Origin of the sequence: Bartonella sp. P0282 (genome assembly GCF_048452985.1) — a bacterium.
Lineage (GTDB): Bacteria > Pseudomonadota > Alphaproteobacteria > Rhizobiales > Rhizobiaceae > Bartonella > Bartonella choladocola.
Map to the genome: position 1 here is coordinate 288,358 of NZ_WTFO01000003.1, position 57,671 is coordinate 346,028.

Sequence of the window (57,671 nt, forward strand, 5' to 3'; positions counted from 1 at the left end):
ACATTTGTCGATAATGCCATAAGCTATCTGGGGCTGGACCCTTATCGCAAACGTTTTCTTGACGAATTGTCGGGCGGGCAGAGACAACGCGCTTTTGTTGCCATGGTGATTTCTCAAAACACCGATTATATCCTGCTTGACGAGCCATTGAACAATCTTGATATGCGCCATGCCGTTTCAATGATGAAGCGGCTTCGCAACGCGGCCGACGAATTGGGCAAAACCATAATTATGGTAATGCATGATCTCAATTTCGCCTCCTGCTATTCCGATCTCATTATTGCTTTGAAAGAAGGAAAACTCGTCTATTCCGGTGCACCCGAAAATATCATGAAAGATGAAATCCTTTCGGCAATTTATGACATCGACATCAAGGTCAAAGATATAGACGGGCAGAAAATCGCTGTTTATTACCGCTAGATCGACTTTTTAAAAAAACTCTGCCACCCGAAAACTTCGGGGGTGTAGAGACAAACTGAAAAGTCGTAAGAAAAGGCTGCTCGAAGAAATCAAAAGCAATGAGCGGGAAAGGTGAGGAAAAAACAAAAACCGTGTAAAAAACCAAAAACCGTGTAAAGACAATAAAACGCGGGAAGAACAATAAGACATAAGAAAATAAGGGCAAAAAGCAATTGCCTGAAAAATGTGTTGGAATGCGTTTCTTCACAAAAATATTCTTATGCATTTGAAGCGCGTTCATGTTTATAGTCATGGGGACGAAGCTTGGCCTGAAAAGACGGCTGACACAAGATTGAAGTCCGCATTGTTAAAGAGACGTTGCAAGTGAATAGAAATGCTGAAGTGACAAAATCCTATAAATTGGCCGCTATTTTTGCGATTTGCCTCGGCGTTATCATGGCTATGATCGACACCGGTATTACCAATACCGCCCTTCCCACAATCGCACAGGAATTCAAAACCAGCGAAGCTTCAACCGTTTGGGCGGTGACGGCCTATCTTCTTTCCATGATTGCAATGACACTGCCCTTCGCAAGCCTTGGCGAGGTGATCGGCTTTCGCATTATCTTCATCGTCGGACTTCTGGTTTTTACCCTCGCTTCGCTTCTTTGCGGGCTATCATGGTCACTTCCAACACTGGTTGGCGCACGCATTTTGCAAGGTATTGGCGCGGCCGGAATATTGAGCACCAACCTTCCCCTTATCCGCTTTACCTTTCCGCCACAGAAACTCGGTGTCGGGCTTGGTATCAATGCCATTTGCATGGGAGTGGGCTTTTCTTTAGGGCCGACACTCGCCTCGCTTATTTTGTGGTTTACCACCTGGCACTGGCTGTTTTTGATGAATGTTCCACTCGGTATTGTGGCACTTGCCATATCCTTCCATTCGCTTCCAAAAACGCCCTTGAGCCACTACCGCTTTGACAATCTTGCCGCCTGTTTTTGCGGCATCGGTTTTGCCGCGCTTATTTTCGGCATTGGTGAATGTGCGCACCGCCAGCCACTTTCCATGATTATTCCGACCTTTGTCATTTCATTTGTTGCAATTGCCGCACTTATCATCCGCCAGAAAAACCACCCTGCCCCGTTTCTGGCGTTCGATCTCTTTTCCTCGCGGATTTTTACCCTTTCCATTCTTGCCGTTCTTTTTGCCTTTATCGCGCAAGGGATTGCTTTTGTGGCGCTTCCCTTCTCGTTCCAGATGCTCATGCATAAAAGCCAGTTTGCCACCGGCTTTCTGATCGCACCGTGGCCTGCTTGCGCGGCACTCACTTCAACCTTTACCGGCAGGCTTTCCGACCATTTTTCACCGGTTCTTCTTGTTGCTATCGGCATGTTTCTATGCGCAAGCGGAATGTTTTCTTTAAGCCTTCTTGGTGAAGGAACGCCGGTTCTTGTGATTGTGATCTGCATGATGGTGTGTGGATGCGGCATGGGCTTTTTCAATGCGCCCAACCAGCGCGTTATTATGCTTTCCGCCCCCGCCGACAGAAGTGGCGCAGCCGGTGGCATTATGGGCATGGCAAGGCTTATCGGCCAATCGGTGGGAAGTACACTTGTTGCATTTTTCCTGATTGTCTCTTCCCATTACGGCTCGCGCTATGCTTTGTGGTGCGGCACAACCTGTTTTTTACTCGCCGTATTGACCGGCGGCTTGAGGCTCACAAGCGGAAAACATAAAAAATCATAAAGTCTGCTTTCTGTTTTTGGCTGTTCTTTTTAGGCTGTTCTTTTTAGACCTTTTTTAGGCGGTTCTTTTTAGGCCGTTCTTTTCTGGCATTCAAGCCACAGCCCGCGGGCCTCGCGGCTTGAACCGCCTGTCCCATAAGCCGTTTCAAAGCTCTGCCACTTAGCCGTTTGAAAAACGTGTTTCCAGAAGATCGACTTCGCGGATCAATCTTGCAGTTGTCTCTTCCGAAAGTTGGTGACGACGGCCGAAAGCAAAATAGGTCTGACGTTCGGCTTTCAAAGCTTCAAGGCGCAAACGCCGTTCGATTTCGGCAATCTTTTGGGTATTGCCTGCATCCGCATCCGAAATATTCTGGTCGGCCAATCTTTCACGATAGTTCGCCATGACGCGCGCGCCTGCACTTGTATAAAGGTCGGCATCGCTGCGGCCTTCACCCCAATTGTGCACTGCCTGTTCAACCGCTTTGATGGCCGCTTCGGCAGCCGCAATATGGGCGCGCTCTTCTTCCTTCTGATGGGAAGGTTCGGGCGGCAATTCCAGACCTTTGAGGAGGAATGGCAATGAAATACTTGCCATGACAAGCGAAATCAGAATAACGCCGGTTGCCAGAAATATTGCAAGGTCGCGGGCGGGAAATGGCGAACCGTCGGGAAGAAAAAGCGGCAAGGTCAAAACACCGGCAAGGGTTACCGTGCCGCGAACACCGGCAAGCGATGTCACAGCAACCAGCCGCCAACTCGGCACAAAGGGTTTCAAGCCGCGCCGGTAAGCACGTGCAAGCGTAAAACGCAGAGAGACCCAAACCCAGATAAATCTGAGTACGGCAAGCGCCACATTGATTGCAATGACATAAACCACAAGCCAGACGGGTTCATGGTGTCCGGTTTCCTGAACCACAATTGCCGCACCGCTGACAATATGGGGAAGCTGTTCACCCAAAATGACGAAAATGACACCATTGGCAACAAATTGCACAGTGTCCCAGACAGCAAGCCTGCGAATGCGCGTCAAAGCAAGGTTGCGCAGACTGTCTTCGGTAAAGCTCATGGAAATACCGGCGGCAACGGCGGCAAGGATTCCCGATGCATCCACCTGTTCGGCGGCAAGATAGGCGGCAAAAGGAATGAGCAGGCTTATAAGAATATGGGAACCGGTTTCCTCGCCGAATTTATGGTTCCAGAAATTGCTCACCCAGGTGACACAGAAGGTGGTTGCCGCCCCGATAATAACACCGGCAACGGCAGTCCACAAAAACGTTCCGAAAGCCGCAACAAGCGAAAAACTTCCTGTCATAGCCGCTGCCACAGCAAAGCGCATACTGACAAGGCCGGATGCATCATTCAACAGGGATTCACCTTCCAGAATATGCATCAAGCGCTTCGGGATGGGAGAACGTTTTGCAATTGCACTGACTGCAACCGGATCGGTTGGCGAAACAATGGCGGCAAGTGCAAAAGCCACCGAAAGCGGCATGGCCGGAATAATCCAATAAGTGAAAAAACCGACACCCAAAACCGTAAAGACAACAAGCCCCAGTGCCATTTCAAGCACTGTCCAGCGGTCGCGCTTCAAACCGTCTTTGGGAATGCGCCAACCGTCAAGAAATAAAAGTGGCGGTAAAAACAACAGGAAAAACATTTCCGGCCGTAATTTTACCCCCATGTCGCCAGCAAGAGAAACCACCGCGCCGACAGCAATCTGGATAAGCGGTAACGGAATGGGCAATGGAAGTGCGCGTGATATTGCGCCGCTGATGATGACAGCGACCAGCAATATCAATATCACGACAACCGATTCCACTCTCGATAACCTTTCAGAAAAAACTATGCCACGCCATTTAAGCAATGAACAGTTTCAATAAGATAAACAAAAACGAACTTCTGAAAATTCCTGCCAAATTTATGACAATCTACTTCTGCTCATGTCATGTGCGGTAAAAATGGTGAATTGTGGGCAGTCTTTCTTCTATTCAATGAAAAATAATTGCGCTCCATCAAAATTGTGTAACCGGCTGAAATCCTCCCGTGAGCTGATACTGTTCGGGTCGAAAAACCGAGCTTTGGCAATCCGTCTCTCTTTTCAAGACATTAGCGGCTTTTACAAAAAAGACTTTTCCTTTGAAGTTCAAGCATTACCTAACATTTTGTTTTTCTAAGATATTCTTGAAATTATCCTGCTGCTTTCAGAAGGCGCCTTTTTAATCTTCTGCATTTTTTAAAGAACCATAATGCCGTTTTGACTCCCGGCTAAATAAATTTTCGCAATCTTTCAGAAGAGTTGAATATTTCATCCTATTTAGATTGCTCTTAAATTATCTTCCTGAAACGGAATTCTCTTTTCTATATTGAAACTTTACTTGGTGAAATTATCATGTAATATTGTTCTATAGTAGAGCATAATCTATGAACAGATTGATATAACCGAATACTGTACACGAGTAAATTGTGGGAGAGACTATCATGGCACTGACACCGGTCCAGAATTTGAAATTCGCTTCTGTCAAAATCTTGCAAGAGAGAATTGACCAGATCGAACAACAAGCCAAACGCGCTCCCACGACGACGGAACAGATTTTTAAAGCCAAAAAAACAGGCTCTTCTATAAAGGCGGAAGAAAAGTCGACTTATGACAAAATCCGCAGCAAGATTGCCGGAGCTACGGTATTTGATAATAGCCGTATGAGCAAAAGCGAATTCAAAGCAAAAATACTGAAAGAAATAGCAAGGAGCCTTGGCATTGATCTTGATAAAGATGGAACAGATCTCAAACATCTGGCCAATTTGGTCCGCGACAAATTGGCTTACATGAAATCTCAAGACCCGGTAGGTTATGAAGAATTTATGGAAGGCATCACTAAACGGCTCGGCCTTGATAAATTAGGCTTGAAGGCGGAAGACGTTGTCGCGGCAATGGCTGACCCATCTTCACAAAAGGCGGAAGAAGTTGACCAAAAACTTGATGTCTATTTCGGGAAAGATGGTAAGGCCTCTTCTGAGGTTGACAGTGAACTGGACGATATTAAAAAAATTCTCAATCAGAACGGCGACACTTCAGCAAGCGAAAAAGCAGCCGAACAACTTGGCAACGCATCATCCAATGCTTCAGTGCCAAACGGGATTTTGACCGATCAGCCGACCGGCACTTATATGCCGAAAAGCTTCCCGCCAGCGCGTAGGTAACTGCTTTTAACACTCATCACGCGAATACCTGTTTTTTTAAAAAACTGCATTTTTGAATGCTTGTGTTTCCGGATGAGAAATCGGTGTGAAGAATGGCAGAAGCTCTGTGTCCAAGACAAAGCGGAACGTCCGGAACGGGTGAAAACCGGAAACCGGTGGGACTGACCTTTTAAAACTGAAAAACGAGCCGTAAAAAGCAGCAAAACACCGGCATTAGGGAAATGCTGTCCGGGCTTTAACGATAGAGTTTTTATGCAAGCTCGGTAATTTTTTCTACCCGCGAATGGTTCTTCAAGCTTTTCAGATAAGGTTTGTTATTACCTCAAGAAAACGATTTTCCGGAAACATTGGAGATTTTACCAATTCGGTTATGACTTTGATAGCAAATGATTATTTCGGTTTATTGCAGATATGTTGATCGCCCCGATAATGCCTGATTGGCTTTCATTTCTTCGTGGTGCTCAATCAATTTCATATAAATTATTTGCCCAGTCAAACTGTTCACAATGAAAAGCAAAAGTTATTTTTCGGATATTTTATATAAGCGGGAATGCTAAGTCTGTCGAGCGGTTATAGGCGGCCGAAGCAAGGCAATAAAAAACCCCGCAAAAAGCGGGGTGGATTGATTTCTTTAAAAAAATTAATTTATTTGCTCGGCTTGATCTGGTATGGAATCGTTTTGTTTTGAGCCTTTCTTATTGCGTTTATTTGCTCGACTGTCAGTTTTCTTGTCTGCTCCATTTGCAACAGCAGTTCCTTCATGGCCCCGTTCATCGTCACATTCTTCCTCTTTAGATCCATATCGTTCATCACAATTCTCCGAGAGCTCGCAAAAATATTCTACTTGTGGAATTCCTTGAAAACTGAAATCCCTTTTGTGAAAGCGGCTATAAAACGTATCATAAAGGTCAACGATCTCACGCGTTTCAGGTTCCACAACCCGCTTGAACAATTCTCTAGCTTCTTTTCTATCTATCACATATCCATGCGATGGATAATTTGCAATAATTTTATTTAAAACCCCTGACTTAAGATTACCAAATTTTTGGTTAAGGTTGGCCCCATATCTTGTTGCAATATTCAAGATTCTTTGGTGTTCTCCAAATTTTATAGGGTCAATTTGTGCAGTTATCGGCGATATCATCGCTTCAATAATCTTGGCTGCCATATCCCCCGATAATTTAGCATTTATTCTGGTGTCATCGTGTATGCTTTTCATCGTTTCTGCAAAACAGTCAGCGGACACCGCCTGCAAACTATTCAGAGCCGTCATTATGTCGAGGCCAGAATTAGACTCGTCCAACTCGTCATTCTTTTTTATTTGTATATCCAGAGGGCCAAGTTCGCCCGTATCACCTATTATAAGTTTGTTGGCTGCAATAGCTAAAAGTGTGCCTGCACTCTTGCAAAAGCTCGATATTAATACAGAAAAATCCTCGTAATTGTGCTGTAGCGCGCGCCCAATCCTATAGCCCGCATCGGGATCGCCTCCTAAAGTGGTTATACCCAAAATAACACTTTTATTTAAATCCGATTCCTCTTTCCGCTTTTTAATTTCTTTTGTCAGCAACCAATAGCCTGGGTAATTTATGGCGCCACAATAATAATATACGTCGCATCCCATGATAATTTCTCTCCCTACATATCAAAAGCTGAGCGCCATGTGCATTATAGACCGAATAACTCTGTAATTTCCAGTATTTTATGAATAGCCACAATATTTTTTATCAAAATTGATGATTTTGTCAGGGTTGTATTTCTTTAGAAACACTTCGTGCGATGTTCGTTTCGCAAAAACTGCAATCATCGCCTCGATTGGTTCATCTATAGTTTTGGCAATCTGCACCACGACTGAATCGCCAATACGCACCGGTTTATGCGGGTGGACAAAAACCAGATCACCCGCTGTAAAACGTGGTTCCATAGTGTCCCCTTCGACGTATAAGGCATATAGATCCTTGGTCATCAACAGAGCGGGTGGCCTATGAACGTAATCAATGATCGATAAATCGAGTTTGAACGAACCGTTGTCGCTGTTACAAGCATTAATCCCCATCACCGGAACGGTTTGTGACATGTACGGGAGCGGCGGTAAAGTACCATTAGTGAACTCCACCTCGTTGCTATTTGTTCGGGTAATTTCTGTTCCGGCAACATTCGGGGTTTTACCGGTAAGAAGCCAATCAACCGAGATTTTAAGAGCTCCGGCAATATCTTCAAGGGTGTTCGGGCGCGGGTGAGCCACCCCGGACTCCCATTGGGCAACTGCGTTACGTGTCTTACCAACCGCTCTTGCTAGCTCTTCTTGCGTCATCTTCGCTGCAATGCGAGAATTTTTTATACGTTCTTTCAAATCCATAGTTTTGTTTAGAAAAATTACATTTTGCGCCATCAGTTTTATTTATATCGTGTAGAATGTCATGACACTACTAAAATATCCATTGAAAGCGATTGGTGTTGTTGGCTTTTATAAAAGTATTCAAGCAAAAATAATATTAGACGTAATTATCTGATAAATCCGGTACTCCCTTCGGGCGTAACGAGGTAATAGGTGATTAAGATGCCTGCGGAACGCATAATAAACCTATGTTAAAAGTCGGGAAAACTAGCGCAATCTTCGTTCATTTTAAGCCGGTCTGTTTGGCTTTATCAGTGAACCTATTGTGCGATGAAACAATACAATCTCTTTAGAAAAGACTATCTAACGATCTTTTTGTCTCATCCGCATGGAAAAACGAAAGGTGCTACCCGTTAATGTTCGTCCGGTCTGGTGGCGCAATCGGAACCGATAAAGAGAATTTCTTCTCTCGTCATAGTGATTGGCGGGTCGTTTTCGTGCTCCACTTCTGCCTGAGCCGTGCGCATGAAAAGAGCAAACCGCAAAGGCTCGAATGTCTCATCCGTCATCGGGCTTGAACGATAAAGTTTCCAAGCCAATGCCACAACTTTTTCTGCCCGCGAATGGTGCGCCAAACTTTTCAAAAAAGGCTTTATATCGCCCCACGAGAAGTGTTCTTTTTCCTGTTGTTTTTTTCCTGCATTGTCGGCTTGGTTAACCGTTTTTTTTTGATGTAGCCCTTCGGGTTTTCGACCATCCAAAGTTTTACTTGTTACATTGGCAGATTTACTTTGCTCTTGATCTATTTCTGCGCGACCTGTTTTTTTGCTACGCCCATCGGCTTTACCGGAAGGCGGTTGTGTTTTTTGATTAAAACTTGAACCATTCTCCGGCTGGCCTTTTTGGTTGTCAGCGTGGCGAAGAAATCCGGCTTGCGGCTTTAAAGTTTTTCCGTAAATTTTAGGCTTTTTCATCCCGCCTACCCCGCGCTGTTTTAAAAAGAAACGTCATAAGCTTCAACACGTTTAACGGGGGAATCGTAAAAAAATGACATGATTAATGTCAACATTTTTTATGTTGTCAAATGTCAGACTTCTTCATCAAACGAATCGTTTGACCTAGGCGACATGTTGTTTTTTTAAGACTTTCCGGAAATGATTTATCACTTCTATTTAAAACCGGACGAATGTTCGGTTCAGAAAAGTAGAGACTGAAAAGCCTCTTTATGATTTTAAAAATTTAAAACAAAAAACGATAAAATAACAAAAATTTTAAATTGTTTTATTGCTTTTTATGAAGAATTTTAAATGTTTTTGCCGGCGTTAATTGGGTGAATTTCTATAAACAAACGTCATGCGGTAAGAAATGAAAAGGCGGCTGACAAAGCGAAAGCGGCGAGAAGAATAGCGCTTCTCCTCAACCGGCAAAAGTGTTTCGCACACCGGTAACTCACGTGCTAAACCATGCAAGTATCAAATGTTAAACTATTCAATTATTAAACCATTCGGCGTTCAATATTCGGGCGCCAAGGATAAGCCCCGCCCACCTTTGGCATAAAAAATCCCGCAATAGCAGGTTGGTTTGAAGTGCATCGGTTCCGGATTAAATCACCTGCCAAGCAATATAATTTGTGAAAATTGGTCAGGGTAAATCCGGTTTCATCAGATCAGCCCGCACAATTGTTGTTGCTGTTTACAACTGAAGCACCAACACATCTTTATTCGGTCGATCGGGTTGCGAAAATGATTTGCCGCAAAGATCTGCCGATTGAAACATTTTGCAACATGTCGGCACATCCGATATGCTTATGTTTTCTAAAATGTTCCGGTTTTAACGGGTAAAACGGCCGATATAGCGGCCAAGAATGGTGATTTCGCTCAAATTCAGAATGCGCGGTTTGTGGTGGGGATTATCCGATATGACCTCGACCTCGATTTCATCGGCACCGGGGCGAGAGACGATTTCCAACCGCTTGATGATAACCCCGCCAAGCTCGTCAGCCAGCGCATAAATTCCCGGAGGGGACGGAACACGGTGCGATATGTCGATAAACACCGCATCGCCATCATGAATAGTGGGCGACATGCTATCCCCATAAGCGGGAAGAACGGCAACATTGGACGCTACAACATTGAGTTTTGCCAACAGGCTTTCGGGTAAACGCCAAAAATCCCGTATTACTTCTGTCGAAATCTGAACAGCATTTTTGGCACCGTTCACGATCATAATTTCCCCGCCGGCGCCCATGCCTGCCTTGACATCAATTTCGGGTATTTCGCCGTCTTTCAATTGCGATCTTGTTTTGACATCGCTATCAATCCGGTCAGGAATATCGGGATCGAAACTCGATACCATCTTGCGTTTTGCGCCATTTTCGCCCGTCAAAAGATAAGAGGCGCTCACGCCGAATTTGCGGCCATAAATGGCAGCCTCTTCAGGCCCGAATTCATTCTGCCCGTTTTCGTGCGCCCGATAGGTCGAATGGCTCACACCAATTGCATCCGCAGCTTTCGTTGCAGATGAAAAGCCCGCTTTCAGCCGTGCCTCGCGTAATCTTTGTCCCATCGTGTCCATAACATAGATTATGTCAGAATAATAAACATAAATCATGTTGACAAGAGGTGTAAAATGATGTTGTTATACAACCTGTCGCTATTATAACGCGAAAAACAACATGATAAATGTTTAATGGTGGCAAAAAAGTTGAGGAAGGTGCGGTGCGTGTTTTCCTGCAAGGTTTATTAGACGGCGTATTTGCCATGTTTCGGGGTGGAACAAATGGACAAATCAGATATTGGCGTGTTGTCAGATATTGGCGTGTCACGATTATTCGACACCGATATTTTGCATGAAATACAACCGTTGACCTGCTTTAACCGCAAGCCCGCACTGTTGACTTGGCCTTTAGAAGCTTCAACCGAAATACCAGCAGCAGATAATGAAGGCGCATTAAAAAGCATTCTGCAAAGTGCACAGGTCTTGAAATACCACTTTTGCGCTACGCCTTCTTCCGGCAGTTTCCAAAACCTATTTGAAACTGCCGGTGGAAGCACATGTTATTCGACGATTATGGCTGCGCCCCGTTCATTATCCCGAACGTTTTTATGCAGCTCGCCTTCTTTAGCCCGATCTTTTTTTAAAAAAAGCAAATTATGCTTATTCGGCTTTGGCTCTGTCGGAAGCACTATCATCCGGCGAGCCTGCACCTTCTGCAGAAGCCTTTCTGGCATTGGTATTTTCGAGTGTCACATCATATTTCTGCGGCTCGGCAAGGAAATTTTCCGGTTTGCCGACAGCGATCATACATTTGGCGAAAAGCGGCAGAACATCCTTGCTATCAATCGTATTTTCAGAAGCACCGGCAATAATACTGAACAAACGGAATGCGACTTCTTCCGGTGTGGCTGCTGCATTGACAGTTGCAGATCTTATCGGGTTAATAACGGGCATTCTTTTTCCTTTGTCTTTCATCAATCACTTGATGAAATAGTTAAACAACTTGTTGTTTTTATCAAGGCAATAGCAACCGCCATTTTTAAACCGGTGAGCCTTACCGCTTTCGGGAAAAGGCTTTGTTTGAGCGCACCTTTTTTTGCCCGTGCAGGACAACAAAAATCAAACCGAATTTTTAAAAGCAGTGTTTCGAGCGCAACAAAAGTCTGCTTGTCAACAAAAAACGTAAACGAAAAAATCAAAGATGTGACACGAAAAAGCAAGGCGTTGGCACTTCAAGGTGGAAGCGTTTTTGAAGCCGGTTTTTCTCCAGAATTATTGGAATTTTTTGCGCGTCAATTGTGCGGCCAACCAACATTTTTCAAGGCAGAGAAGAGAGTTTTATAAAATGGATTCGTCAACACTACGCCGCCTTGCCGGTTTGAACCTTTCTACCGAACAAATGTCGGCTATTCTTGAACTTCTTGCCGATTTAGACGAGCGGGAAGACCAGCGCCGTGCCCGTACACGCGAGCGTGTGCGCCGTTTCAGGCTGACACGGAAAAACAATGTAACGTTACAAGAGGAAAATTGTAACGGCGGGGAAACATTACCCCTTTCCCCTAAAAGAAAGGTTCCCCCACACCCCCTTAAAGAAAATACCCCCTTTCCCGCTTTCTCTGATACGTCTTCTGATGCGCTTGTCGAAGAGCCAACCGACAAAAAAGGCGGGCATGGTTTTCCCCTTTGCCAAAATAGAAATTTGCCGGAAAATCCCGCGGGATGCGAGCAGAACAAAGCTTGTTCTTTTGCCGTGAGTTTGCCCAAGGACAAGGCTTGTTCCTTTTCTGAAAAGTCCGCTTTTCCGCAAGCGGAAAGTGCGCCACTTTCAGCAAGCATCGGAACGTTGTCTGCGGCTGAAAAGATCGAGGCTTCCGGCGCAATTTCAGCTTCCGGTATAAGCGCGAGCGTGCCGCTTTTGCCTTCACCTTCGGGAATTTTTGGAAGCCGGAATTTTGGAAAAAACGAAGTTCCAGAGCTTGCAATAAGCCGCCCCGACAAACGTGATTTTGAAGCCGAATTTCATGAAATTTTCTGGCCGTCTTTCCCGAACAAATGCGGCAAGCCGAAAGCATTAACGGCGTTTTTGAAAGCGCGCAAAAAAGACAGTCTTGCCGCCATTATGGCGGGGCTTCAACGCTATATCGCCGACAAGCCGCCCGACCGCCCCTGGCTTAACCCGACAACGTTTCTCAATCAGGAACGCTGGAATGACCAACCTGCCCCCGTTCTGGAGCGAAAAAATGCAAAATTCGGATATGATAAAAGATCGACAGCCAGAAAAGTTACCGATGCGATGGCCCGTCTCGCACCTCGATTTGACGCTTGCCAAACTCGTTTCCCTCACGACAGGTGAAGGCTTTCCGCCCCGCTTCAAGGCGGGAAAGAAACCGACAAACGCCCAAATTGCAACAATCAGGCACACGCTTGAGGACGCAAAAAACACACTTTTAAAAAAGGCGCGAAGCGACGAAATCATGAACCAGTTTTTGCTGCTTTCGGGCGGTATGCGGCTGCCCCGTGATTTAGACGGGGAAAGCGCTGCCAAATCCTATATGATTGCGCTTTCCGGCTTTTCCAGCTTTGCCATTATGCAGTCGGTGCTTTTGATTATTCGCGGCAAGGCAGAAGGCTTCAACAAAACCTTCATGCCGACAGCGCCGGAACTTGCCGCTTTTTGCGAACATATCGAAAAAACCGAATGGTTGAAAATCGACACTGTGGAGCGGCTTCTAAGAGCCGGTGAAGAAGAACAAAACGACGTTTTAATTCCGGAAGCGCGGGAAGAAAAACCGGCTTGTGACCACAAAACCACGACCGCAAGCGAAAACAAAGCAACAGAAGATAAAAACAGGGCGGCAAGTTTCCCGCCCGCAAAACAAATGCGCGTTCAATGAAGCTGAATGAAACGGAATGGGACAGCAAGAGACAATACGGGACAATGTGGGACGGTATGGGACGACATGGAACATCTGTGAAAAAGCCCAATAGTTTTTTGGGCGGTAAAAACGCGAACCACAAGATTTCAAACAACAACACTTCAAACTCAAGACTTCAAACGACAACCCGATAAAAAGCAATCATGAAAGGCTTTAACCATGCAGGAAATTGAAATTATCAGATTGAAAGCCCGTTCAAAGGCGGGCAAACTCCGGCTCAAGCGCGGGCGCGGAAGGCCACGTATCGAAGGTATTGCGCGCGAACCGAATGGCAGGCGCAGCCGCGCAAAAAAACCGCGCGAGGCGATTGACCGTCTTGCCATTTTGATGCGTGCAAAGCACACCGGCCTTTCGGAAAGACAGGCAAAAGACCCGCGCGCTTCCACCTATATCGGTAGGCTTTTTTTGGCAGGTCCTGAATGCGGCGGCATTAGCGAAGACCAGTACAATGCAGCGCTGAAATTTATCGAGGTGGATAACAATTATAAAAAGGCACTGCTTTCGCCTGCCGCCTATTACGACGATTTTAACAGCACGCCCAATCCCGAACTTTATGAAGCGTTTTGCAAGCGCGCAAAAAAGCAATATCTTGCCGCGAGAGAAGCCATTCAGGAAGCACAATTCGATAACAGAATTGATAACCTTTATGCCGCCTTGCAATATATCGTGCTGGAAGATCTCGAATTGCCGCACCTTGTCGGCGCAACAAGGCTTGTACTCAATGCGCTAAACCGGCATTTTTTTCTTGCCAATAAAGGTCATTAAATTTTTAATGACCTTGATGGCGCAACGGGAATTCTATTTTGCAAAGGGATTTTCTTGATCCGCAGGAAATTTAACTTGCAATAAGGAATTTAATATTTGATTTTAATTCTGTTACATCGGCAGAAAGACCATTTTTAGAGAAGATTATTTGTAGCAAGGACTATAGGCTGAAAGAGCACGTTTGGCTTGCAATTTATAAAAGAGGTCACCTTCGTAAAGCGGAAGTCCAACCCGCCTTTTTATCCCGACTTGCAACTCTATTTCTAAAAGGCAGGCACTCCCCTGCCTTTTCTTTTACACCTTGCACAATTTATCACTGTGCAATGACGGGGATAAGCAAAAGCAGGCAAGCTAACCGCCCGCCTTGGGTTGATTGAGATGGCGCCGGTTTAAACTTTACCGGAAATTCAATTATCTTTATGCGTACGCGACCCTTTGCACTTACTTTTTATCCTTTGGTGGAGAATATTGCATAAAAGGCATATCTCCAAATATTTTTCTAAATTGTTGTTCTGAATCTATTCTAATTAACAATTTTCCATGATCGTCTTTATTGAAACTTTTTGGCTCGCAATTCGAATAATAAAAGCACTTGTCTAATACGTCATGTTTCTTTACTTTTTTTACAGGAACACATGCATTTATCCAACTCGTGCAATTGCTAAAGTCGCATTCATAGAAAGTATTGTACTTAAAACTATTATCCGGAAGATAGCTTTCAGGTATAATACGCTCGACTTTTGTTTTTTTAGTAATCCCGTTTGTAATCGGTATATAAGGAGATGAATATATAAAAGCAATTTTGCAATTAGAGAATTTACAATTGAAAGCTGCAATCTTCGTAATTATTGGAAGTGTATGTTCCACATTTATTCCATAGAACATACAGTCTAAAAACCCAAATTGACAAATAACTTTTGATTTTATGAATCTTTGAATAAAGTTGTAACTAAAAGACAAACCGACATATGTAACATATAAATTTTTAAATTCAAATTCATTCAAATATTTTACATTATCATCTTTCTGAACATGATCTTTACGTGATATTATTATAAATTCGCTAATATAAAAATGAAGCGGATTATTTTCGACCAGATCATCGGCGTAGACCATTGCGCGTAGTCTGGCTTTATTCGCCGTTGTGACGTCAGTAGCACTGGTTATGAAATCTGCTATTAAATCGAATGCTTCTTTTCTGAGAGGCCCTTCAGGATCACTTGCGGCTGCATTCAAGAAGGAAAGGCCTGCATATTTTTGCGCATCGCTTTCACTGCTTAAAAGTTTTGATGCTTCTGCGATAAGCTGGGCGGTATCACGCCGCTTTGCCATGGCGATTTCATTGTCATGACGTTTGCCATCCTGCTTCTTTTCTTCAAGCTCGATTGATTTGTTCTTTGTCGCTTTGGCCGCCCAGAAAAAGGTAACAAGACCGGCGGTGGCGAGGGCTACATTTTTTATGTCAATGCCACCGAAAAAGGTTGAATTGTCTTGACCCGGATAAAAATAGAGGAAAGCAATTGTCCCGAATAATGTGCCAAGAATTAAAGTAACGTTCAAAACGTCAACGGCAAAACGGTTGCTGGCAAAATCGACACTTTGGCGAATATTGGCGTTTTTCAACGGGAAAAAGGCTGCATTAATCCAGCTATTCAACGCCACAAATAAAAGCGTTGCGACGATGGTAACCAAGGAAATAACTTTCAATTTATATTGAAAGTCATGAAAGGGATAAAAAACCGATAGACAGAGGAAAACAATACATAAAATAGTCGAGCCGAGAAGCGCAAACCAGTTTGTTTCTTTCGTGATGATTGCGGGAAGCAAGATCAATATGTCCGCCAAAACGACGAATAAGAAAATGGCCGCCCCAAGAATGTTGTTAGCTGTTCCGAGAAAAAAATAATTCGGAAGAGACAAAGCTATTGCTACAATTAAAAAGAAAACACCAAGCCAGAACATGCGCTTTTTAAACGCAATGAATTTTTTATCTGCTTCACTTGCTTGTTCAAGATTATCGTTCTGTTTATCGGTATTGGTATTTGAAGGCATTCTTCGCTTTTCCCCTTCCCTCACCCTAGCGATTTATGCCAAGAATTCAGATAAAAGCAATGTTAGGATGTGGTTTTCCCCTTTTTGCAACTGCTATTTGTGTGATGTTTTTCTTGTCTATTGTTGCAAGCTTCCGCAAAAATGAGAAAAAGAATAAATGAAAATGATTTACAGCATTATCTCGTACCGCGAATTTTTCATGGTCAAAGCCGGAATTGTCGTTTCCGTTTAGAATGTCGTTTAAGCGCAAGAAAAAAGCGTTCAATTTCGTGAAGTGATAAAAGGCAAAGCTATTTTTGAACCACAGAATCGGTTAGTATTTGAACATTCCAAAGACATTATATTTTCACTATTCAAAAGAACGTATGACCTTTTAATTATGAGCGATTCTACTGACGACCTTCCGTTTTCCCAGCGCTATGGCTATGTGCCTGCTGTTCAACAGCTTGCTCTGGGAGAAATACCAACTGCATTCAGAGAAGAGATAAAAGCTCTTCTGAACGAAGTTATTCTACAATATGATGAAAGATATATAGATTATAAAAGTGTAGATTTTTTTAGAGATATTTTTATTAATTTTTTCGGAGGAAATTATGAACAATTTTTAAAAAAAGTTCACAAATTTCATAAATATATTATTAGAAATAAGATTTATTATGATATAATTTTGTTAGAAAAAGATTTTGTTGTAAATTTTTTATTCAATTTTCTTGATAATTGTAAATTTTTTAGGCTATTTGATTTACTTGAAAAACTTATTAACAGCCAAAAACAATTAAACTTATACGCACATAATTATAATGCTAATAATCGAATATTTGGGGATGTTTTAAAAGAACTTTTTGAAAAGCACCATTTATCCTACACAATTTACAACGGCAAGATCCAACCTATCGGTAGTGAATTTGAAGGCAAGACCTATGTTGCTGCACTTGATGAGACCAAGGATAAAGGCCAGCTTGGTGCCCATAGCCATTTACTCAAAGCCGGAGAACAGATAAATCATCAGAAGTGGGCTGATAGCGTTCGGGAAAGCATCAGCGCGGTGGAATCTGTCTGCCGCAAAATTGTCGGGGGGAAAAAAGTAACTCTCGGTTCGGCACTAAAGGAAATTGAAAAGAACTATCCTCTGCATCCCGCATTTAAAAAAGCGTTGAGCGAACTTTATGGTTTTACCTCTGATGAAAACGGAATTCGACATTCGCTGTTGGACAAGTCGACTGCAGCAGTTGACGAGGCCGATGCGCTTTTCATGTTGGGGGCTTGCTCATCCTTTGTTTCTTACTTGCTTTCCAGAACAATGCTGAAAGACGATAAGTAAATTTTTTCAAATTGATTGAGATAAACCTTCGGGCGCTCATAACTTCAAAACACTTTGCAATAACATAGAAGCGCCCAGACGTAAGAGAGTAACTCTATGTCGCCATACCGGAAAAATTCCGGCAATGTTACTTCATTTTCAAGAGTGATAGAAAATGCAGGAAAGGTGTTTTGCTTTTCAGTTGACGGGAGAAATTCCAAGAAACACCAGAACGATAGTTAATTAAAAAGCTGGCGTAGCGCGATGCCGCCAGCTTTTAAACTTAAAACTAACCGGTTAGGGAATTTGATAAATGTGCCTGCGAAATGGCAGGCGAATATTCAGTCTTCAAATTTCCACAACCGGTGCGTGAGATGAGGATTTCACCAGATCAATTGCATGAAGAGCATCAGCCTTGTTTTTATAGCCTTCGCCGCTTGTTGCGATCTTTTCGTGGTTAGCCGCTTTCAAATGCCAACGCCATTCGCCGTTTTTATCTTTATAAATTTCAAATTTCATGATTTTTTCCTGTTTTTAATGGATTATTGATAATTCAGAAACGTTACGCCAAACGTTTTAAGGAAATTGGAGTTTTTATTTCATCATTTCAAGATAAATATTAGATATATTATGTTTATTTTTGAGTTTTATTTTTTATGAGTGAAACTCTTTTACACTAAAAGAGAACTTCCCTATCTTTATTCAAAATTCTTTTTTTAAGTTAAAAGGCATCTGCATTTTTCAAAATGGAAATGATCTATTTGGCAATTGAAAAACATGTGTCGATTGGTTTTGGAAAGGAGCGACCAATAAAAATTCACGCGTCTTCCGACCGCCTGATTTTTAGAAAATAAATTTTTAAAATTTCCGATAATTTTTTTCTTGCAAAAATGCGTCACTAAATATTAACTGACACATACGGCACAACAAGAATTGTAACTATTGTTTAGTTGACGTTTATAAATATAAAAAACGTTTTATGATTTTTATGATATTTTAATTATTCGATTATTGTCGAATTTGTTTTCCGTTTAAAAACTATTATTTTGAAATACAGAATTTTATTCATGAATATTGCTATTGGCTGTTCAGGCGTTTGTTGAATGTTTTTAAAAAATCCGGATGGAATATTTTGAGCCGCAAAAATGTGTGGCAAATATTCTCAAGCGTGTAGCGCATTTAACAGTAAAAATTTTTATCCTTGAAAAGGAAAAGGGACGTGGTCGGAACCAAAAAGCTAACACCCCCTGAAACAGCAAAATCCGTGAAAAAAACCGTCGTTAAAAAAGTGCGCCAACAAAAAAGAGCCGTGCCTTTAACGGAAAAAATTGAAAAAGAAATTGTGCAGGATAGTGATGGATGTTTAGAAAACGCTGCACTTTCAAATGTGAGACTTGAAAAGGAAGTTGGGCGGCAAGTGCTTGGCAATGAGGGGATGGCCGTTCGTTCAAGCGTAGAGTTCAAAAAAGAAACGCTGGAAAATGTGCTTGAATCCAAGGAAAAGGCAGTAACTCTATCCGCAGGGTTTGGAAAGCAGGCGTTACAAAAAGTGACTGATCTCAAGGAAAAGGCAGCACGTTCGAGAGTGAAGCGTGAAAAGGAAGTTTTGCAGCAAGTGCTTGGCAATGAGGGGATGGCCGTTCGTTCAAGCGGAGCAGTTGAAACAAAAACCGTGCAGGATGAGGATGATGCCAAGGGAAAATTGCCGCTAGAGAGTAATGCAGTTTTGAAAACAAAACCGACTGAAAAAAGTTTAACAAAGAAGGCCGCGCAAAAAAAGCGGGAAGCTGTGGGAGACAACAAAGCTTCCGGAATTTTGAAAGGGGCTATTTTAAAAGCTGCAATAAAAGCCGGTAACCAATTGGGAGAAGACGGGCTTGTTTCCTATCTTGAAGCACAGGCTTTAAAAAATGCTTCGTCCTTTTTGACACTGCTCGGCAAAGTATTGCCTGCCGAACTTAATTCAGAGGGACAAGAATTAAAAACCGTGACAAAAATCGAACTGGTTGCTTTATCTCCGTCACCGAAAGATTTGACAATGGCAAATGAACCAGCCGGAAAAAAGCGCATGACTTCTAAAAAGCGCATGAGCGGAAATCAGGAACTTTGGATAAATCAGGAACTTTCGGAAATCCTTAAAAAAGACGATTGAAGAACTTCCGGTTAAAAAGGCTTTTAAAAAAGTGAACCGGTTTTTAAATTGTTCAGTGAATTTGTTTTCGACGCGCAATGAAGAGAGAGTTTTACTGTTTTTCATGTCGTAAACGTTTTTTCAAAAAAACGTCGTGCCCGTTTTGAAATGGTGGCTTTTTGAAATGGTGGGCTTTTTTAAAAGCTTGACGTGCTGTTTCTCTTATATTGGCCTTATCGTGATGGGATCTTTTATTTCCGGAAGGCGTGGTTTTGAAAAGTGGCGATGCTTGTTTAAAACAAGCGTTTTCTTTGCATATCCGTCAAGGTGATGAGGACGGCTTTCATAACAGCTTTTTAAGCTTTTTTAGGCTTCCGGATTTGGTTTGGAACGCGCCAAATTTTTGTCCGGTCGTTTTGCCCTGTGGTTTTGTGGTGTTTCATGACAACAGAAAAAATAGAATTGCCGGAAAAGCTCATCACCCTTTTCGATGGGCCTGCCGATGTCAGGGCGGCCTATGGCGGGCGCGGTTCCGGAAAAACCCGTTCCTTTGCCACAATGAGCGCAGTGGTGGGCTATTGTTTGGGAAAAAGAGGAATTCGCGGCATTATTCTTTGTGCCCGCCAGTTCCAGAATTCACTGGCCGACAGCTCACTTGAAGAAATCAAAAGGGCTATTGCCGATTATCCGTTTTTACAAAATTATTATACCATTGGTGAAACCTATATACGCTCGAAAGACGGGCGTATTACTTATGCCTTTTCCGGTCTTGACCGGAATATTGCCAGTATCAAATCGAAGGGGCGGCTGCTTCTCTGTTGGGTGGATGAAGCCGAACCTGTGACCTCCCACGCATGGAACACATTGATACCGACTTTGCGCGAAGAAGGTGACGGTTGGAACACCGAACTCTGGGTAACATGGAACCCGCTCAGAAAAGAGGCAGCCGTTGAAAAGCGTTTTCGCGACAGTAAAAATGTGCGTATCAAATCTGTTCAACTGAATTGGCGTGATAATCCGAGATTTCCCGATCTGTTAAACCGCGCCCGCCTTGATGATTTGAAGAACCGGCCGGAAAGTTATGACCATATATGGGAGGGTGGATTTCTTGCCCAGATGGAGGGAGCCTATTTTGCAACCGGTCTTGCAATTGCCAAAGAAGAAGGGCGCATTTCCAACGTTCCGGCCGACCCGTTAATGACATTTCAGGCTTTTTTCGACATTGGGGGAACAGGTGCCAGAGCCGATGCAACCGCTATCTGGATTGCGCAATTTATCGGAAAAGAAATCCGCGTTCTTGATTATTATGAAGCCCAAGGGCAGCCTTTGAGTGCCCATATCAACTGGTTGCGCGAAAAAGGTTACGAACAGGCAAGAATTACATTGCCGCATGATGGCGCAACCAAAGATCGCGTGCGGGATGTGAGTTTTGAAAGTGCGCTTCAACAAGCCGGTTTCGAGGTGGACATTATTCCCAATCAGGGAAAAGGAGCAGCACGCGCCCGCATTGAAGCGGCAAGACGGCTTTTCCCCTCTATCTGGTTTAATGAAAAAACCACAGAAGCAGGACGCGATGCTTTGGGTTGGTATCACGAAAAGCGTGATGACAAACGCGATATAGGACTGGGGCCGGAACATGACTGGGCAAGCCACGGGGCTGATGCTTTCGGCCTGATGTGTATAGCCTATGAAGCACCAAAAATTTCTAAAAACCGGCAGCGCAATTCTCTTAGACATGATTTCAATACGTCATGGATGGCGGGATAACAAAAAGCAAAATTGTCGACTGTTGAACCAATATTCAAGTGAAAGAACCGCGCTTGTCCAAATTATAGCGGATAGCAATTGCGTTTTGCTTTTCTTTCAAAGCTTGAAAGCGATGTTTCAAAAATAAAAGAAGCTGCCAAGGGTGCGGCACAATATGCGAAACCGGAGACTTTCTTGGACAAGAGCTTCCAAAATGGGCAAAAGAGCAAGAACAACCGGTGGCAAAGCTGCAACAAGCTTTATGCGCGGCAGGCTTGAACTTGGCAGCGTTCGTAATGTGCGCGATGTTTGCATTGTTTGCGGCACGGGAAATGTTCGGAATATTTTCGATGTTTGCGGGACGCGTAATATTGGCAGCGTTCGCGGCATGAGTGATATTCGCTGTGTTTACAGGCTTTCCACAAGGTGCACTATTCGGGACAATAGAACCGGATGCGCAACTTGTCAGCTTTTGTTTTTCCGGCAATGGCCTTTGCTTTATGGGACCTGACCTTCTTGTTTCTTTATGACGGTTGCCTTGTGCTTGCCCGCCTGCCCGCTTGCGCGTTTTGCTTTTGTTTTTTTCGGGCTTTTCGGCTTTTTCAGAATTGAACTTTCAAGTTGTGCGGGCGGCGCGCGACCAATTTTAACCAATAATTTTACGGGCTGATGATGATGCTAGAAAACGAGACTTTAGAACATGGTTCTTCCACGCAGTTTGACAGTGCAAAAAGAGATATTCTTTTCCAGTCATTGCTGAAGCTTTTCCGGCAGGATATGGCGCATGTTGCCGAATGGCGCAAAAATGCCCGCGAAGATTATGCCTTTTATAATGGCGAACAGTGGGAAGCCCAAGACAAGGCGGCGCTTTTCGAGCAAAAACGCCCTGTCATGACGTTCAACCGCATTGCGCCGCTTGTCAATGCCGTTATCGGCTCGGAGCGCAACAATAAACGCGAAGTGCAATTCATACCGCGTGAAATCGGAGATGCGAGAGCCAATGAAATATTGACGGGTGCGGCGGAATGGTTTCGCGATCAGGCGGAAGCGGAATATGAGGATTCGGAAGCTTTTACCGATACCGTCATTTGTGGCATGGGGTGGACAGATACACGCCTTGACTTTGACGATGATGAAACGGGTAAACCGGTTGTTTGCCGCCTTGACCCGTTAAAAATGGTGTGGGATGCCTCGGCGGTGAAAGCCAATCTGGTGGATGCGGAGCGCCTCTGGTATATTGACGAAAAGCCGCTTGCCGAAGCGCGCCGCATGTTTCCCGATATTGACCCGTCATTGCTTGATGCGCGTTGGGCAAAAAATGGTGTTTTTGACAGTGACACACCTCTTTCCCATGTAAATTCCGACACATTTTATGGTGAAGACCGGACGGGTGTTTCGGAGAGGCAAGGCTTGGGGCTTTCTTCCGCTTCCAGCTCTCTGGTGACGCTTGTCGAATGCCGTTGGTTCGAGCGCGAGGCTTTTTACAAGGTTTTTGACCCGCTGACGGGTGAAACACAGGATTATTCGCTTCGCGACTATGAAGAGAAAAAGAAAATTTCGCCGGAAATACAATCGGTAAGGCTTACAAGAAAGATTGTGAAAAGGGCTTTTCTGGGCGAGGTTTTGCTTGCCGAACCCGATCAACCGATGGTGCCGAACGGACAACTTGGTTGGGAATGCATTACCGGCTATTTCGACAAGATGAAAAAGCATTATTATGGCATTGTGCGCCCCACAAAAGACCCGCAGCGCTGGGCGAATAAATTTTTCAGCCAGGTGATGTATCTTTTAAACAGCCAATCAAAGGGCGGCATTCTTGCCGAACGCGGTGCTTTTGATGATGACAGGCAGGCAGAAGAAAGCTGGGCGCGCGCCGATGCCATTACCTGGACAAAACAGAATGCGCTAGCCGGACAAAATGCCCGCATTCAACCCAAACCAGTGGCACAATTTCCTGTTGGTTTTTTCCAGCTTTTCAATGAAGCCAAAGAAGCAATTTCCGATGTAACGGGCTTATCTTCCGAATTCATCGGCACGCGAGAAGTAAACCAGCCCGGTGTTCTGGAAAGCCAGCGCCGGCAATCTTCTTTGAATTTGCTGGCCTCGCTTTTTGATGCGCTGCGCCGTTATCGGAAAAGACAGGGGCAAATTATGCTTTATCTCATACAGAACTATCTTTCCGATGGAAGGCTTATCCGCATTGTGGGGGATGACAACAAGAAATATGTGCCTTTGACACATGAAGCGGTCGCCAATCGCCAATATGACATTATTGTTGATGATGCACCGACAAGCCCCAATGAAAAAGAACGGACATTTGCGATTATTCAACAGATGTTGCCGATGTTGAAAGATTATCTCACACCGGAAATCGGACTGGAAATTCTGCGCTATTCGCCGCTTCCCGCCTCGCTTGTTGAAAAATGGACAGCCAAGGCACAAGAAGCGGCTCAACAAAAAGCAGAACAGGAAATGGCCAGAGAACAGATGGCCAGAGAACAGATGACGAGCCAAGAAGCGGCAATGGAAAGAAATGCCGTGCCGGAACAGTATACGCGACAACAGGCGGAGCAATTGAAGTTGCAAGCTCTGGCAAACGAGCTTGATATGAAAGCAAAAGCCCGTGAACTCGACCTTAATGCCAAAGCAGCCGATCTTTTTTTAAAAAATCAGAAAACACGGCTTGAGACCGAAACAGCCAAAAACCGCGCACTCATTGAACAATTGAAAATTGAACAATCGCAAACGGGGCGAGCCAATTCCTGAAACAGGCTACTCACAAAGCTTGGACGGAATGGATTTTTTAAATTTGGCAAAGCGGCATTTCAGATTGTCGCTGATTTTCAACTCCCGCAATCGCAACTTTTGTCTTTCTTGCCGGATGAACCGGCTTCGCCTCAAGCATCGGCGTTTTGATGCTCTGCTGCCCGTTTTTTAAAGGGCATGTTTAAAGGATAAATTTATGGATATTGCACCCGAATTTTCACCGGAAGAACAGGATGTTCTTGGCCACCAAAATACCGACAATAACGGATTTGATGATGAGACCGCTTTACCGGAAAATTTTTCCGACAGTAATACTATGACCGAACCTTCCGAAAGTCAGGAAGAAAAACAAGAAAAACCGGTAGCGGAAGAAGAAGACGAAAGAACCGCAAAAGCGCGAAATCATATGGTTCCCCATGGTGCACTTCACGCCGAAAGGGAAGAACGCAAAAAAGCGCAAGCCGAGGCGGCGGAGGCAAAAGCCAAACTTGCCCGCATTGAAGAACGTTTCAAAATTGCACGTGAATTCACAGAAAATCATGCCGGAAGCGAGAGCTTCTCACCGTTAAAACAGCCGCAACCAGAAGCGCCTGACCCGGAAAAAGATTTTGTCGGCTATGTCAAATGGATTGGCACTAAATTGCAAAACGAGGAAGCCGAAAGACAAAAGAGAGAAGCCGAAGAGCGGCAATTTATTGAAACCGCGAGAGAACAGGAAGTGGTGAAGGATTATTTTGCCACTTCTGTAACCGCACTCAAAGCCGAACTGCCGGATTTCGACGAGGCGGCCGATTTTCTTTATGAAGCACGGGTGAACCAGTTGAAGGCGCTCGCCGATGCCTATCCTGCTTTTAAAAATGCCGATGCGATCAATGCGCAGATTGGCAACGAGCTTGCAGCCATTGTCAAAGGTGCTTTGGAAAGCGGCACAAATCCCGCGCAAACAATTTATAATTATGCAAGAAATATCGGCTTCAAGGCGAAATCCGCAACAGGATCTATGGCGGAGGGTGACATTGCCGCAATGCGTGCCAAAAAAAACGCCGCACGCACGCTCACCGCATCAAACGGGCGCGCTATTGCCGACCCGGTGAGTCTTGAAGCCATAGATGCCATGAGCGACCGGCAATTTGCCGAGTGGATTTCCAATCCGAGAAATGAAAGAGCCTTCAACATTCTGATGAAGGGGGAATAAGGCTTTTAGCAAAATAAGTTTTTTATAGGGAGCCTGTTTTTTAAAGCCTGATTTGAGACACGAAGCTTCAAAAGCTTGTGCTTTAAAAAACACCGCCCGCAAAAAGATGGGGCTTGCAAAACTTCAGGCTTTCAAAGCCTTGAGGCAAGCTTGTGCGGGTTTGTTTTAAAACTTTCAACTTTTTCTTTTGCGGATTTTCGTTTGAAATGGACGTTATCATTTTCACCCACCGGAGGTTTTCCGGTTTCGTTGGTTCGCTCGCGTTAAAGCGACAAAATGCTTGAAAATCAATTGAATTTTAGGAGGCCATAATGGCTATTACATCCATCGGGGTGAACGACCCTCTGGCTGTTCGTGCCTGGTCGAAGAAACTTGCCGTCGAAGTATCGAAAGCTACCGAGATTGCGCCTTTGATCGGAACCGACACCAACAGCATTATCCAGCTTAAAGACGAAACCCAGAAAGGCGCGGGTGATACTGTCCGTTTCGGCTTGCGCACCCAGTTGACGGGCGAAGGCGTTTCGGAAGGGGTTAAACTGGAGGGCAATGAAGAAGCCCTTTCAACCTTGAATGATGCTGTTATCATCAATGAACTTGCCCATGCTGTGAGGGTGAAAAACGAGGGCACAATCGACCAGCAGCGCGTGCTTTTCGATTTGCGCAGCGAAGCCAAGGACGGTTTGACCGACTGGTATGCCGACCGTTTGTCGCTTATGTTTTTTACCCATGTTTGCGGCTATACCGCCACACAAATGAACTTTGAAGGGCGCACCATTTCATTGTCGCCGGTGCATTACGGTTTTAACCAGCCGACAGCCCCGACCGACAAGCGCATTATTCGCCCGAATGGCAAAACCACTGACGAAAGCCTTGATGAAAAAGATGTGTTCAATCTTTCTCTGGTTGATAAAGCGGTGGAGCGGGCGAAATTGGCCAATCCGCGTTTGCGCCCTGTGCGTGTCGAGGGTGATAGTGTTTATGTGCTTTACCTGCACCCGACACAAGTGACGGCATTGCGCACCAACACGGCAACCGGCCAATGGCTTGATATACAAAAAGCGGCCTATCAGGGTTCGCGCGCCAAAAACCCGATTTTTGACGGCTCGCTCGGCATGTATAACGGGGTGGTTCTGCGTGAAGCCGAACATATTACCGAAGGTGTCAATTCTGCCGACCCGACCACGCCTGTTTCAAACACCCGCCGTGCGGTGCTTTTGGGTGCACAGGCTTCCATCGTTGCTTTCGGCAAGGACCGCGGACCAACGCGCTATAAACTGGTTGAAGAATTTTTCGACTATGAACGCGAACTCGGTGTTGCGGCAAAAACCCTGATCGGTATGAAGAAAACAAACTTCAAACTGAAAGACAGCACGATCGGCGAACAGGATTTCGCAACCATCGTCATTTCAACCTATGCCGAGCCGCTTTAAGAACGCCATTTGAAACAACAGAAAAAGGGGCAAGTGCTCCTTTTTCTTTTTGTTCGACGAGCTGTTTAAAGCGCGATTTTCCCCTTTCCGTGTTTTTTAAAAAACCGGTGATTTTGTCAGAAACAAAAAATGACCCATGCTTATTCTAAAGACATGCCTTCAAGCGATGATACCGACTGGATATTGATGGATTTCAATGAACCTGTCGCAGAAAGCGGGAAGGTGCGAGATACAAATGTGCAAGATATAAATGTGCGAGATATAAGAGCCGCGCCCCTTTCCCGAAAACCGGCAAAAAAAGCGAGAGTGAAAAAACCGCAAGCGGAAACCGGAAGCACATCTCGAAACAGTGCGGAAAAAGCCGGAAAACCGAAAGCCGCGCCTTCCATACCGGCGCAAGCAACAACAACGCAATCAACAGCCGCCGATTTGAAGACCGCAAGCGGAAAGAAGCGGCGGAGAACACCTGACCTGCCCCCCAAGAAAAACCGGAAAACAAAGGTTTAATATTATGGCCATTATCATTACCACGACAGGGCCGATTACAAGTCTTCCCACTTCTCTCCAGCCGAAAAACAAAAACTTTTCGGATATGATTGCCATTATTCAGGATGAAATTGACGACACGACAAATGAATATATCAGCCAAATTCAGGAAGCAATCTATTCGGCCATCCGCTTTTCAGCACGGGAACCGCTTTATTTCAATGAAACGCGCGATATTACCTTTTTGACGACTAAAAATCAGGAATGGTATGGCGCAACAACCGAAAAGGCGATTGCAAGTGCGGCCGGTATCCGCTTTGTTTTTCTTGAAAAATCGGATGGAAATGCAAAAAGGCTTCATCTCAATTCCCCGCAAGAACTTGAAAGCGCGGGTTCAGCCCATGGCGAACCTTATGCCTATTGTTATTTTTCAAAAAAACTGCGGTTCTTTCCCTGCCCTGACAAGGTTTACAAAATACGCCTGATGATTGAGCCTTACCGGCTTGAAGAAGTTTTGAAAGCCGACGAGGAAAGCCCCTGGTTTCTCGATGCGTTCGACCTTGTCAAAGCGCGGGCAAAATACGAGCTTTATAAAGATATTTTGAAAGATGCCGATAGCGCTCGAACAGCGTTTGCCGATTTTAACGAGCAGCTTTCTGCGCTTAAAGCGGAAACTTCGCGGCGCAATGGTAGCGGCAAAATCAAAGCAACGGTGTTTTAAATGACATTTTTAACCATAGCTGAATATCGCCCCGACATTGCCGACATCAATAGCGACTATAGCGATGATATATTGAATGTTTTGCCGGCCGACGGCAGTTATATTCCAATGCCCGGCTTCAAAGCATTCTCCAAACCGTTTCCGGAAAAACCTTATGGAGCCTATGCTGCACGGTCACTTGACGGAACAACCTCGGTTTTTGCCGGAACTGCAAAAAAACTTTTTGTCCTCGACAATACCGATCTTTCCTGGCGCGACATCACTCAAACGGGAAAAATCTATTCCGCTTCCGATGAGGCACGCTGGTCTTTTGCTTCTTTCGGCAATTATATTATCGCCGTCAACAAAAACGACCCGCCACAGGTTTTCGAGCTGAACCGTTCGGCAAAATTCCGCAATCTTGGCGGAAATCCGCCACGGGCGGGAGCTGTCAAAGTGTGGGGCGATTTTGTTTGTCTCATGCAATTGCCGGATAATCCCAACCGCGTTTACTGGTCGGGCCTTAATGATGCGGAATTCTGGACGGTTGGAGAAAAGTCTTGCGACTATCAGGATTTTCCGGATGGCGGAAGTGTTCAAGGCTCCAGTGAAGCGACCAACCCGATTATTTTTTTGCAATCGGCGATTTATCGCGGCACATTCATTCCGGGTTCCGACATCATATTTTCATTCCAAAAAATTCATGACAAACGCGGTGCAAAATCATCCAATTCGATCAGCAGTCGCGGTGAATTTTCCTTTTATGCCGATGAAGGCGGATTTTTCCAGATTACAAGCGATGGCGCGGTGATACCTATCGGTTTTGAAAAAATCGATCGCTCGGTCTTTACCCGCATGAATGCCAATAATCTTGCCGAAATGTTCTGCGCAATCGACCCCTTCTATAACCGTGTCTATTGGGCGATGGATTATAACGGTTCGGGCGTGATGAACGAATTGATGGTTTATGACTGGGGCCTGCAAAAATGGACAGTTATCAACATTGCGGCAAGCAGCATCATGCCGATTTATACAAGCGGTTACACGCTGGACGGGCTTGATAATATTTCAACTATTCTGGAAAATTTGCCATTTTCGCTGGATAGCAAAATCTGGCAAGGCGGTGCGCCCATTCTCGGCGCTTTTTCAGTTGATTACCGTTTGGGCTCCTTTTCGGGGGAAGCAATGGAGGCAATTGTTTCCTCGCAGGAAATTGCTGCCCCCAATGGTGATATAAACCGGCTGGAAAATGTCATTGCACAAATAGACACGAATGAAGCCTTGCTTGCAATTGGTGCAAGAATGCGGAGAAACCCGCAAGAACCGGTAAAATGGTCGGCAGAGAAAACCGCCTCTTATAATACCGGCCGTTACCATGGACGCTCACGGGCGCGTTTTCACAAATTTCGCCTGCGTGTTCCGGCAGGGGAAAAATGGTCGCATATTGCAGGCTTCAATGTCGATTTTACAAGAGCCGGAAAAAGATGAGCTATAAAATCTATCTCACCGAAAACTGGCCTTATGAACGGATGAAACGCTATAGCGGCGATCTCACAGAGGCGATGAAGAAAATCGCCCGTCGTTTTCCCGACGACATATCATTTCAAACAATGGCAGAAGAAATTGCAAGTGGCGAGCGACAATTATGGATCATTGTTGACGAGAAAGAAAACTTTGTAGCCTTCGTCACCTCGCATATCGAAATTCTGGCGAGCGGAAAAAAACGTGTCGAACTCCTCGAACTTGCCGGTCACGGCGGCGAGAAAATAGCCGATATGATCGAACCGATAGAAGAATGGGCAAAAACCATCGGCGCATCCGAAATTTGCCCCATCGGTCGCATCGGCTGGTCAAAAATCATGCGCGCACATGGCTATAGGCCAAGCGTGGTCAAATATCGAAAGGAATTGAACAATGGGCGGAAGTAGCGGAAAAGGTGCAAAAACCACACAAACGAAGACCGAGACATCAGCCCCGCCGGAATGGGCGGCACCGCTCTTCAAGCGCTCGGCCAAGGATGCCATGGACCTTTATAATTCCGGTCAGGGTGGCAATGTTTATCAAGGCTCGCGGGTGGCCGATTTAAGTGACACAACAAAAAATGCCATTAGCGGGCTTGGAAACGCCACCGCCAATTATGGCAACAGCTATTTGCAAGGTCTTGCAGGCGGCAAAAATGCGAGTGGCCAGAACCTTGCCGATATGGCTTCAGGAAAAATGGTGGGGGGAAACACAGCCTATAATCAGGCTTTACAAAACACACTTGATAACACCGCCACCACCATCAACAGTCAAATGAGCGGTGCTGGCCGTTATGGTTCGGGCGCCCATAGCGGTGTTCTGTCTCGACAATTGGGACAGGCTGCAACAACGGCACTTTCCAACCAGTATAATCAGGATGTTGGAAATATGCTCAATGCCAATGAACTTATCGACAGGGCAAACAATAACCAGCTTTCGGCCGCAAGCAATTATTTTCAAGGGCAAGGCAATAATCTTCTTAATGCTTTGAAAGGCGGCACAATCCTTGACCAGAACAACCAGCAAAAACTTGATGCAGCGCGTGACCAATGGAATGAAGAAGATAATCGTGGCTGGAACCGTCTTGCCATGCTTTTAAGTGCGGCTCAAGGTGCGGCCGGAAATTACGGAACGTCAAGCGGAACGCAAACAACAAAACAACAGAATGGTGCGCTCACCACAATAGGAAACGGTTTGGGTGCGCTGTCATCGCTTTTTGGTCTCTCGGACCAACGCACAAAAGAAAATATCCGCTATGCGGGCAAACGCAACGGCTACAATGTCTATGATTTCAATTATATCGGAAGGGCTGAACGCTATCGCGGTGTTATTGCGCAAGAAATCCTTAAAACCGACCCCGATAAAGTTGTGATCCACCCCGAAAGCGGATTGTTAATGGTCAATTACAACAAGCTCGGATTTCCTATGGAAAGGCTTCAATGAAGAATTGGCGTTGTGTTATCCGCCGGATCTTCGCTATCGTCCTGTTTCATCCCCATCAGTAAAACTGATTTGGTGATATTTAAAAGCATTGCAGATATAAGGAAGATAATTGAAGTAACCTTCAATATAACGTTAAAAATAAAATTGAAGGAAATCTCAAAAACAACAGGAACAACCCGTTGTCTCCGGATTCATTTTAGGCACATTTTACTATCATAAATAAAATTCGCCTTTTCACCCTTATAAGTATAGATAATGTTCAATTGATCGACCGTGTCATTTGCCGAAATAATATCACAGCCGACCGAACGAACTTGACTATTGAGAAAATCAAGCCTCGTTTCCCAAGTTTGTACGACATAATCCTTTGCCGATATTGGTTCACGCGGATCTACAAGTATCAAGTAGACATCATAACCCCGCTCATTTGCCTCGACATCGGCATATTTAACCAGCCTGTCGGATTGGTAAAAAGGCTTGAAGTTTATAGAAAAATATTGAGATCTGTTTTTCTTATATCTATTTGTGCGTCCGTCAGCGATACACATATATAGATATGCCGGTATCGAAATACATATAATACAAATGACCATTAGAAATAGATGATTGGACATCAATTCCGTTTTCTTTAAAATTCTGCTGAAAATGAAGAAAAGAATTTTCTCGATAACGAGAATACCCAATATAATAGCCAAATATTCAAAGAGTTCGTCGATGAATTCCACGGGATCAAGTCCGGCAAGTTTAAAATATGTCGTTACTTACACGTGCCATCGACGGCTTTCAATAGAAGGTGCAACGCTTTCGCCATTGTGTCCAACGCGTACCTTATTTTTATCGTCTTATAAGAAGAGAGAAAACGGCTCGTTTAGAACAACCCTAAGTTCGCTTTTTTAATGTGTGTTTTGTTCAAAACATAACAGGAGATGTTTCAAGAACAATGTTTACGTGAAATGGAACCCTGCTATGCAATGGATGAAGATCAATGGCTGCTTTGTTTTTCACATGCTTTTCGATCGTATAAAAATGTGGCTTCCTCGTCATTAAAAGAATAAATAATCAAAATATAGCCCAGCTCTTTAAAATTGCCGGATAAATTGCAGGCAAGAGAGCGACCTTTATAATCAAGAAAATCCTTCCTTTCTGCCAATGTTTTTTCAACGTAATCCTTTGCATCCATCGGTTTTTCAGGGGGAACAAGATATAAATAAATTTGATAACCGGATGAGCCAGACAAAGTGTGTTCGTGATCTACGAGTTTGTCCGATTTATAAAAAGGTGTGAAGTCAGGATTCGGGTTTTGGCTAAAATCAAGAATGTTCGCGATTAAAGGGTCATCAAATACATCATAAGCTACAAACAAAGATGTCGCCAAACAAAACCAGAAAACAACTATTGAATAATTGGCAGGCTTTAAATTATTTTTTTCAAATGCCGATTTGAATGGCAAAGACAGAAGATATGCACAAAATATTATTATAACCAATAATATAAGAAAAACTAAAAAGTCAAAGATAAGGTCAAATATAAATTCCACTGGTTCGGCTCTTTAATTTCGGAATATTCGATTTCTTATAACGGCTTTTACTCGCTTTCAATAGCCAGTAAAACATGCTTTATGGTTCTTTTGGAAAGCCCCCCACACAAATGAGAGCGGCTTGTTCTTGTTCTGCTGCCCCCAAAAAATGAAGATTACCGCTGCTCGTTTTTAAAACAGTTTCATAGTGTTTTTGGGCTTGTCTTTTTTGAAGATAGAATAGGATTTCCTAAACGCCGATTTACAAATTTTCTTGGAAAAACAACCGGTGGCATTCTGGAGCCGTGCCAAACCTTATGTAAATCTCGCAAGCTCTATCAGACAAATAACGGAATTTAAAATAGCGTTGAACGCGCTTCTATTTTTAACAATTTTTCGCGTTTTAGTGAAAAGGCGGCAAATGGTTTCACATCCCGCCAGCCTAGCCTTCTCGACCTTTAAATTTATCACTCAAAACCGGTCAATAGACGTTGCCAGAACGCTCCGGAAAAACCGGAAGCGCGAATGAAAAATTCCACCCGAATGGAGGCTACCTCATGAATTCACATTCTTTTTTTAATTTTTGGGCTAACCGCCCGTCCACTAACAATGCGCCTGTGCTCGGCTCGATTGGCCCCTTGGGATTTGGTGGGCAAAACTTTAAAACCGGCCTATCCGCCCCTTCCCGTGAAGCGGGCGATAACAATAGAGATAATCCTTCCGCACCCACCACCGCTTACGGATTACTGGAAGACGGGCAAACGCAAAAAGGCCTTGAAAAAGGCGCCGGTTCACTTGCCAATGCATTGATTGCACTCGGCAATGTTGACGCACCGCAGACAAGCTCGATGCAACTAAAACCGGTGCGTGGCCCGTCAACCGAGCAATCGCAGGCACTTTTGCGCCTTTTATCAAACATGCAGTCGAAAACCAATAATGGAGGAATGTTATGAGTTCGATTTATGATTGGTCACTTTCGGCGGCAAGCAATGCCAATGCCGACAATATTATCAACTGGACAGAGGGGCAGCCGCCAAGCACGGTCAACAATTCCGCCCGTTCGATGATGCAGCGTGTGCGCGAATATATGTGCGATATTGGCGGCGATGTTACTGTCGAAGGGTCCTCTTCACGCATTGCCATTCAGTCGAAAACACCGGTAACCGCTTATATCAACGGCATAACATTGCGGTTTCGCGCACTCGGTGTGAATATCGAGCAACCGATGATAAGCCTCAACAATATTGATTATAAGCCGGTTTTCAAGGCAACCTATCAGGGGGTAAAACCCTTGGAAAGTGGGGATATTCAGACCGGCGCTCTCTATGAAATTGTCTTTTGCAGTTTACTGAACAATGGAAGCGGCGGCTGGTTTTTGTCTTCACCGACACCTCAACAATCAACGCCGGCAGGTATTATTTCAATGTTCGGTGCGCCGACCGCACCCGCCGGTTGGATACCCTGTGACGGGCGCCTGTTATCGAGATCACAATATTCGGCACTCTTTTCAGCGATTGGCGAATGGTGGGGAAAAGGCGACGGGCAAACAACCTTTGCCGTTCCGGATTTGCGCGGTGTTTTTCTACGCGGAACAGATGCCGGTAAGAATATCGACACCAACCGTGCCTTTGCCTCTTTTCAGGATAGCCAGAACAAATCGCACAGCCATTCAGGCTCTGTCGGCGAGGCTGGCGAACACAACCATGGTTATACCCGTTGGGTGCACAAAGGTGAAGGACCGGACGGCAAAAATGGCTGGAGCTGGTTTGCAGAAACAACCGATTACACCGCAATGTCGGGCAGACACAGCCACAGTCTCGCCATCAATGCTGACGGCGGCAATGAAGCACGACCTGTCAATGTCGCTATCCAATACATCATCAAGGCCTGAACAATGGATGAACAACCTTTTGCAATATCCGGCGTGAAAGAACCGGAAAAAATCCGGATTTTAATTTACGCCAATAATCACACAGCTCATGTACCACTTTCCTCGCTCACAAAGCCTCTCGAAACGAGATTGGAGGAAATTGAAAAACGTCTGGACAAAATGGGGGGTTAAATGGCAGTACCTTATCATACACATAATTTTGAAATTCCCACTGCAACAAAACAGGATATGGTCGCACGCGCTTCCAACGAAAAAGTTGTAACACCTTCGGTTCTGGGAACTGCGGCAACAGCCGATACAAGCGAATTTGCAACCGCCGAACAGGGCAAAAAAGCCGATAGCGCAATTCAAGCCGAAAATCTCGGCACTTTGGCCAGAAAAAATAAAGTCAACTTAGCCGAAATCGAAACCAATGGAATACCTTCAAGCACGACGTTTCTATCCGGTAACGGCTGGCAGACCCTTTCCGGCGGTGGCGACATGACAATCGCAATCTATGACCCGTCGCATAAGAAGGCGGATACGTTCGATATGGGCAATATGAAAGAAGCTGCCAATGCTAAAATCATGTCTGCCGACGAACGCAAAAAAATAGCAAATCTGGATAATGCCTTTCTTTCGCGATCTGGCGGAAGCTTAAATGGCAACCTGACCATTAACGGTTCTTTAAATTGTACAAAAAGCATTCAAACGAATGGTTGGTTTAATACCAAAGGGACCGGAAGTTACGACGTAGGGATTCATTTTGATTTTTCGGGAGACGGAGAGTGCTATTCCGATTTCGTCTTTACTGGTAACTCAATGAATATATATCTCAACAAATTCGGGGATGTGGCCGAATTTTATGATAATGGAACAACGCGTTTTGCCGACAGCATAAACATTCAAGATAAAACCTATTGGCAGCCTGACGGAAATATTCGTGGTGAATGTTGGACTCGCGGAAGCCTTTACAATCATATTGAAGATCGTGCATGTAAGTATGCATCGGATCTCTCTCTTGCTGCTCAAAACAAGTGCGTCACTGATGCCCGTTTTGCCGGTTATGGAGAATTTGCCTTTACCCCTGGTGAAGGCGGAAAGTCAGCTTTCAATAATCCCGTCCCATCCGGTTACGTTATGACAGGCTTATGGAAAATAAATTCCCAATGGGAAGTTATCAGCTATAGCCAACCGCAAGTTTACATTGCAAACCGTGGATGGTTTGCTCTCGGAGGGTGGTAAAATGAGAAATTTTGGCAAACTTACAATAACGCAAGAAGAAATCAGTCTTGCTGAAGACATTAAAGACGATAAAGGCAACATTATACACCAAGCAAAATCCGTAAAAATTAACGTCTTGAAAGATAAAGATGGCATTGAATGGCACGACCTCTTCAAGCAATATCCGCATAAATTCTATATCGCTGTTGACGATAACAAACATATTATTTCCATGACGGACGACCCCGAACAGTCGCAAATCGCCGGATTTGATATTATCGGCATTGATGAAAATTGTGGTGAAACTTTCGGTCAGGGCGGTAGTGTCTATGGCAAGCTATGGGATAGTGGAAAGATCGTCGCACCTCCTGCATTATTTCCACCCTTATCAGCACGGCAATTCTGGCAGGCGGCGCTTGTCATCGGCGTTAGAGAAGAGGACCTTTCAAGCGGTATTGCCGACAAAAATAGCCCCTTTTACATTCCCGATGAAGAAGAACGTGAAAGCGTATTCATTGATATTTCCAAGGCAACCACCTTCAATCGGGACTTTCCACTTTTGAAAAAAATGGCCGAAGTCAACAAAATACCGGATGCGCAGCTCGATACTTTATGGAATTGGGCTGCCAATATCCAGTAAATATTGCCGTAAGACCAACTAAAAACCCCGCATCTTTTGCGGGGCTTTATTGCCTTTGGTAAATGAATGAGGTTGTTTTTACCGTCGAAGCATCGCTCTGGCTTTTTTTATTTCTTCCTCGTCAAAAAGCGGGTGCCATTTTTCATTGTTTGCAACAAGAGATTCAACTGTCAAATCAAGCCGGCCCTTTTCGAACAGTTTGGAAAAGCCGGTAGAAACAGAATTGGAGTGTATCAACTTTTTCGCGGCTAAAACGCCTCCATTATGCTCAACCATTTGTTTAAATCTGGGCAGTTTTATCCCCACTTCATCGCGAGCTTTATCATAAATAGCTAACATTTCTTTATGAAATTCATCTGCCAAGCTTGTCATTTTATACTCCTCCCGAATGAAACCGGACTGGCATTCATAATATCATATGCTGCCACCATTTTTCAAAAGGCAAAATATGAAACTTTCAAATTTTCCCTCAATGAACAGTCTAAAAACAAAGTGCCACAAAGTTTGCGTTAAATGTCAAATCCGTTAGGGTAAAAACAACCTCTGTTGCCGATCTTTGCTTTTCACGTATCAATTGGTACATCGCAAAGTTCGCAACCTTCCGGAAAAGAACGTTAAAAATCTATTTTGCTGAGGCTTTGTCGGAAAAAATTTTCTTCAATAACTTCTCTTGAAACAAGTCAGAGGCCTTACTTGGTGCATTGCCGATCACCTGCCGTCATAAGGCCGTTTATGTTTTGTAAGCATCGACTGGTTCTTCAGTTTTAAACATATAAATACCATTCATGTGTTTTATATAAAATTTAAAATATAATTTTCTATATTTTAAAATTTTTTACAATTAATATTATAATTATTTATATAATTTTTATATTAATAATTTATATTTTATTATAAATATTTTCATATATACAATTATTAAATTAAAAAAATATAAAAAATAAATTTTAAATATAAATTAATTTCACATTCATGAGTAATAAACGCTCTGAAGAACGCATTCTTTTTACATTCAAGCATTCTATTGACTCGATGACCTGCACAATATAGAGCTTCTGCTCCAAGCAGGTGCATACAAATCGACAGCACAGTTTTTAATTTGGCACTAGATGACCGGCATATTGATAATGTGAAGAGAGCTAAGCAGTGGAAACCGGATTTTATAAGAATATTGAAAAGAAGTTTAATGATAATGTACATTATCTTATAAAAGAAATTCCACTTTTTCTAAAAGATAACTATTTATTTTTATGTATATTTTGTGCATTTTTATGGTTGTTTTTCGCTTTTTATCCTGGAACAGTTGCCAATGATGCATACGATATGTATAGCGGAGCATTTTACAACAATATAGGAAATTGGAATTCTGTACTTTTAGTAAAATTTTGGCGTATTATTATTTCTATAACAAGTATAAAATGTATATACGCACTAATATCTTTGACAATGATTTGCGTTGGATTGTACATAATTGCAAAAAATATTTCAAATGGTATTTTTACTGGTCTTATATGCATAATAATATTGTTTATACCTCCCGTTTTTGTTTTCCTAACTGTTGTTTTGAAAGATACTTATCTCGCTGCATTTATCTTTTTGATAGCAGCATTGATGATTGATGGTGCAATTTCAGACAAAAAGAAAAGCGTATTCTTTTATGTATTTTCAGCGTTCATTCTGGCATGTTGTTTTTATGTGCGTTCCAACGGTTGCTTTATAGCAGTGCCTCTACTGGTCGCAATTTTTATGGGGTGGAAAGCTCCGATTATATATCGTTACATCTCATGTCTTGTCCTTGTCATCTGCATTATAGTGACGACCCCGCTTGTAGATTTGAAATTATTGGGAGGTAGAGATGACGCTCCGGAATTTTCGTTGATGCTTTTTGATATTGCAGGTGTAGCAAAATATAACGGGGTATCCACTCTTCCTGATATTCCTGGCGTTCCTGACCAGGTAAGCCTTTTCAAAAAGTGTTATTCACCCCTCCAATGGGATACAGTTGCAGATTCGGTAGGCCCTGATTGTAACGGAGTTGCATACTATTTTTTTCATGAGAAAGATTCAGGAAAAAAAAGCTTTAAGGCAGCCAGACAGATGCTCCGTAAAGCCTGGATTGCGGCCATCACACAGCATCCGGTAGCTTATTTAAAACATCGCATATCTCACTTTAACCGTTTTATAGACTATCAGGGACATCGGCCTGTTTATCGACCAATTTATGTCGCAATAGTTGGCTTTAGTCGTGGATACGGCGATCCTGACCCTTCTCTCACTTACGTGGTTAAGCCTCCCCGACTGTGGAACTCTGTTATTAATATGGATTTGGGCAACCAACTGTGGTTCCATCCTTATGTCTATTTGCTTATTCTGTCGTTTTTCTATCTTTCAACGCTTGGCACCAGCGACCGCTTTAACCGGACATTGAACGCTGTTGCGTTTTCCGGCATGATCTACCTTGTTGGCTTCTTGTTCGTCGGTGTTTCTTCCGACTTCCGATATTCCTATCCGAGCTTGCTGTTAAGCATTTTATGCATTTTAGCTGCGTTCGGCTATTATAGCCAAAAGCGGAAAGTGTTCGGAAACAGAAAAATGCGGATCGTGGGAGCCTCGATCACAGTTCCTTTATTTTTAGTCGGCATTATTCTGTAGCCTCTTAAAACCACAGAAAAAATGCGGGATTTAGAAAGCTGAACGGCGAAAAAACTGAAGATTAAACTGATTCGGCGGCAAGTCGCTGCCGGATAATAGGCCATGACAGGCAGCTATCAGGGCTTTGCGGACACGATTCATTTTACAATTATCAACGCTGCAAAATTGTACCAACTTGCATAATCTACGTCTTTCATAAGTTTGTTATTGAATTATTTTTTGATTGATATTCAAATAAATAATAATTTTAGTTTTTATATTTTTATTTTAATAACTCTTATACCCTATGGATATTAATTCAAAAATAATAAGCAAAAATTGCATAACTTTAGACATCGAATTTTCCCAAGTCTTGCCTGATGCGCCGGCTAGGTGGCCATTCACAACAGCCATACATTTATTTATTCAATTTTAGCCCCTTACGATTGACATGATATGGTGCACCATATAGAGCTTCTGCCCCAAGCAGGTGCATACAAATCAACAGCACAGTTTTTAATTTGGCACTAAATGACCAGCATTTTGATAATGTGGAGAGGGCTAAGCAGTGGAAACCGGATTATATAAGAACATTGAAAAGAAGTTTAATAATAATGTTCATTATCTTATAAAAGAAACTCCATCTTTCCTAAAAAATAACTATCTGTTCTTATGTATATTTTGTGCATTTTTATGGTTATTTTACTCGTTTTATCCGGGAACAGTTGCCTATGATGCATTTTCTTTATATTCAGACGCATATAACAATCATACTGGAAATTGGCATTCTGCGCTCCTTACAAGAGTCTGGCGACTTATTCAGTCGGTTACCGATATAAAGGGTATCTATGTACTTATACCTATGGCTGCGACCTGCTTGGGATTGTATATAATCGCCAAACATATTTCCAAAGGAATTTTAACCGGCATTATCTGCATATTGATATTGCTCCTGCCTCCTATTTTTACCTATATCACAACTGTTTTGAAGGATACTTATGTCGCTTCATTAGTCTTTTTGATAGCAGCTCTGATGATGGACAGAGCAATTTCAGACAAAAAGAAAACAACATTATTTTGTGTGTTTTCAGCGGTTATTCTGGTGTTTTGCTTTTTTATACGCTCCAACGGTTGTTTTATTGCCGTGCCTCTGCTTGTAGCGATTTTTATGGGGTGGAAAGCCAGAATTATTTATCGCTATATTGTGTGTCTCGCCCTTGTGATTTGTGTTGTCGCGGCGACACCATTTATTGATCTTAAATTATTTCACGCACAGGATGAAGCTCCTGATTTTTCCTTGATGCTTTTCGATATTGCAGGCATAGCAAAATATAGCGGGGTATCCACTCTTCCCGATATTCCTGGCGTTCCTGACCAGGTAGGTCTGTTCAAACACTGTTATTCACATACCCAATGGGATTCGGTTGCAAATTGGGTAGGCCCTGATTGTAACGGTATTGGAACCTATTTTTACCATGAGAGAGATTCAGGGAAAAAACGCCTTAAGGCAGCCAGACAGGAGCTCCGTAAAGCCTGGATTTCGGCCATCATACAACAACCGAAAGCGTATTTGAAACATCGTCTCTCATTTTTTAACCGCTTTATAGACTATCAAGGACACCGGCCTGTTTTTCTGCCGGTATACATTGAAACAGTCGGGTTCACCGATATGGTAGGTCATGAAGAGAACCGTGAGCTCACCCAAACGGTCAATCCTCCGCGTTTATGGAAGTCTGTTATTCATATGGATTTGGGCAACCAATTATGGTTCCATCCTTATGTCAGTTTGCTTATTCTATTGTTTTTCTATCTTTCAACCCTGGCAACAAACGACCGGTTCAACCGGACATTGAATGCTGTGTCATTCGCCGGATTCATCTACTTTATGGGTTTCTTGGTGGTAGGTGTTTCTTCCCAATTCCGGTATTCTTATCCGTGCTTGCTGTTAAGCATTCTATGCATCCTGGCTGCGTTCGGCTATTACAGCCAAAAGCATAAAGTATTCGGAAACAAAAGAATGCGAATTATTGCAGCTTCAGTCACTGTTCCTTTATTTTTAATCGGTATAATCCTATAAATCAGTGACGTTGGAACGTTTGACATCTGATATGAACTGGAAGAAAAAATATGGAAAAGTGTTCGATCGCAGTAGTTATTCCTTGTTATAACGAGGAAATCACTGTCAAATCTGTAATCACAGATGCGAAGCGTTACATTAAAGGCGCGACAATTTACGTCTATGACAATAATTCTTCTGATAACACCGTCAAAATAGCAAAAGAAGCCGGCGCAATTGTGCGTAGTGAAAAACGACAAGGCAAAGGCAATGTTATCAAACGTGCATTCAGGGACCTTGATGAAGATGTGATAATGATTGTCGACGGTGATTCAACTTATGATTTATCCATCGCCCAATCTGCGATCGACAAATTTGTTGATGAAAAACTTGATTACATGAATATTCGTCGGGTTTCCGAGGCCAAAGAATCCTATCCTTTTGGCCACCGTTTCGGAAACAAAGCTTTAACCGGCGCAATACAATTTATCTTCGGACGGCAAATTACCGATATGTTATCCGGATATAAGATTTTTTCACATAAATTCGTCAAATCATTTCCGATTTCTTCCAACGGTTTTGAAATCGAAACAGAAGTTACTGTTCATGCCTTGGAAATGAATGTTGCACTGGATGAAATCGAAGCCCCCTATGGAGAACGTCCTGAAGGTTCCGAAAGCAAACTTTCAACGATTAAAGACGGTCTTCTGGTTGGTCTTACCATCATCCGTCTTATCCAGTTGGAACGCCCCTTTTTGTTTTATTCCGTGGTTGCACTGTTGTTCTGGATTATCTCTCTCGCCTTTGGCATTCCGGTCATTACCGAATATGCAAGAAGCGGACTGGTTCCGCGGCTGCCAACAGCAGTTCTTGCCGGTTTTCTCGGACTGTTAGGCGCTATGAGCTTTATGGTTGCGCTTATTCTGGATCTCGTCAAGAAAACACGGGGCGATATGAAGAAACTTGCTTACCTTGCGGTAAAATAGCAATCATAATTATAGATCCGTTTGTTGCGCCAATCGTTTTATCTCACGGTCGCCCTTTCCGCTTTTTCAGGGATGGGGAAAATTCCAACTGCTATAAATCCGGTTTGATAAACCGGAGTTTAGGAATAGCGCTTTCCGCAGCTTTCTGGGCTTTCATTTGTCTGATGACAACAGCATCCGGTTTTTAACAAAAGCAAAAATCAACGAATTGAATATTGAACCACAGCCCCGCTTTTCGCGGGGTTTTTTATTGCCTTGAATTATACCTTCGAAAGGAAACACCATGACGCGACAAATCAACCCCCACGGTCTTGAAAAACTGAAACAATGGGAAGGTCTCAAAACCAAAGCTTATAAAGATGCCGGCGGCGTCTGGACAATCGGCTACGGGCACACGGCAGCGGCTGGAACGCCCGCACCACACCAAGGAATGGTTATCACCGAAGCCGACGCGGAAAGCATTCTCCTGAAAGATCTTACGCAATATGAAGCGGCTGTCGAGAATAACGTCAATGTCAAACTCAACGACAATGAATTTGCCGCTCTTGTATCCTTTGCTTTCAACGTCGGCATCAATGCTTTCAAAAATTCTGCACTTCTCAAAAAACTCAATAAAGGCAATTTTGATGCGGTTCCATCTGAACTGATGAAATGGGTCAAAGCAGGGGGCAAAAAGCTTCAAGGCCTTGTCAATCGGCGGCGGGCTGAAGGGTATCTCTGGATGGAAGGCGCTTTTGTCGCTTCCAAAGATGTCGTGCCGGAACAAAAAACTGTTCATCCGGTGTTGAAGCCGGAAGTCATCGGGCCGGTTATCAGCGCCGCTTCCGGCTTGACCGGTTTTGCCACCGGTTCGGGGCCTTTCCAATGGGCGTTAGCAGCCGTCATGGTGATCGGCGTTGCAATCGGCAGTTTCTATTTCATCAAACGATTGGGAGAGGCGGAATTATGACCACACTCGAACGCCTGTCAATCACCATTGCCATCATCATTGTTGTTATTCTTGCCGCCGCTTCCGGCGGTATTTTTATCGGGCAAAGATTAGAAAAACAAAAATCGCTTGCAGCCGCCAACGCTGCCTTCCAAAAATCACGCGAGGTTGAAAATGAAGTTGAAGCTCTTACTCCTTATCAGCGCTGCCTTGCTCTTGGCGGGGTGCCAGACCAATGCAAAATTCTCCTGCGCGGGTTGGACAAAACCGCCAAAGGTGAATGACGCGCCACGTCTTGTCGAAACCGAACCTGCAATCACCAAGTGGATCATCTCGACCGACCGTTTCGGGCAAAAACAGAAATGCTGGAAATGAAAAAACTTCTTCGCCTTATGCCAATAGGCATTCATTAAAAGTCGATAAATTGGCGGCGAGTTGATAACGATGTTTTTATACGATTTGTCGAACAATCCGGAAGAAACACTGTGACACAAAACGGCATTCCGTTTCCAATCCAAGCCCCATCACCTATTTTATAACATATGAAATGCGGTGCTTTTCAGTCTCCAATAAATATCATTGATAAAAAATTCCGCCGGCATTCTATCTCTCGGAGAATTACAAACCAGTTCGACTTATTAAAGTTCTACTTGCCCCTCTCCGTCGACACAGCTTGCGCCCGCCTATCATAATATTCGCCGACTAACTTATGAGAGCAAATAATATTTGAATAACGGCTCGCGCCTTTCATGGAATAATCAAATGTCAGAAAATAATCCCCCTCCCGACTGGCTTGCCTATCTTGTCAGGTTCGGACTTCTTGCTCTTGCCGGTGCATGTGGCAGTTTTTTAAGCCAGCTTAATGGCGCGCCAAAAAAATGGCCGCAACGCGTAATGGAATGGGTTGGTGGTGCTTTATGCGCTATTTATGGGGCGGAACTTGCCGCCAACGCACTCTATCATCTGCTCGATAAATCCGACCTTATTGACGGTTCCTATGCCGTTCCGGAAAAATTCCTTGGCCTTGCCGGTTTTTTATGCGGTGCTTTGGGCGTCGCAGCTATTGATATTGGAATAGGATTTTTGAAAAGAAAATTCGGCTCCTGAAACAGTCTTGTCAATTCTGTTCCATTTACCATTTGAAATCGGTACTTTTCACGAACATATCAGCTTTGCTGCCTATCAATACAAAGGGAGGTTGATAAGCGCATTCCAGCGCGACGGGTTTTTTCTTCCGAATATTTCGCCTGATAAAACATTGCCGAAAAAGCAACGCGATTGCAATTTTTCAATCAACTTTTCCGCCGATACCGTTGAACCGGCCAAATGCAAAATCCTGTCGGCTTGTAGACCGTTGTTTTTCGTCTTTTATAAGGGAAAATTGCAGCTTGAACAAATAGCGCGTTACAGAAACATGCACTTATCAGCATGAGATGAAAGTTTTATCACACATTACCGGATTTGAGGGTCCCCACGCACATCACGAAATCGAAAAATATAATCATAACGCAAAAATAAACCGTAAAAAATAAACACGGAAAGTTAAAAAAATAAACGGCAAACAAATAAAGAACAGACCGTCTATTCAATCGGCAATTTCGGTTTCCACCCCCGACCATAGCCGACAGACATAGCGGAAGCCGCAACTTCAATTTGGTGGATAAGCATTTTCCGTTCATCAAGCAAAGCTCTAATGAGGGCTTTTGCATCCCCGTCATAGGCTGCAATGAGGCCATCAATATCGTCTTCACAACTATCTTTTGAAACAGCTTTGCTCACTTTACGCGACTCCATTTTTGTTCTCGTATTGTTCTTATTTTTCTAAAAAGAGTCAATGAAAAAATCGTTGAGACCTATAGTCCGAACGAAGCTTTCATGTCGTTTATATGCGGTCAGCGAGTTGCAGGTTCAACCGGTATTTTTATTTTCAGCTAAATCAGAAATCCGCTTTTTTAATAAATCTGTTTTCCGGCTATCGCAAATTTCTGTGACATTTTTTATGAGCCTGCCGCAATAAAACCAATACCGGCAACGAGTTTTGCAGTGGCTCATACCCGGTTCCGTTTTGCTTGGATTTGCGCTGTTTTCCTGAATTTCCGGATAACCTCGCGGGGGAAAAAGAAAAATAATTGAAACTATCGTCCGTCCTGAAAAACATGAGGCAATCGCCTATCAACAAGGCCTGTCATCACAAGCTTCCAAGGATGATTTTAGAATATCGGCGGTAGAAAGAATAAGTTTCATGTCCATTCCTTTTATCTGGAAAAATCCAAAATGTTCATAAAACCTCTTGGCTTTTTCATCAGCTGCCTCAACGACAACAGCACGGAAAGCAACAAGCTGAGAAGCGGAGATGACCAAAAGAAGGGCATTGCGCAAAAGCGCAGCCCCCAATCCTTTACCTTGGTGATGTCTGTCAACCGCCATGCGCGCAAGAAGTGCCACCGGAATTTCATCAGGCGCATGAGCTCCTTTGATTTTACGCGGAGTGTCAGAACGATAAATCATGCCTGCACACAAAGCGTGGTAGCCCACAACACAATTATTTTCGTCGGTTATTACAAATGTTTTTGTATAATGTTGAGATTGATTATAACCAGCCATATTTTTTAGCCAGTCATCAAGGACAGGAGAGCCTGAAGAAAAACTATCCGTCAAATGTTTTGATGCATCAAAGGGGCATGGTTTACAGTACCCCATGATTAATCACCCCATTCAACCTTATTGTTGAAGAGTTTCACCAAACGTTTATGTGCTTTTCCCGGCTGCAATAATTTTTCATCAATGCTATCGAAAAGATCAGACTGAACTCCAATAAACCTTTGATCCATAAGTTCTCGTTGCGCCGAAAAAACCGATGCCTCTGTCATAAAAGCTGCGACCGATTTGCCACAAATCTTCGCTGCTTTCGAAATCAACCGCATATGATCTTCAGTCATCCGCAAATTGAAATTGGCATTTTTCTTTAGTGCAGACATAGCTATAACCTCATAACGCTGGTTACTTACTCAGACTTATCACATAGAGGTGCCACACGATATTGCGTTCACCGCTTACATCTATTTAAGGCGATGTATACACAATGTAAATGCATAAAAATACAAAATCTTATAACTTGTTGAAATTTTTATTAAAAAACGAGAGAATTTTGACCAGTTACCAACAAACGAGCACAATAAACCGTTGCAATTAATAGACTGACGTGAACCAAAGAGTTGGAAGCGCCTCCAAAAAAAGAGGTGCTTCCAGATTTTCCCGTTTTCTGGGACTATACGTTAGAAGTGTCTTCTTCGTTCCACCTTTTAATAAAATTTTTCATCTAGGTAGGTTTAAGTCACGACTAACTTTGATTTCAAAATGAAACGAAATGAAAAAACATTTTGATCGAAAAAATTGTATAATAAATTCAATAATTGAATGTAGTAAAATCATTGCTTGCCTCCTTTCTCGACTATTGTTGCATCAATTTTTTTGAACAAGCTGTTGCAAAGAATGGAAAGATACGATTATGGGTTTCTTCTCATTCCACATATTGCTATTCGCAAAAACGAAAGATATAATATGTGGCCTTAGTTAGAGAATAAACATAATCGCACCTATTCTAACCGCGACAGTTTGTTCGATATTCAAAATCAAGCCTTGGTTAACTCCAAGGCTTGATTGTTAATGGCGGAATTATCACTAACAGTTTGAATGTAATTTATAATCTTTAAAAGTATCAATAATAATAAAACGGGTTCTATTCTCTAAATTTAGTAAACCGGGTAATGATTACTTTTTGTGTTATTGAAGAAAAAATAAATATTTGAAAATGCTATATAAATTTCATTTTTAAAAAATCGAAAAAGAGTTCGATTACTCGAATAGAATGTATTCTTTCGCTTAAATTTTTGAAGTTTAAAAACGTTAAGCTTTGAAAAAAATAGAGTGATACCCATATTTATTACCGAATCACCAGTCATTCCGGCTGCAACTACAACTAACCAGAAACATTTTATTATAAGCTTCGCGTGTCACCTTCAGCTTATGCTTTTCCATTAGAATTTTAATAAAAATATCCGGTCGTTCTGGTATGCATTTTATTCGTGCACGGGCATTTTATTTAAGCACGGGCATTTCAATTGACGCAGCTGAGACTTATGAACCCCGACTTTTAAAACAATTATAGATGATAAAATCACACGCAAAGCATGATTGTTTTTCCGACGTTTTGAAATTTGAAAACTCGACGATTTGTCGTTTAAAAATAATTTTTGATGAAAAATGGTCGGAGTGAGAGGATTTGAACCTCCGACCCCCTCGTCCCGAACGAGGTGCGCTACCAGTCTGCGCTACACTCCGACTAACTGGTGTTGGCGGGCTTATACCGTTATGACAGACTTCTCGCAAGTGTTTTTTGAAAAAACACGCTCAACAATTATTCATTTCGTGTTTGTTCCCCCCTCCTCCTTGGCTCGCAATCACCTTTTCCTGATCTGTTTCACCCATATTGGCTCCCTTCCCCTCGCCCGCCACCGTTTTTATTATAGTGGGCTTGAAATTTTTTCGCCAAAGCATGAGATTTTTCCGGTGGTGTGACGGTTTTTGCCACTTTAAATTGCTTTCTTCCCATCTCACGAAACTTCTGTTGCAAGTTTGACCGGTTTTTCGTTCCTGACCGATTTTTCCCGTCCCAACCGTTTTGTGAGCATTCGGGGCTTTTCCCGTTTATCCAGTCGGGCAAAGATCACGCCGGCGGGCGCCGCCGAAGGCCGGTTTAAAAAACATTTGCCTGTTCTCATAGCTATAAACTTGTCGCTTGGAGAAGCGCTCGACTATTATCGGTCTTCATTTTAATGGTTTTATTATTTTTTATACGACGGGCGGCATTCACTTGACCTAAACCCTTGAAAAGCGATAGCAAGAATATGCTTTTTAAGTTCAAGCCGGAAAAGAAAAAATGGCCGAAAAAATCATCAGTTTCATTATGAGTGGCGGCGTTGGCACCCGCCTTTGGCCATTATCGCGTGAAGATTTTCCAAAACAGTTTCATGACCTTTCCGGCAAAGGCTCGATGGTGTCCGGCACTGTCAAGCGCATGAATGCACGGCCAAGCGGCCACGGGCCGATTTTTCTGATTGCCTCGGAAGCCCATGAATATCGTTTGCGCCATGATATTGCCGGTTTGCCATTAAATGGCGGACGCCCGATTTTTGAACCTTTGGGGCGAAATACGGCGGCGGCGGTTGCTTTGGCAACAGCAATCACACTTGCCGAATATGGCGACAAGCTCATTCTGGTTGCCCCGTCTGACCATGAAATTTCAACCAATGACGATTTTTGGAAAACCATTCATGAAGGCGAAGAAGCCGCAAGAAGCGGCCGCATTGTCGTTTTCGGAATCCATCCGGACAAGCCGGAAACCGGCTATGGCTATGTCGAAACAGGACAGGAAAAAAACGGCGTTTATGACGTTATCCGCTTTGTTGAAAAGCCGGATGTTGAAACGGCCAAAAAATATTTGCAGTCGGGCAATTTTTTATGGAATTCGGGAATATTCCTTTTTTCCGCAGCAACTATGAAAAAAGCCTTTCTTGAATTCCAGCCGGAAATCTGGAACAAGACGGTCGAGGCGCTGAAAAGCGCCCATACAGACATATCGGGCACATGGCTAAATTACGAGCATTATGCGGCCATACCTTCTGACTCAGTCGATTATGCCATTATGGAGCATGTCAAAGACATTGCGCTCGTGCCTGCCCGCTTTCACTGGAATGATCTCGGCTCGTGGCAATCGCTTTTGAACCAGCAATCAAGCCCCACACCGCCTGATGAAAACGGTAATGTGATTATTGGCGATGTTGTGGCAATCAATTGCCATGGCAGCTATTTGCGCTCGGAAGCGGGGTTACTATCGGCTGTCGGGCTTCATAATATGGCGGTTGTTGCGACAACAGACGCAACTTTTGTAGCCCCCGTCAAAGAAAGCCAGAATGTGCGCGACGTGGTGGCAACACTTGAGAAAGCCGGAAGGCTTGAAACCAAATTCACCCCCGCTGCCGATAAAATACCGCAAAGTGGCGCTTATCTCACCCGTGTCGAGCATTGGCTTTTTGATGAAGCGCTGCCGCTTTGGTCAACCCGCGGGGTTGATGAAAAAGGCGGTTTTTATGAAGCCTTGGGCTTTGATTCCATGCCGGTATTGCGCGCCAAACGCATGCGCACGATGGCGCGCCAGATTTATGCTTTTGCCATGGCCGGTGAAATGGGCTGGGACGGTCCTTATAAAGAGCTGATCGACCACGGCCTCGAATTTATCGGCAAAAATGGCAGAACAGACCGTGGCGGTTGGGTTTTGCAGATTTCACAAGATGGCAAGGTTCTTGACGCAACCGAAGACAGTTACGATCAGGCTTGTGTGTTACTGGCACTTGCCCACGCCCATCGTGTCGGCAATAAAAAAGCCTTGCCGCTTGCTATGGAAACCTTCTCTTTTATCGACCTTCATCTTGCCGATAAAAATGGCAAAGGCTTTTTTGAAAATGCCAAAGGCGACGGAGAGAAAACATTTCGCCGTTCCAACCCGCATATGCATTTGTTTGAAAGTTTCATGGCCTGGTATGATGTGACAGGTGATAGAGATTATCTTGAACGGGCAGAACGCATTGTCGATCTTTTCAAGGAACATTTCTTTGATGAGGATAGCTGGACACTTGCCGAATATTATGACGGGAACTGGCAAAGAGCGGCTTCACCTGAAGGTGACATTTGCGAACCCGGCCACCATTTTGAATGGTCGTCGCTGCTTGTCGATTTTTCCAAAAAAACCAATGACCGCAGTGTTATAAAACTTGCCAAAAAGCTTTATGCCTCGGCCATTGCCAATGGTTTGAACCGCAAAACGGGACTTGCCTATAACACAATTTCGCGCCACGGAATGCCAATCGACACCAATTCGAGAAGCTGGCCGCAAACCGAAGCGATCAAAGCAGCGCTTGCGCTTGATGGCAATGACGGGCCGGATCTGAAACCTGAAATAGAAGCGCGTGTAGGAAGGCTTTTCCGGTGGCATATCGACGCCGCCCCCAAAGGTTTGTGGATTGACCTCATATCGGAAAACGGCCGCGCCATTGCCGAAGATGTTCCGGCTTCCATTTTTTATCATATGATAACGGCTTTGACGCAATATCGGAAATTTGCCCAACATTGGAAACTGGCTTGAAAGCTCGCCGGTCAGTTCCTTAAAATCTGCCCTGCCCCGTTCTACGCCGTTCATAATTTTTGTGTTCGCCCATCGAAAACAGGGGCAAGAATTGCCGCGTTTAAAACCCGCACAATCCGGTTTAAAACAGAAACGCGCAAAACCGGCAATCAATCAAACAATAAAAAACCCGTCCGGTTTGTGTAACGGGCGGGCTTTTATCGGGGTTCTGGAGTTTGAATATTTTTAAAAGACCTATCAGCGCCAATCGGGGCGCGGATGCCAAGGTCTTGGACCGCCATGGGGACCATGTGGTCCGAAATGCGGGCCATAATAGGGCGGCGGGGGCGGAGGTGGTACAGGATAGAAGTGCCGGTGCTCGAAATGGCGCCGATGCGGCGGATAGCGGTGATGATAGCGGTCATAATGATGATGACCCTCGTCGATGATGATGACAGGATAAACATCGGCCTTGGCAGAAAGTGCACCACAAAGCGGCACTGTCATTGCAAGGCTTAAAAGAACAACAATCAGTTTTCTCATGTGAGATACCCTTTTAACGATTCTTGGAACACACCTTACGCTTTGTTAGCTGAACTTATCCTGAACCTTTTGTTAATCTCCCGTTCATCTTCGCCTTGACGAGAAAAAACCGATAAACCACTTCCCGAAAAGGCACACATGCTTCCCGAAAAGTGGCTCAAGCGGCTCCTGAAAAGTCCCACATGTTTCCCAAAAAGTGGCTCAAGCGGTTCCTGAAAAGTCCCACATGCTTCCCAAAAAGTGGCTCAAGCGGTTCCTGAAAAGTCCCACATGCTTCCCAAAAAGTGTGAAACGGTTTTTGGTGAAGAAGCATGTGAGAAAGAAGCACGGTTTTCGGCAAAGAGCCGCGTGAACAAAAAAATCGCGGTTTTTGGTGATGCATCATCGTGGAATAAGGAGTTTTTTTTAACAAAAATGTTTCAATGACTGGTTCGCTTTACAACCGGCAGAGACAAGAAAAACCGTTTGCTGGCGCGCTACTTTGAAGACCGTTTCGAGCGGTTGATAGTGGAAAATTGCCGGAAATAACAACTAAACTATTGAAAAACTTCTGTCGATAGTCCCGCTTTTCTCCCGTCAAAGTAAAAATTGATTGCAAAAAAATCAATTCGAGTATTACGATGATCGCACGGGGGAACGGACTATGAAATATATTTTACTGCTCTTCATTTTTTTCACAGCCTTATTTCCGGAACTTGCTGCGGCAAATACACCGTGTTCAGGCCGGAAAGGCGGCATTTCCCATTGTGTTGGCAGAACCTTTATCTGTAATGACGGTTCAACCAGCGCATCGACCAAAGATTGTTCGGCCTATATGGGGGGCGGTGCAACAAACCGCCAATCTCTCGAAAGCAGCCCGTCTCTCATGGAACCATCAACGGGAAATTGTTCTTGCCGTTCGGGAACCTATTGCGTTGGCCCCAGAGGTGGACATTATTGCTATTCCGATAGCGGGCAGAAAAGCTACCTTCCCCATTGAAAGCAATTTTGCAAATATGAAAAATCCCGAAAACCGGTCGCAAAAATTGCGAAAAGCCGTGAACCAAACACTTTTTAAAAAGGCCGTTCGGCGCCCAAGCCGATTGTTTTAGAGTATTCATCGGCCGCATCCGATATATTCTAGGTTTTTCCCGCGCTACGATCGTCTTTGAAACTTCGCAACCTTTCCGAACCGCAAAAAATTTCTGTCGAATGCGTGACCGCCTTTTTTATGCCCGTGGGGCTTTAACGCACGGGCATTGTTGATTTATAACCGTTCGCAAATGGCGGTGCTTGCAAGCACCTCACTTGCCTTCACTATGCCCGCAGGGCTTTTTCAAGCGCACATTGTTTTGAACCAGTTTTCGCACACAAATGGCGGGTGATTGGCGTTAGGTGCTCACTCGCCCTTGATACGTTTGAACGCTTCATCCAGGCCGCCGGTGAGCGCTTCTCTGCCACCATGATCGGTAAAATATTGGGAGACCAGCTCGTTCGTGCCTTTTTTGGTCGAATATTCGGCTTCCAATTTAGTAAAATCGGGCTTCTCTACTTTACGTGCCTCGTCGGCAAGATTGCCAAACATAGAGGCAAGAAACGGTGCCGACTGGCTTTCATCAAGCCCGTTTTTTACGAACCAACGGTTTGCCGTTTCGATGAAATTGAAATAGACACCCATCAGAGAGCCGGCAGTCATCATCAAAGCAAACTGGCTTTCATCCTTGACGGCAATTGCCCCACCCATCGCATTGAAGATTTTCTTCAATTCCGGATTGTCGGGATAAATTGCTGTAACGCTTTTCGCTTCGGCAACAAAGGGATGCGGCACGGCGCGAAAAACCTTTTTGCCAATCCATTTTTCGGTCTCGGTTGCCGTTGCCATGGCAATAACCGAAATAACTGTTTTTGCTTTAGAAAAATCGAGTTTTTTCAATTCTTCTTCGGCAATCTGGCTTCTTAAACAAATGAAAACATCATCGCTCCGGTCAATCACATCCTGATTGTCTTTGCCGATTTTCACCTTGTCAAAGCGCTTTGAAAGCTCTGCCGCGCGGTCGGCATTTCTGGGTGAAATCGTGATTTGTTCAACCGGAAGATTGCTCTTCATCAAGCCTTCCACCATGGCCGAGGCAATGGTTCCTGTACCGATAAAACCTAGTTTCATTTGTCTCTTTTAACCTCGCAATTCAGGATCGGGCCAAGCCAGCGTTCGACTTCACTCACCGGCATTGCTTTTCTTTCGGCATAATCTTCAACCTGATCGCGTTCGACTTTGCTCACCGACATTGTTTATTAGATTTATGACCGTTCGCAAATGGCAGGTGATTGCTTGCAAGCACCTCACTTGCCTTCACTATGCCGGCGGTTTTTTTCAAGCGCACATTGTTTTGAACCAGTTTTCGCACACAAATGGCGGGTGATTGGCGTTAGGTGCTCACTCGCCTTTGATACGTTTGAACGCTTCATCAAGGCCGCCGGTGAGCGCTTCTCTGCCACCATGATCGGTAAAATATTGGGAGACCAGCTCGTTCGTGCCTTTTTTGGTCGAATATTCGGCTTCCAATTTAGTAAAATCGGGCTTCTCTACTTTACGCGCCTCGTCGGCAAGATTGCCAAACATAGAGGCAAGAAACGGTGCTGACTGGCTTTCATCAAGCCCGTTTTTTTCAAGCCAACGGTTTGCCGTTTCGATGAAGTTGAAATAGACGCCCATCAGAGAGCCGGCAGTCATCATCAAAGCAAACTGGCTTTCATCCTTGACAGCAATTGCCCCACCCATCGCATTGAAGATTTTCTTCAATTCCCGATTATCCGGATAAATTGCTGTAACGCCTTTGGCTTCGGCAACAAAGGGAAGCGGCACGGCGCGAAAAACCTTTTTGCCGATCCATTTTTCGGTCTCGGTTGCCGTTGCCATGGCTATAACCGAAATAACTGTTTTTGCTTTAGAAAAATCGAGCTTTTTCAATTCTTCTTCGGCAATCTGGCTTCTTAAACAAATGAAAACATCATCGCTCCGGTCAATCACATCCTGATTGTCTTTGCCGATTTTCACCTTTTCAAAGCGCTTTGAAAGCTCTGCCGCGCGGTCGGCATTTCTGGGTGAAATCGTGATTTGTTCAACCGGAAGATTGCTCTTCATCAAGCCTTCCACCATGGCCGAGGCAATGGTTCCTGTACCGATAAAACCTAGTTTCATTTGTCTCTTTTAACCTCGTAATTCAGGATCGGGCCGAGCCAGCGTTCGACTTCGCTCACCGGCATTGCTTTTCTTTCGGCATAATCTTCAACCTGATCGCGTTCGACCTTGGCAACGCCGAAATAATAGCTGTCGGGATGGGAAAAATAAAGTCCGGCAACCGACGAACCAGGCCACATGGCATAACTTTCGGTAAGTTTCACACCGGTATTTTTTGTCGCGTCAAGAAGCTCGAACAATGTGCCCTTTTCGGTATGATCGGGCTGTGCGGGGTAGCCCGGAGCCGGACGTATACCGCGATAATTTTCGGCAATAAGGTCTTCCTTGGTCGAATTTTCATCGGCCGCATAACCCCAATAAACCTTGCGAACGCGTTCATGCAGACATTCGGCAAAAGCTTCGGCAAAACGGTCGGCCAGAGCTTTGACAAGAATGGAAGAATAATCGTCGTTTTCGCGTTTGAAACGTTCGGCAATTTCTTCCTCGCCAAAGCCGCTCGTTACCACGAAACCGCCAAGATAATCCGGTGTGCCGACAGGAGCCACAAAATCGGCCAGAGCAAGATTGGGCTTTCCCTCGCGCCGCTGCAATTGCTGGCGCAAAGTGAAGAAGGTTGCCCGCTCGTGTTTTCTTGTCTCGTCTGTATAAATGCGGATGTCGTCACCAACGCGGTTTGCCGGCCAGAAGCCGATCACCGCCTTCGGATGGAACCATTTTCCGGCAATGATTTTTTCAAGCATTTTTTGCGCGTCATCATAAAGCTGGCGGGCAATTGGCCCTTGCTTTTCATCATCAAGAATTGCCGGAAAACGCCCGCGCAATTCCCAGCTCTGGAAAAACGGTGTCCAGTCGAAATAGGTCGAAAGTTCGGCAAGATCCCAATCGTCGAATTTTTTGACACCGAGAAATGTCGGCTTGACCGGTTTATAATTCTTGAAATCGAGTTTCAGTGCATTGGCGCGCGCCTCATCTAATGAAACGCGGGTCTTTTGTTGTTCGCCCTTTTCATGGGCGGCGGCAAGCTTGGCATATTCCTCACGGATTTTTTCGATTGTCGCCGTTTTTGTTTGCGGGGAAAGAAGCGATGAAACAACCCCCACGGCCCGACTTGCATCAAGCACATAGACACTCTGCCCGCGGTGATATTGCGGATTGATCTTGACGGCCGTGTGAACGCGGCTTGTTGTTGCTCCGCCGATCAACAAGGGAATATCGAAGCCCTGACTTTCCATTTCATGGGCAACATTGACCATTTCATCAAGCGAAGGTGTAATGAGGCCGGAAAGACCGATTGCATCGGCCTTTTCACGCCGTGCCGCGTCGAGAATGGTTTGTGCCGGAACCATTACCCCAAGGTCGATAATCTCGTAATTATTGCAGGCAAGCACAACGCCGACAATGTTTTTGCCGATGTCGTGAACATCACCTTTGACAGTTGCGAGAATAATTTTGCCCGCACTCTGGTGGCCTTCACCACCGTTTTTACGCTTTTCCTCTTCCATATAGGGAAGAAGAATGGCCACAGCCTGTTTCATCACGCGGGCGGATTTCACCACCTGCGGCAAAAACATTTTGCCCGAACCGAAAAGGTCGCCCACTACATTCATACCGGCCATGAGCGGCCCTTCAATGACATCAAGCGGGCGTTCGGCTTTTTGGCGTGCTTCTTCCGTATCAGCGTCGATAAATTCGGTAATGCCGTTCACAAGAGCATGTTCAAGGCGCTTTTCCACCGGCAATTGTCGCCAGCTCAAGTCTTTTTCCTTTTTGACACCGCCACCGGCCTTACCGCGATATTCTTCCGCAAGAGCAAGCAGGCGCTCGGTTGCGCCAGCGTCTTTATTGAGGATCACATCTTCACAGGCTTTTTTAAGCTTGGGTTCGATTGTATCGTAAACGGCCAATTGTCCGGCATTGACAATGCCCATATCCATACCGGCGGCAATTGCCCGATAAAGGAAGACCGAATGCATCGCCTCGCGAACCGGTTCATTGCCACGGAACGAGAATGAGAGATTGGAGACCCCGCCGGAAATATGGCAATAAGGCAATTTTTTGCGAATTTCTTTGGTCGCTTCGATAAAATCGACGGCGTAATTATTATGTTCGTCGATACCGGTTGCAATGGCGAAAATATTGGGGTCGAAAATAATATCTTCAGGCGGGAAACCGACCTTGTCGACCAGAATTCTATAAGCCCGTTCGCAGATTGAAACCTTGCGTTGCTCGGTGTCGGCCTGACCTTTTTCGTCAAAAGCCATCACCACAACCGCCGCCCCGTAACGGGAAGCAAGTTTTGCGTGTTCGATAAACTTTTCCTCACCCTCTTTCAAGGAAATCGAGTTGACGATGGATTTTCCCTGCACACATTGAAGACCGGCTTCAATAACTTCCCATTTCGATGAATCAATCATGATGGGAACACGGGAAATATCAGGCTCGGCGGCAAGGAGATTTAAAAATTTGCGCATGGCCGCAACGGAATCAATCAAGCCTTCATCCATATTGATGTCGATAACCTGTGCACCGTTTTCCACCTGATTGCGCGCAACATCGAGAGCGGCGGTATAATCATTATTGGTTATGAGTTTGCGAAACCTTGCCGAACCCGTGACATTGGTGCGTTCGCCAATATTGACGAAAGGAATGTCGTGGGTGAGTGTAAACGGTTCAAGACCCGACAAATGCAAAAGCTTTTCCTGCGGCTTGGGCTTCCTCGGTTTGAACGGTTTGACCGCCTCGGCAATAGCGCGAATATGGTCGGGCGTGGTCCCGCAGCAACCGCCGACGATATTGATGACACCTTCACGCGCATATTCCTCAAGCTCTTTTGCCATAATTTCGGGCGTTTCATCATAACCGCCAAAGGCATTGGGCAAACCGGCATTCGGATAAACACAAACCAGTTCTTCGGTATTGGCAGCAATTTCCTTCACAAGCGGAAGCATGGCCTTTGCGCCTAACGCACAATTAAGCCCGACAGAAAACGGCTTGGCATGGGCAACCGAATAAAGAAAGGCTGTTGGCGTCTGCCCTGAAAGTGTGCGCCCCGACATATCGGTAATTGTGCCGGAAATCATAATCGGCAATTCGATATTTTTTTTGGCAAAAACTTCTTTTGCGGCGAAAATAGCCGCTTTGGCATTGAGCGTATCAAAGATGGTTTCAATGAGAAGCAGGTCAACACCGCCATCAATCAATGCATTGATCTGCTCGCCATAGGCAATACGCAATTCATCAAAGGTAATGGCACGAAAACCGGGATTGTTGACATCGGGCGAAATCGACGCGGTCTTATTGGTGGGGCCAATGGAACCGGCAACAAAGCGCGGCTTGCCGTCTTTTTCTTCGGCCTGCAAGGCTGCGCGGCGCGCAAGACGGGCGCCGTCACGATTAAGCTCGTAGACCATATTTTCCATGCCATAATCGGCCTGCGCAATGGTGGTTGAAGAAAATGTGTTGGTTTCCAGAATGTCGGCACCAGCCAAGGCATAGCGCAAATGGATGTCTTCAATGGCTTTCGGCTGGGTCAATGTCAAAAGGTCGTTATTGCCTTGAAGAGCACAGCTACAAGCCACAAACCGTTCACCACGAAAATGTTCTTCATCAAAATGGAAAGACTGGATTTGCGTTCCCATCGCGCCGTCAAGAATAAGAATGCGCTCGCGCGCCAATCGGCGCAATTCTTCCGAACGGTTTTTCGGCTTTTCTGTTTGACCGAACAATTGTTCTACAGGATTTGATGTTTTGCCAGAGGCTTTCTCTTCACCGGAAGATGACTTTTCGACAATATGAGACATAGCGGGGGAACCTTTCATATCAGCCGGTCATGAGTGACATAAAGAAATCTTTATGTCAATGAATTCCAAGAATAGAAATAAAAAACGCCGGTATAAACCGGCGCCTTTTTAATAAAACTTTTTGTGATCGTCACCGGACAAAAATACCGATAGAGCAAGCGACACACAAAACTGACAGAATTATCAAAATAAGATAGGCTTTTTTCTTGTCGAACAGAATTGCAAAAGCAGAAAACCAGCCCATGACACCGGCACTTAAAGCAAACATAAAACCGGCGCGGTTCATGGTAACAAGATGGGCAGCCATCAGACCGCCAATAATCAACGCACCAAAAACTATTATAAGACCGGTTGCGAACTTCTCATAATCGTCCATAATCAATCCTCTTCAAGCGGGCTTGCAATTATCCAGAAATCGAAGTCCGGCTACTCAATGTTACTTTTCCTTCTAACGCATGAAAGACAAAAACAAAATGTTTTTTTCGTT

51 protein-coding genes and 1 tRNA gene (1 of these 52 running past the window's edge) are annotated in these 57,671 nt (G+C 44.3%); 31 read left to right on the forward strand and 21 right to left on the reverse strand.

All coding sequences use genetic code 11. From position 1 onward, the window contains the following. Both GQS64_RS10370 and GQS64_RS10375 read left to right on the forward strand, forming a co-directional pair. A protein-coding gene (locus GQS64_RS10370; protein WP_077993208.1) for an ABC transporter ATP-binding protein crosses the window boundary here: on the forward strand, positions 1-420 show its 3' portion. Its footprint begins 339 nt before the window's first position; only the last 420 of its 759 coding nucleotides appear in the window; its start codon lies off the left edge, out of view; it ends in the stop codon at positions 418-420. A 363-nt stretch (positions 421-783) separates the two neighbouring features. After that, positions 784-2,148 carry an MFS transporter gene (locus tag GQS64_RS10375; RefSeq protein ID WP_198231523.1) on the forward strand — a complete coding sequence of 455 codons (1,365 nt, stop codon included), beginning with the start codon at positions 784-786 and terminating at the stop codon, positions 2,146-2,148. Between the two features lie 159 nt (positions 2,149-2,307). Here the strand turns inward: GQS64_RS10375 and GQS64_RS10380 are convergent, their stop codons facing one another. Further along, positions 2,308-3,948, reverse strand: coding sequence for a Na+/H+ antiporter (locus tag GQS64_RS10380; RefSeq protein ID WP_077993213.1), 1,641 nt, complete (start codon positions 3,946-3,948; stop codon positions 2,308-2,310). A 659-nt stretch (positions 3,949-4,607) separates the two neighbouring features. Between GQS64_RS10380 and GQS64_RS10385 the strand changes: the two genes are divergently transcribed. Further along, entirely contained in the window at positions 4,608-5,327 is a 720-nt protein-coding gene (locus tag GQS64_RS10385) for a hypothetical protein (RefSeq protein ID WP_198231524.1), read from the forward strand. Positions 5,328-5,967: 640 nt separating this feature from the next. Here the strand turns inward: GQS64_RS10385 and GQS64_RS10390 are convergent. From GQS64_RS10390 to GQS64_RS10410, 5 genes are all read right to left on the reverse strand, one after another. Further along, on the reverse strand, positions 5,968-6,951 hold the full coding sequence (locus GQS64_RS10390) for an SDH family Clp fold serine proteinase (protein WP_198231525.1): 984 nt from the start codon (positions 6,949-6,951) through the stop codon (positions 5,968-5,970). A 78-nt stretch (positions 6,952-7,029) separates the two neighbouring features. After that, positions 7,030-7,719 (reverse strand): XRE family transcriptional regulator, encoded by a 690-nt coding sequence (locus tag GQS64_RS10395; protein WP_198231526.1) that lies wholly within the window; start codon positions 7,717-7,719, stop codon positions 7,030-7,032. A 359-nt stretch (positions 7,720-8,078) separates the two neighbouring features. Further along, positions 8,079-8,639: a hypothetical protein gene (locus GQS64_RS10400; protein WP_198231527.1), complete on the reverse strand. Its 561-nt coding sequence runs from the start codon at positions 8,637-8,639 to the stop codon at positions 8,079-8,081. Between the two features lie 856 nt (positions 8,640-9,495). Next, positions 9,496-10,230, reverse strand: a complete 735-nt coding sequence (locus tag GQS64_RS10405; RefSeq protein WP_246786474.1) for an XRE family transcriptional regulator — start codon at positions 10,228-10,230, stop codon at positions 9,496-9,498. A 591-nt stretch (positions 10,231-10,821) separates the two neighbouring features. Next, a complete protein-coding gene (locus GQS64_RS10410; RefSeq protein WP_077993227.1) occupies positions 10,822-11,115 on the reverse strand; it encodes a hypothetical protein in 294 nt (97 codons plus the stop codon). Between the two features lie 391 nt (positions 11,116-11,506). Here GQS64_RS10410 and GQS64_RS10415 point away from each other — a divergent pair, with 391 nt between their 5' ends. The 3 genes from GQS64_RS10415 (at position 11,507) to GQS64_RS10425 (ending at position 13,862) form a co-directional block, all read left to right on the forward strand. Beyond that, the gene (locus GQS64_RS10415) at positions 11,507-12,514 is read left to right on the forward strand and encodes a hypothetical protein (RefSeq protein ID WP_198231529.1); all 1,008 of its coding nucleotides are present in this window, start codon (positions 11,507-11,509) and stop codon (positions 12,512-12,514) included. Next, positions 12,450-13,055: a hypothetical protein gene (locus GQS64_RS10420; protein WP_198231530.1), complete on the forward strand. Its 606-nt coding sequence runs from the start codon at positions 12,450-12,452 to the stop codon at positions 13,053-13,055. Before GQS64_RS10415 ends, GQS64_RS10420 begins: the two co-directional genes overlap by 65 nt. Positions 13,056-13,256: 201 nt before the next feature. Continuing rightward, positions 13,257-13,862 (forward strand): hypothetical protein, encoded by a 606-nt coding sequence (locus GQS64_RS10425; RefSeq protein ID WP_246798549.1) that lies wholly within the window; start codon positions 13,257-13,259, stop codon positions 13,860-13,862. Positions 13,863-14,303: 441 nt separating this feature from the next. Here GQS64_RS10425 and GQS64_RS10430 read toward each other — a convergent pair whose 3' ends face one another. Further along, positions 14,304-15,914 carry a hypothetical protein gene (locus GQS64_RS10430; protein ID WP_198231531.1) on the reverse strand — a complete coding sequence of 537 codons (1,611 nt, stop codon included), beginning with the start codon at positions 15,912-15,914 and terminating at the stop codon, positions 14,304-14,306. A gap of 379 nt (positions 15,915-16,293) precedes the next feature. Between GQS64_RS10430 and GQS64_RS10435 the strand changes: the two genes are divergently transcribed. Next, positions 16,294-17,235 carry an AbiJ-NTD4 domain-containing protein gene (locus tag GQS64_RS10435; RefSeq protein ID WP_198231532.1) on the forward strand — a complete coding sequence of 314 codons (942 nt, stop codon included), beginning with the start codon at positions 16,294-16,296 and terminating at the stop codon, positions 17,233-17,235. Between the two features lie 327 nt (positions 17,236-17,562). Here GQS64_RS10435 and GQS64_RS10440 read toward each other — a convergent pair whose 3' ends face one another. After that, positions 17,563-17,733, reverse strand: coding sequence for a YegP family protein (locus GQS64_RS10440; RefSeq protein ID WP_198231533.1), 171 nt, complete (start codon positions 17,731-17,733; stop codon positions 17,563-17,565). Between the two features lie 700 nt (positions 17,734-18,433). Between GQS64_RS10440 and GQS64_RS10445 the strand changes: the two genes are divergently transcribed. From GQS64_RS10445 to GQS64_RS10495, 11 genes are all read left to right on the forward strand, one after another. Beyond that, positions 18,434-19,366: a hypothetical protein gene (locus GQS64_RS10445; RefSeq protein WP_198231534.1), complete on the forward strand. Its 933-nt coding sequence runs from the start codon at positions 18,434-18,436 to the stop codon at positions 19,364-19,366. A gap of 420 nt (positions 19,367-19,786) precedes the next feature. Next, positions 19,787-21,112, forward strand: a complete 1,326-nt coding sequence (locus tag GQS64_RS10450) for a phage terminase large subunit (RefSeq protein ID WP_077993244.1) — start codon at positions 19,787-19,789, stop codon at positions 21,110-21,112. Between the two features lie 193 nt (positions 21,113-21,305). After that, entirely contained in the window at positions 21,306-21,602 is a 297-nt protein-coding gene (locus GQS64_RS10455; RefSeq protein WP_149866675.1) for a hypothetical protein, read from the forward strand. Positions 21,603-21,763: 161 nt separating this feature from the next. Beyond that, positions 21,764-23,857, forward strand: coding sequence for a portal protein (locus GQS64_RS10460; protein WP_369805260.1), 2,094 nt, complete (start codon positions 21,764-21,766; stop codon positions 23,855-23,857). 196 nt (positions 23,858-24,053) lie between these two features. After that, the gene (locus tag GQS64_RS10465; protein ID WP_077993249.1) at positions 24,054-25,052 is read left to right on the forward strand and encodes a hypothetical protein; all 999 of its coding nucleotides are present in this window, start codon (positions 24,054-24,056) and stop codon (positions 25,050-25,052) included. A gap of 311 nt (positions 25,053-25,363) precedes the next feature. After that, the gene (locus GQS64_RS10470) at positions 25,364-26,482 is read left to right on the forward strand and encodes a N4-gp56 family major capsid protein (protein ID WP_075914047.1); all 1,119 of its coding nucleotides are present in this window, start codon (positions 25,364-25,366) and stop codon (positions 26,480-26,482) included. 129 nt (positions 26,483-26,611) lie between these two features. Then, the gene (locus tag GQS64_RS10475) at positions 26,612-26,989 is read left to right on the forward strand and encodes a hypothetical protein (RefSeq protein ID WP_077993250.1); all 378 of its coding nucleotides are present in this window, start codon (positions 26,612-26,614) and stop codon (positions 26,987-26,989) included. Between the two features lie 4 nt (positions 26,990-26,993). After that, positions 26,994-27,689: a hypothetical protein gene (locus GQS64_RS10480; protein WP_246798550.1), complete on the forward strand. Its 696-nt coding sequence runs from the start codon at positions 26,994-26,996 to the stop codon at positions 27,687-27,689. After that, entirely contained in the window at positions 27,690-29,156 is a 1,467-nt protein-coding gene (locus GQS64_RS10485; RefSeq protein WP_077993254.1) for a hypothetical protein, read from the forward strand. Further along, entirely contained in the window at positions 29,153-29,596 is a 444-nt protein-coding gene (locus GQS64_RS10490; protein WP_077993255.1) for a hypothetical protein, read from the forward strand. The genes GQS64_RS10485 and GQS64_RS10490 overlap by 4 nt, the downstream gene beginning before the upstream one ends. Beyond that, positions 29,583-30,632 carry a tail fiber domain-containing protein gene (locus GQS64_RS10495; protein ID WP_198231536.1) on the forward strand — a complete coding sequence of 350 codons (1,050 nt, stop codon included), beginning with the start codon at positions 29,583-29,585 and terminating at the stop codon, positions 30,630-30,632. Before GQS64_RS10490 ends, GQS64_RS10495 begins: the two co-directional genes overlap by 14 nt. A 191-nt stretch (positions 30,633-30,823) precedes the next feature. Here GQS64_RS10495 and GQS64_RS10500 read toward each other — a convergent pair whose 3' ends face one another. Together GQS64_RS10500 and GQS64_RS10505 are read right to left on the reverse strand one after the other, a co-directional pair. Beyond that, complete coding sequence (locus tag GQS64_RS10500) at positions 30,824-31,180, reverse strand: hypothetical protein (RefSeq protein ID WP_149866676.1); 357 nt, start codon at positions 31,178-31,180, stop codon at positions 30,824-30,826. 434 nt (positions 31,181-31,614) lie between these two features. Continuing rightward, positions 31,615-32,169, reverse strand: coding sequence for a hypothetical protein (locus tag GQS64_RS10505; protein WP_198231537.1), 555 nt, complete (start codon positions 32,167-32,169; stop codon positions 31,615-31,617). Positions 32,170-32,705: 536 nt separating this feature from the next. Between GQS64_RS10505 and GQS64_RS10510 the strand changes: the two genes are divergently transcribed. The 5 genes from GQS64_RS10510 to GQS64_RS10530 are packed head-to-tail and all read left to right on the forward strand — an operon-like array spanning position 32,706 to position 35,882. Beyond that, positions 32,706-33,101, forward strand: coding sequence for a hypothetical protein (locus GQS64_RS10510; protein WP_198231538.1), 396 nt, complete (start codon positions 32,706-32,708; stop codon positions 33,099-33,101). After that, entirely contained in the window at positions 33,098-34,039 is a 942-nt protein-coding gene (locus tag GQS64_RS10515; protein WP_198231539.1) for a phage tail protein, read from the forward strand. The genes GQS64_RS10510 and GQS64_RS10515 overlap by 4 nt, the downstream gene beginning before the upstream one ends. Positions 34,040-34,042: 3 nt before the next feature. Then, positions 34,043-34,210 (forward strand): hypothetical protein, encoded by a 168-nt coding sequence (locus tag GQS64_RS10520; RefSeq protein ID WP_198231540.1) that lies wholly within the window; start codon positions 34,043-34,045, stop codon positions 34,208-34,210. After that, entirely contained in the window at positions 34,211-35,263 is a 1,053-nt protein-coding gene (locus tag GQS64_RS10525) for a hypothetical protein (protein ID WP_198231541.1), read from the forward strand. A 1-nt stretch (position 35,264) separates the two neighbouring features. Next, positions 35,265-35,882 (forward strand): hypothetical protein, encoded by a 618-nt coding sequence (locus GQS64_RS10530; RefSeq protein WP_198231542.1) that lies wholly within the window; start codon positions 35,265-35,267, stop codon positions 35,880-35,882. A 78-nt stretch (positions 35,883-35,960) separates the two neighbouring features. Here GQS64_RS10530 and GQS64_RS10535 read toward each other — a convergent pair whose 3' ends face one another. Further along, positions 35,961-36,245, reverse strand: coding sequence for a hypothetical protein (locus GQS64_RS10535; protein WP_198231543.1), 285 nt, complete (start codon positions 36,243-36,245; stop codon positions 35,961-35,963). Between the two features lie 783 nt (positions 36,246-37,028). On the opposite strand from GQS64_RS10535, the gene GQS64_RS10540 reads away from it, so the two are divergent. The 6 genes from GQS64_RS10540 (at position 37,029) to GQS64_RS10565 (ending at position 43,590) form a co-directional block, all read left to right on the forward strand. After that, the gene (locus tag GQS64_RS10540; RefSeq protein ID WP_198231544.1) at positions 37,029-38,534 is read left to right on the forward strand and encodes a hypothetical protein; all 1,506 of its coding nucleotides are present in this window, start codon (positions 37,029-37,031) and stop codon (positions 38,532-38,534) included. Between the two features lie 547 nt (positions 38,535-39,081). Then, positions 39,082-40,590 carry a hypothetical protein gene (locus GQS64_RS10545; protein ID WP_198231545.1) on the forward strand — a complete coding sequence of 503 codons (1,509 nt, stop codon included), beginning with the start codon at positions 39,082-39,084 and terminating at the stop codon, positions 40,588-40,590. Positions 40,591-40,640: 50 nt separating this feature from the next. Further along, a complete protein-coding gene (locus tag GQS64_RS10550) occupies positions 40,641-41,555 on the forward strand; it encodes a glycosyltransferase family 2 protein (protein WP_077993274.1) in 915 nt (304 codons plus the stop codon). A 283-nt stretch (positions 41,556-41,838) separates the two neighbouring features. Further along, on the forward strand, positions 41,839-42,504 hold the full coding sequence (locus GQS64_RS10555; RefSeq protein WP_198231546.1) for a lysozyme: 666 nt from the start codon (positions 41,839-41,841) through the stop codon (positions 42,502-42,504). After that, on the forward strand, positions 42,501-42,767 hold the full coding sequence (locus GQS64_RS10560; RefSeq protein WP_198231547.1) for a hypothetical protein: 267 nt from the start codon (positions 42,501-42,503) through the stop codon (positions 42,765-42,767). Before GQS64_RS10555 ends, GQS64_RS10560 begins: the two co-directional genes overlap by 4 nt. A gap of 478 nt (positions 42,768-43,245) precedes the next feature. Continuing rightward, a complete protein-coding gene (locus GQS64_RS10565; RefSeq protein WP_077993281.1) occupies positions 43,246-43,590 on the forward strand; it encodes a hypothetical protein in 345 nt (114 codons plus the stop codon). A 474-nt stretch (positions 43,591-44,064) separates the two neighbouring features. On the opposite strand, the gene GQS64_RS10570 is transcribed toward GQS64_RS10565, so the two are convergent. From GQS64_RS10570 to GQS64_RS10585, 4 genes are all read right to left on the reverse strand, one after another. Then, positions 44,065-44,277 (reverse strand): hypothetical protein, encoded by a 213-nt coding sequence (locus tag GQS64_RS10570; protein WP_075914034.1) that lies wholly within the window; start codon positions 44,275-44,277, stop codon positions 44,065-44,067. 378 nt (positions 44,278-44,655) lie between these two features. Next, the gene (locus GQS64_RS10575) at positions 44,656-45,141 is read right to left on the reverse strand and encodes a GNAT family N-acetyltransferase (RefSeq protein WP_246798551.1); all 486 of its coding nucleotides are present in this window, start codon (positions 45,139-45,141) and stop codon (positions 44,656-44,658) included. Between the two features lie 44 nt (positions 45,142-45,185). Continuing rightward, positions 45,186-45,461, reverse strand: a complete 276-nt coding sequence (locus GQS64_RS10580) for a DUF1778 domain-containing protein (protein WP_198231549.1) — start codon at positions 45,459-45,461, stop codon at positions 45,186-45,188. A 1,286-nt stretch (positions 45,462-46,747) separates the two neighbouring features. Continuing rightward, positions 46,748-46,824: transfer RNA gene (locus tag GQS64_RS10585), tRNA-Pro, on the reverse strand. A 598-nt stretch (positions 46,825-47,422) separates the two neighbouring features. Here GQS64_RS10585 and GQS64_RS10590 point away from each other — a divergent pair. Continuing rightward, the gene (locus tag GQS64_RS10590) at positions 47,423-49,684 is read left to right on the forward strand and encodes an AGE family epimerase/isomerase (RefSeq protein WP_198231550.1); all 2,262 of its coding nucleotides are present in this window, start codon (positions 47,423-47,425) and stop codon (positions 49,682-49,684) included. 237 nt (positions 49,685-49,921) lie between these two features. Here the strand turns inward: GQS64_RS10590 and GQS64_RS10595 are convergent, their stop codons facing one another. Further along, complete coding sequence (locus GQS64_RS10595) at positions 49,922-50,206, reverse strand: hypothetical protein (RefSeq protein WP_198231551.1); 285 nt, start codon at positions 50,204-50,206, stop codon at positions 49,922-49,924. 643 nt (positions 50,207-50,849) lie between these two features. On the opposite strand from GQS64_RS10595, the gene GQS64_RS10600 reads away from it, so the two are divergent. Next, positions 50,850-51,185 carry a hypothetical protein gene (locus GQS64_RS10600; protein WP_198231552.1) on the forward strand — a complete coding sequence of 112 codons (336 nt, stop codon included), beginning with the start codon at positions 50,850-50,852 and terminating at the stop codon, positions 51,183-51,185. A gap of 399 nt (positions 51,186-51,584) precedes the next feature. Here the strand turns inward: GQS64_RS10600 and GQS64_RS10605 are convergent, their stop codons facing one another. The 5 genes from GQS64_RS10605 to GQS64_RS10625 all read right to left on the reverse strand — a co-directional run bounded on the left by GQS64_RS10605 (position 51,585) and on the right by GQS64_RS10625 (position 57,560). Beyond that, a complete protein-coding gene (locus GQS64_RS10605) occupies positions 51,585-52,349 on the reverse strand; it encodes a pyrroline-5-carboxylate reductase (RefSeq protein WP_198231553.1) in 765 nt (254 codons plus the stop codon). Beyond that, a complete protein-coding gene (locus tag GQS64_RS10610; RefSeq protein ID WP_255520168.1) occupies positions 52,346-52,471 on the reverse strand; it encodes a hypothetical protein in 126 nt (41 codons plus the stop codon). Before GQS64_RS10610 ends, GQS64_RS10605 begins: the two co-directional genes overlap by 4 nt. 148 nt (positions 52,472-52,619) lie before the next feature. Then, positions 52,620-53,384, reverse strand: coding sequence for a pyrroline-5-carboxylate reductase (locus GQS64_RS10615; protein WP_198231554.1), 765 nt, complete (start codon positions 53,382-53,384; stop codon positions 52,620-52,622). Next, positions 53,381-57,184 carry a methionine synthase gene (metH, locus tag GQS64_RS10620; protein ID WP_198231555.1) on the reverse strand — a complete coding sequence of 1,268 codons (3,804 nt, stop codon included), beginning with the start codon at positions 57,182-57,184 and terminating at the stop codon, positions 53,381-53,383. Before metH ends, GQS64_RS10615 begins: the two co-directional genes overlap by 4 nt. Positions 57,185-57,314: 130 nt before the next feature. Next, positions 57,315-57,560: a hypothetical protein gene (locus GQS64_RS10625; RefSeq protein ID WP_077993300.1), complete on the reverse strand. Its 246-nt coding sequence runs from the start codon at positions 57,558-57,560 to the stop codon at positions 57,315-57,317. Positions 57,561-57,671: the final 111 nt, after the last annotated feature.

What these genes read in the sequence shown, in the direction of transcription:
- GQS64_RS10465 (WP_077993249.1), top strand. Translation starts at nt 24,054, where the DNA reads ATGGATATTGCACCCGAATTTTCACCGGAAGAACAGGATGTTCTTGGC.
- GQS64_RS10525 (WP_198231541.1), top strand. Translation starts at nt 34,211, where the DNA reads ATGGCAGTACCTTATCATACACATAATTTTGAAATTCCCACTGCAACA.
- GQS64_RS10600 (WP_198231552.1), top strand. Translation starts at nt 50,850, where the DNA reads ATGAAATATATTTTACTGCTCTTCATTTTTTTCACAGCCTTATTTCCG.
- GQS64_RS10475 (WP_077993250.1), top strand. Translation starts at nt 26,612, where the DNA reads ATGACCCATGCTTATTCTAAAGACATGCCTTCAAGCGATGATACCGAC.
- GQS64_RS10595 (WP_198231551.1), bottom strand. Translation starts at nt 50,206, where the DNA reads ATGAGAAAACTGATTGTTGTTCTTTTAAGCCTTGCAATGACAGTGCCG.
- GQS64_RS10420 (WP_198231530.1), top strand. Translation starts at nt 12,450, where the DNA reads ATGCGATGGCCCGTCTCGCACCTCGATTTGACGCTTGCCAAACTCGTT.
- GQS64_RS10425 (WP_246798549.1), top strand. Translation starts at nt 13,257, where the DNA reads ATGCAGGAAATTGAAATTATCAGATTGAAAGCCCGTTCAAAGGCGGGC.
- GQS64_RS10580 (WP_198231549.1), bottom strand. Translation starts at nt 45,461, where the DNA reads ATGTCTGCACTAAAGAAAAATGCCAATTTCAATTTGCGGATGACTGAA.
- GQS64_RS10515 (WP_198231539.1), top strand. Translation starts at nt 33,098, where the DNA reads ATGAGTTCGATTTATGATTGGTCACTTTCGGCGGCAAGCAATGCCAAT.
- GQS64_RS10470 (WP_075914047.1), top strand. Translation starts at nt 25,364, where the DNA reads ATGGCTATTACATCCATCGGGGTGAACGACCCTCTGGCTGTTCGTGCC.
- GQS64_RS10415 (WP_198231529.1), top strand. Translation starts at nt 11,507, where the DNA reads ATGGATTCGTCAACACTACGCCGCCTTGCCGGTTTGAACCTTTCTACC.
- GQS64_RS10530 (WP_198231542.1), top strand. Translation starts at nt 35,265, where the DNA reads ATGAGAAATTTTGGCAAACTTACAATAACGCAAGAAGAAATCAGTCTT.
- GQS64_RS10385 (WP_198231524.1), top strand. Translation starts at nt 4,608, where the DNA reads ATGGCACTGACACCGGTCCAGAATTTGAAATTCGCTTCTGTCAAAATC.
- GQS64_RS10395 (WP_198231526.1), bottom strand. Translation starts at nt 7,719, where the DNA reads ATGGCGCAAAATGTAATTTTTCTAAACAAAACTATGGATTTGAAAGAA.
- GQS64_RS10490 (WP_077993255.1), top strand. Translation starts at nt 29,153, where the DNA reads ATGAGCTATAAAATCTATCTCACCGAAAACTGGCCTTATGAACGGATG.
- GQS64_RS10435 (WP_198231532.1), top strand. Translation starts at nt 16,294, where the DNA reads ATGAGCGATTCTACTGACGACCTTCCGTTTTCCCAGCGCTATGGCTAT.
- GQS64_RS10460 (WP_369805260.1), top strand. Translation starts at nt 21,764, where the DNA reads ATGATGCTAGAAAACGAGACTTTAGAACATGGTTCTTCCACGCAGTTT.
- GQS64_RS10480 (WP_246798550.1), top strand. Translation starts at nt 26,994, where the DNA reads ATGGCCATTATCATTACCACGACAGGGCCGATTACAAGTCTTCCCACT.
- GQS64_RS10400 (WP_198231527.1), bottom strand. Translation starts at nt 8,639, where the DNA reads ATGAAAAAGCCTAAAATTTACGGAAAAACTTTAAAGCCGCAAGCCGGA.
- GQS64_RS10625 (WP_077993300.1), bottom strand. Translation starts at nt 57,560, where the DNA reads ATGGACGATTATGAGAAGTTCGCAACCGGTCTTATAATAGTTTTTGGT.
- GQS64_RS10440 (WP_198231533.1), bottom strand. Translation starts at nt 17,733, where the DNA reads ATGAAATTTGAAATTTATAAAGATAAAAACGGCGAATGGCGTTGGCAT.
- GQS64_RS10590 (WP_198231550.1), top strand. Translation starts at nt 47,423, where the DNA reads ATGGCCGAAAAAATCATCAGTTTCATTATGAGTGGCGGCGTTGGCACC.
- GQS64_RS10450 (WP_077993244.1), top strand. Translation starts at nt 19,787, where the DNA reads ATGACAACAGAAAAAATAGAATTGCCGGAAAAGCTCATCACCCTTTTC.
- GQS64_RS10550 (WP_077993274.1), top strand. Translation starts at nt 40,641, where the DNA reads ATGGAAAAGTGTTCGATCGCAGTAGTTATTCCTTGTTATAACGAGGAA.
- GQS64_RS10605 (WP_198231553.1), bottom strand. Translation starts at nt 52,349, where the DNA reads ATGAAACTAGGTTTTATCGGTACAGGAACCATTGCCTCGGCCATGGTG.
- GQS64_RS10405 (WP_246786474.1), bottom strand. Translation starts at nt 10,230, where the DNA reads ATGGGACAAAGATTACGCGAGGCACGGCTGAAAGCGGGCTTTTCATCT.
- GQS64_RS10495 (WP_198231536.1), top strand. Translation starts at nt 29,583, where the DNA reads ATGGGCGGAAGTAGCGGAAAAGGTGCAAAAACCACACAAACGAAGACC.
- GQS64_RS10430 (WP_198231531.1), bottom strand. Translation starts at nt 15,914, where the DNA reads ATGCCTTCAAATACCAATACCGATAAACAGAACGATAATCTTGAACAA.
- GQS64_RS10520 (WP_198231540.1), top strand. Translation starts at nt 34,043, where the DNA reads ATGGATGAACAACCTTTTGCAATATCCGGCGTGAAAGAACCGGAAAAA.
- GQS64_RS10455 (WP_149866675.1), top strand. Translation starts at nt 21,306, where the DNA reads ATGGGCAAAAGAGCAAGAACAACCGGTGGCAAAGCTGCAACAAGCTTT.
- GQS64_RS10500 (WP_149866676.1), bottom strand. Translation starts at nt 31,180, where the DNA reads ATGTGTATCGCTGACGGACGCACAAATAGATATAAGAAAAACAGATCT.
- GQS64_RS10485 (WP_077993254.1), top strand. Translation starts at nt 27,690, where the DNA reads ATGACATTTTTAACCATAGCTGAATATCGCCCCGACATTGCCGACATC.
- GQS64_RS10610 (WP_255520168.1), bottom strand. Translation starts at nt 52,471, where the DNA reads ATGTCGGTGAGCAAAGTCGAACGCGATCAGGTTGAAGATTATGCCGAA.
- GQS64_RS10615 (WP_198231554.1), bottom strand. Translation starts at nt 53,384, where the DNA reads ATGAAACTAGGTTTTATCGGTACAGGAACCATTGCCTCGGCCATGGTG.
- GQS64_RS10570 (WP_075914034.1), bottom strand. Translation starts at nt 44,277, where the DNA reads ATGGAGTCGCGTAAAGTGAGCAAAGCTGTTTCAAAAGATAGTTGTGAA.
- GQS64_RS10390 (WP_198231525.1), bottom strand. Translation starts at nt 6,951, where the DNA reads ATGGGATGCGACGTATATTATTATTGTGGCGCCATAAATTACCCAGGC.
- metH (WP_198231555.1), bottom strand. Translation starts at nt 57,184, where the DNA reads ATGTCTCATATTGTCGAAAAGTCATCTTCCGGTGAAGAGAAAGCCTCT.
- GQS64_RS10510 (WP_198231538.1), top strand. Translation starts at nt 32,706, where the DNA reads ATGAATTCACATTCTTTTTTTAATTTTTGGGCTAACCGCCCGTCCACT.
- GQS64_RS10555 (WP_198231546.1), top strand. Translation starts at nt 41,839, where the DNA reads ATGACGCGACAAATCAACCCCCACGGTCTTGAAAAACTGAAACAATGG.
- GQS64_RS10560 (WP_198231547.1), top strand. Translation starts at nt 42,501, where the DNA reads ATGACCACACTCGAACGCCTGTCAATCACCATTGCCATCATCATTGTT.
- GQS64_RS10565 (WP_077993281.1), top strand. Translation starts at nt 43,246, where the DNA reads ATGTCAGAAAATAATCCCCCTCCCGACTGGCTTGCCTATCTTGTCAGG.
- GQS64_RS10410 (WP_077993227.1), bottom strand. Translation starts at nt 11,115, where the DNA reads ATGCCCGTTATTAACCCGATAAGATCTGCAACTGTCAATGCAGCAGCC.